Raw genomic sequence first — 57337 nt, 5'->3', positions numbered from 1 at the left:
GGCCGTGGCCTCCACCGAGGCCGGCAGGGCACCCGGCGCGCTGCTCCCGGCGTCCACCTCCAGGTGGCAGGTGACCGGGCACGCCGCGGCCAGCCCGGTGACGGCCTCGGTCAGCCCCCGGTCCACGAGCACCGGCGGCAGGATGCTGCGCACGACCGCTCTCAACTCGCCCAACGCCTGCTCCGCAGCACCCTGGGCTCGCTCGAGCAGCTCGTCCACGCTGCCCCGGTCGACGCCGGGCCGGGCCAGGGAGCGTCGAGCCGCACCGAGCAGGACGGTGACCCCCACCAGCCGGTTCTGCGCCCCGTCGTGCAGCGAACGCTCGATCCGGCGCAGCTCGGTGGCGTGCCCGTCGAGGGCGGCGGCGCGGGTCGCGCTGAGCTGGGCCACCCGCAGCGTCAGGTCCGTCCCGGGGGGCGGTGCCAGCAGTCGCTGCGCCAGCGAGCCCTGTAGCCGGGCCAGTCGAGGTGCCGCCCCCACGGTGAGGAGCGCCCAGGCCAGCCCCAGCAGTGCCACCGGCCAGGTGTCGGCCCAGGTCCGCACCGGCCACCACCACGGGGACGCGTCGACGGTGGCCGGCACCAGGGGCCACCAGAGCGGGAAGGTCAGGTCGCGGACCGCGTACACGGGCAGCAGCACCCCCACCAGCCCGAGGAGGAGCCCACCCGTGGCGTGCACCGGCAGCCACACCAGATCACGACGCACCGCCCGGTCCGCCAGGGCCGGCCGCAGCGAGGCGGGCGGGGGGCCGCCCGGGGGCGACCCGGACCCCCAGCGGACCAACCGTCCGCGCTCGCGGTCGGCCAGGGAGCGCACCGCTGCCAGGGCGGCGGGCGCCAGCAGCAGCCCGATCCCGACCACGCAGAGGAGGGCGACGAGCACGACCCACACCGACAGGAGACCCGCCAGGGCCCCGGTTCCCAGCCCCCCGGCGAGCTGGGCGACCGCGGACCGCCGCACGGCGACGGCCCGCTGCACCGGCCGCCCCTGCCGGGCCGGCCGGGTCACGCGGGCCCCCGGCGGGGCGGTGCGTGCCGCGGGGTGGCCCGTTGAGCCGGCCGGGGGGCCCGGGCGCGGGACGGGCCCGCGGCGGCGCTCATCGCATCGACGCTACGTGATCACCGGTGCCGTGCGGCCGACGCGAGCCAGAGGTGCAGCCAGCTGTACCCGGAGGGGGCAGCCAGCGGGGTGGAGCCGGCTCGCGCACCGGCGCAGGGTCACAGGGCACCCAGACCCCGTGATCGAGGAGCCCGACATGTCCGGCCCAGCTGCCCCGTCCACCCGCCACGACGTCGGTGCCCGCGGGGCCTGGCTCATCCCGTGGCAGGCCCTGCGTCGGCTCCGGAGGCCGCAGCTGTGGGCGTTGCTGAGCGTCGCCGTGGTGGTCGACCTCCTCGCCTCGGCCGGTGTGCTGCCCCTGCCGGTCGGGATCGTCTCCGGACTGGTGGGCCTCGGCTGCGCCGCCGCCCTCGTCGCGGCCGCCGTGCCACGACGCTGGACCCTCAGGTGTCACCGCTGTCGTCGATGGTGACGCTCGGGCTGCGCGGACAGGACCTCCACCACCTCGCAGTGGTGCCTCACCGTGCGCCCGCAGCGCGCTCTCGCGACGTCAACCGCTCCCGTCCACCGGTGGTCCGGTGAGCGACGTGGAACCCGACGACCCCGGCCCGTCGGCACGCTGCTGGCTCACGTGTCGCGGGACACGGCTGGTGGCCAGCAGGTCCGCCAGACGCTGGGCGTCGCTGGAGCCGATGGTCGGGTGGTACACGACGAGGCTCTGTTCGGGCAGTCCCGCGATGGTCAGGCGTTCCAGGTTGAGCTGCAGAGCCCCCGCAACAGGGTGTTGCAGCAGAGCCGACTGGGCGTCCCGCGCGACGACGTCGTGCAGCTCCCACAACCGACGGAAGCTGTCACTGCCCTCGGACAGCTCCCGCACCAGTGCCGAGAAGTCCGCGCGGGCCGCCTCGCGCCCGAGGGTGTCGCGCACGACCGCGACGAAGCGTCGCGCGGTGTCCTCCCAGTCACGGTAGAGCTCCCGTTCCGCCGCGACGAGGAAGAACGACCGGAGCCGGTTCTTGCCCGGGGTCAGCTCCGGGGAGAGGGCAGCTGCGCCGCTGTTGGCGACCAGGACGTCGAAGTTGCGACCCGTGACGAACGCCGGCCAGTCCATCAGGTGGACGAGGTTCTCCACGCTGGACGGCACGCGCTCCTCGTGGGCGGTCGACGTCGGGGCGGTGGCAGGTGTGGGCGCGGCCAGGCCGCTCAGGTAGGCGGCGGCCGTCTCGTCCAGGCGCAGCGCCCGCGCCAGGGACCGGACGACCTGGGGGGATGGCGTGCCCGCGCGGCCCTGCTCCAGGCGCAGGTAGTAGTCGACGCTGATGCCCGCCAGCAGCGCGACCTCCTCCCGCCGCAGCCCCTGGACCCGCCGTCGTGCCACGGCATCGGTTCCGCTGACGCGCGGCAGGCCGACGTCATCGGGGCGCACCTGTCCCCGCCGTGCCCGCAGGTAGTCGGCGAGCAGGTCATCGGTCACCCGACGACCGTAGTGGGCGTCTGGCCGGCAGCCAGGTCACGAGCGCCCGCACCGGTGCTGCCGGGACCGGGAGGTGGGTCCTGACCGGGCCGACCCGGTGCTCCCTGGGAGTGGCAGTACCAGGAAGGCCGACACCAGGACGGAGGCGGTACTGGCTGACCGGCCCACTGGTGGGCGAGTCTGCGTGCTGCCGGCTGGTCCGGGGGAGCTCGGGCGCGTCAGTCCGTCGGGCCGAGGGAGCAGGGACTGCCCAGGGCGCCCGCCCACCGCCGGGCGGGTGCGGACTCCCGGCGTGGGCTCGCCGCCAGCCTTGCGTCGACACCCCGGCCGTCCGACATGCCCCATGGTCACATCGACGGAAGGAAAACCACCATGAGGAAGCTGGCACTGGTCACGGGCGCCACCTCCGGCATCGGCAGGGCGTTCGCGGAACGACTGGCCGGGCAGGGCCACGACCTGATCCTGGTCGGACGGCGCGAGGAGCGTCTGCAGGAGTTCGCCGCCGCCCACCGGCAGGTCAACGTCCGGTGCATCGCCGCCGACCTGTCGACCGACGACGGCATCGACGCCGTGGCGCAGGTCGCCGCGGCCGAGGACGTCACGCTGCTGGTGAACAACGCCGGCGTCGCGCACTACATGCCGCTGGCCGACCTGCCCGCGGAGAAGGCCCGCGAACTCGTCCACGTCAAGGTCGTCGCCCCCACCATGCTGAGCCGTGCCGTCGTCGCCGGCATGCAGGCCCGCGGCGACGGCACGATCATCACCGTCGCCGGCATGATCGCCTTCAGCGGTCCCGCACCGAGCTCGGTGATGCCGCGCCGCGCCGTCTACGCCGGTGGACTGGCCTTCGCGGTCGCCATGTCGCAGACCCTCGCTGCCGAGCTGGAGGGGACGGGTGTCCGCGTGCAGGTCCTCTGCCCGGGGGTGGTGGCGACGGAGTTCCACGAGCTGCAGGGCATGGATCTCAGCGCCGTGCCACGGATGAGCGCCGAGGAGGTCGTCACCGCGAGCCTGCGCGGGCTGGAGCTCGGGGAGGTCGTCGTGGCCCCGGGCGTGGAGGACGCCGGCGTGCTCGCGGCCGTGTCCAGCGCCCAACTGGCTGCTTTCGGTGCGCAGAGCCCCGAACTGGCCTCCCGCTACCGGGCAGGTCAGTAGATGCAGCTGGCGTCCGTCGCCGTCCGCTCGACGGTGGCGTAGCTGTCGTCGCTCGGCGGGGCCGCGACGGGGGCGGTCACCGGGGTGCCGATGCCGTTGTAGTCGGTGCCGATCACCAGCTGCACGGTGCCCGCCGGCAGGGCGTCGTCGACGGCGACCGCAGCGCCGGGCACCTGCGCGGCCACCAGCGCGGCCCCGGCTTCGTCGCCGGTCGGGTGGCTGACCGTCGTCGTGGCGGTGCGCGTGGCGTTGCCGTCGCTGCTGGCCGCGAAGCCCGCGGCCGTCAGCGCGGTGGCGGCCGTCGCGGCGGCCCCGGAGACCCCCGAGCCGTTCTGCACGGCGACGGTCACGTCCTCCGGGTCCAGCCCGGGGGCCGGGGTGGTGGGTGCGGCCGGCGCCGAGGCCGCGCCGCTGCCCAGGTCACCGAAGAACGCCCGGACGACGTCGGGGGCCGGCGGCTGCAGCACGTCGGCGCCGTCGGCCTTGCGGTCGGTGAGACCCGGGATGGTCTGGAAGGTGATGTCGCCGGGCTGCACGCCCTGCATCTGCGCGGCCAGGTCGTAGACGTCCAGCCCGGCGTCCAGGGTGACGCTGCTGCCGACCTGCTCGACGAGCGCCTTCTGCTTGCCCGGGTCCAGCAGCAGGTCCGAGGAGAGGATGTTGCGCAGCATCCCGGCCAGGTACACCTGCTGCCGGACGACGCGGTCCAGGTCGGAGTCCAGGCCGTGCCGCTGCCGGACGAACTTCAGCGCGTCGCCGCCGCTGATGGTCTGCACGCCGGCCTCGAAGTCCGCACCGGAGTAGGAGTCGCGAGTCGCCTCGCAGAGGTTGACCTCGACGCCGCCGACGATCGTGCTCAGGTTGACGAAGCCGAGCAGGTCCAGCTTGGCGAAGTGGTCGATCTGCAGCCCGGTGAACTGGCTGACCGTCTTGATGAGCAGCCCGGCGCCGGCGGCGTCCTTCTGCCCCTCGGAGCCCTCGGCCTCGTTGTAGCCGCGCACGTAGGCGGAGTTGAGCTTCGCCTGGCCGTGGCCCGGGATCGGCACGTAGGTGTCGCGGGGCAGGGAGACGAAGCTCGCGCCGGACCCGTCGGCCGGCACGTGCACCAGCATCATCGAGTCGGTGTTGAGCACGTCGTCGGGGTCGCCGGTGCTGAACTCGGCCTGCTGCTCGCGGGTCAGCCCGGTGCGGGAGTCCATGCCGACCAGCAGCAGGTTCATCTCCGACCCGGCGTGGTCGCGGCCGTTCACGTCGGAGTTGCCGTCGGTCGGGATGGCGTCGGTGCGGTTCAGGCTCGCCTCGGCGATGCCGGTGAGGTACCAGCCCCAGCCGCTGCCGGCCAGCACGACCACGCTCATCAGCGCGGCCAGCGCCCGGGCGACCACGACGGCGCGGCGGGTCCCGCGTCCCCGCGGCGCCCGCTCGTCGGCCTGGGGGGCCGGGCGGCCGAGCCGGGGGTCCAGGCGCGCCGGCAGCGGGCGCGGCTCGTCCTCGATCACCGCCGGCCCCGGCCGGGCAGCGGCGCGCACGGGGCGGCACCGACCTGTCGCGCCAGGACTCCGAGGGGACACCGCACGACTGGATGGTGCGCCCGCGGCACCCCGATCCGGCCCACCGGCGGCCCGACACCACCCCGTGGTCGTCCCGTCCGTCACCCGGGGAACGCAGGTCACGCTGGTCGCAGGAGCGCGCGCCCGGCCCGACCGGCCGGCGTCGGGGCAGCAGTCCGGTGTGTCCGCCGTTACCGTGACCCCGTCGAGGGGTGGAGGTCTGCGGTGGTCGCGGTGGGCGACGGGGACGGGCCGGACGACGTGCCGCGGGGTGGCCGTCCGGTCCGGTCACAGGACGACCGGCCGCACGGGGACGGGGCCCACGGCCGGGCGCACGACGACCGCCGCCACCAGGTGCACGGTCTGCACGTGGCGCTGTCGGCCGCCGGCACCCTCGCCGAGGTCGCCGGCGTCGTGAGCTCCGGGCTGCGCACCATCCTCGGCGCCTCGGTCGTCTCGGTGTGCACCGCCGGCACCGACGGCCTGCTGCACACCGTCGACGTCGCCGGCTACCCGGTGGAGCGGTTGCGCGCCTTCGCCACCATCCCGATGTCCGCGCCGCTGCCGCTCACCGACGCCGCGCGCACCCGCACCCCGGTGTGGTGCTCCGACCGGGCCGCCGTCGTGGCCGGCTACCCGGCCATCGCGGGCAGCCTGCTCCCCGGGACCCAGGCGCTGGCGTCGCTGCCGCTGCTGGTCGCCGACCGGCTGATCGGTGCCCTCGGCGTCACCTTCCTGGAGCCGATGCCCTTCGACCCGGCCGAGCGGTCGTTCCTGGTGGCCATCGCCGGCCAGGTCGCCACGGCCGTCGAGCGGGCGGGGCTGGCCGACGCGCACCGGGAGATGGCCGAGACGCTGCAGCGCAGCCTGCTGCCCGGGGCGGTGCCCGCGCTCGACGGGGTGGCCGTCGCCGTCCGGTACCTGCCGGCGGTGGCCGGGACCCGGGCCGGTGGTGACTGGTACGACGTGCTGGACCTGGGTGGCGGAGCCGTGGCGGTGGCCGTGGGCGACGTCGTCGGGCACGGGGCGGCCGCGGCCGCGGTGATGGGGCAGCTGCGCAGCTCGCTGACCACCCTGCTGCTGGCCGGCTTCGGCCCGGCGCGCGCCCTGGAGTTGCTGGACCGCTTCGCCGACCGGGTGCCCGGCGCCGGCGTCGCCACCGCGGCCTGTGTGCTCATCGACCGGCACAGCGGCCGGCTGACCTGGGCCTCCGCCGGGCACCCACCGCCGCTGGTGGTGGGCGCCGGCGGTGGCACCTTCCTGCGGGACGGGGCGGGCCCGGCGCTCGGCGTGGCCGTCACCCGGCCCCGGCACGAGGCAGGCGCCCACCTGGAGACCGGGGCCACCCTGCTGCTGTACACCGACGGGCTGGTCGAGACGCAGGGCGAGAGCGTCGACGAGGGCCTCGTCCGGCTGGCCGACGTTGCCACAGGACGGCGGTCCGCGCCGGTGGCCGAGCTCGCCGACGGGCTGCTGGCCGCCCTGGTCGACCCGGCGGGGGCGGCGGACGACGTGGCGGTGGTCGCCCTCCGGCTGCTCCCCGCGCCGCTGCGGCTGGAGGTGCCCGCCAGCCCGGCGGTGCTGTCCCGGGTGCGGCGCGAGGCCGGGGCCTGGGCCGCGGCGGCGGGCGTGCCGCCCGAGGCCGTGGAGGACCTGCAACTGGCGCTGGGGGAGGCGGCCGGGAACGCCGCCGAGCACGCCTACCGCGACGCCGCCACCGCCGGCCCGCTGGGCGTCGCGCTCGACCTGGAGCCCGACGGCGGGGTGGGCGTCCGGGTCTCCGACGCGGGCGACTGGCGCCCGGCGCCGGACGACCCGGGGCACCGTGGGCGCGGTCTGCAGATGATCTCGGCGCTGGCCCGGGACGTCGACGTCAGCACCGGGCCCGCCGGCACCACCGTCGCGTTCCGGCTGCCGCCTCCGGTCGTGCCGCCCGCGCGGCCGGCGCGCTCCTCCGCGACGGCGGCCGAGCGCCCGGCGACCGTGGCCGTGACCCGGCAGGCGGGCGCGACGCACGTCGCCGTCGCGGGCGACCTGGACCAGGCCGGGGTCGCGGCGGTGGGGGCCACGCTGCTGGCCGAGGCCGACCGCGGGGGTCCGCTCGTCGTCGACGTCACCGGCCTGGGGTGGCTGACCAGCGTGGGCATCGGGCTGCTGCTGCAGGTCGCCCGCCGGGCCGGTGGCCGGGCCACCTTCCGGCTGCCGCCGTCCGGGCCGGCGCGGCGGGTCGTCGAGCTCACCGGTGTGGCGGCCGCGCTGTCCCGGGACGGGGACGCAGCGGGACGTGCGTCCGGAGCCGCTCCTACTCCTTGACGACCCACACCTCGGCCGGCCCGCGGTCGGACCGGACGACCTGGACCGGGTCCGTGCGCTCGTAGACGCCGAGCCAGCGCGGACCGTCGTAGACGAGCACGGCAGACGCCAGCATGTCGGCAGGCAGGTCGGCGACCTGCTGGTCGCGCGGCCCACCCCAGTGGAACACCAGCGGCATGCCCGGAGTGTACGAGATGCGGTTTACGGCGTAAATCGCTCGGGGTCACGTCGGCGGCCGCGAGCGTCCCCCGGACGGGCCGGTGGGCCCTCCCGCGCGGCCCGCGGATCGGGTAGACACCCCCTGTCGCGCCGAGGACGGCGACCTGCGACCGCCCGCCGGGCGCACGCGACGGACCCCCGACGGAGGACCACCATGACCACCGCCACGACCGGACCGCAGGCACCCGTGCCGCACGCCGCCGACAGCCACGACCTGATCCGGGTGCGCGGCGCCCGGGAGAACAACCTCAAGGACGTCAGCGTCGACATCCCCAAGCGGCGGCTGACGGTGTTCACCGGCGTCTCCGGCTCGGGCAAGAGCTCGCTGGTGTTCGGCACGATCGCCGCGGAGTCCCAGCGGATGATCAACGAGACCTACAGCGCCTTCCTGCAGGGCTTCATGCCGACCCTGGCGCGCCCCGACGTCGACCTGCTCGAGGGCCTGACCACGGCGATCATCGTCAACCAGGAGCGGATGGGCGCCAACCCGCGCTCCACCGTCGGGACGGCGACCGACGTCAACGCGATGCTGCGGATCGTGTTCAGCCGGCTCGGCCGGCCGCACATCGGCTCGCCGCAGGCGTTCTCCTTCAACGTCGCCTCGATCAGCGGCGCCGGTGCGGTGACCATGGAGCGCGGCGGGAAGACCGTCAAGGAGCGGCGCAGCTTCACCATCACCGGCGGCATGTGCCCGGACTGCGAGGGCATGGGCACCGTCTCCGACATCGACCTGACCGAGCTGTACGACGACAGCAAGTCCCTCGGCCAGGGCGCGCTCACCGTGCCCGGGTACAGCATGGACGGCTGGTTCGGCCGCATCTTCAGCGGCGCCGGCTTCGACATGGACAAGCCGATCCGCGACTACAGCGCCGAGGAGCTGCAGGACCTGCTGTACAAGGAGCCGACCAAGATCAAGGTCGAGGGCATCAACCTGACCTTCGAGGGCGTGATCCCGAAGATCAGGAAGTCGATGCTCAGCAAGGACGTCGAGGCGCTGCAGCCGCACATCCGCGCCTTCGTGGAGCGGGCGATGACCTTCACCGCGTGCCCCGCCTGCGGGGGCACCCGGCTCAGCGAGGCGGCCCGGTCCTCCACGATCGGCGGTGTCAGCATCGCCGACGCCTGCGCCATGCAGATCAGCGACCTCGCCGGCTGGGTGCGCTCGCTGCACGAGCCGACCGTGGCGCCGCTGCTGGCCGCCCTGGTCGACACGCTGGACTCCTTCGTGGAGATCGGGCTGGGCTACCTGTCCCTCGACCGGCCCGCCGGCACGCTGTCCGGCGGTGAGTCGCAGCGGGTGAAGATGATCCGGCACCTCGGCTCCTCGCTCACCGACACCACCTACGTGTTCGACGAGCCCACCATCGGCCTGCACCCGCACGACATCGCCCGGATGAACGGCCTGCTGCTGCAGCTGCGCGACAAGGGCAACACGGTGCTGGTGGTCGAGCACAAGCCGGAGGCCATCGCGATCGCCGACCACGTGGTCGACCTCGGCCCCGGCGCCGGCACCGCCGGCGGCACCGTCTGCTTCGAGGGAACCGTCGAGGGCCTGCGGGCCAGCGGCACGCTCACCGGCCGGCACCTGGACGACCGGGCCGCGCTCAAGCAGACGGTGCGCACGCCCACCGGCACTCTGCCGATCCGCGGTGCGACCCGGCACAACCTCCGCGACGTCGACGTCGACGTCCCGCTCGGGGTGCTGTGCGTGGTGACCGGCGTCGCGGGGTCGGGCAAGAGCTCGCTGGTCCACGGCTCGATCCCGCGCGGTGCGGGCGTGGTGTCGGTGGGCCAGGGGGCGATCAAGGGCTCCCGGCGCAGCAACCCGGCGACCTACACCGGGCTGCTCGACCCGATCCGCAAGGCCTTCGCCAAGGCCAACGGGGTGAAGCCGGCGCTGTTCAGCGCCAACTCCGAGGGCGCCTGCCCGACCTGCAACGGCGCGGGCGTCATCTTCACCGACCTGGCGATGATGGCCGGCGTCGCCTCCACCTGCGAGCTCTGCGGCGGCAAGCGGTTCGAGGCCTCGGTGCTCGACCACCACCTGGGCGGCCGCGACATCAGCGAGGTGCTGGCGATGTCGGTGGCCGAGGCGCGGGAGTTCTTCGGCACCGGGGAGGCCCGGACGCCCGCGGCGCGCGCCGTCCTGGACCGGCTGGACGACGTCGGTCTGGGCTACCTCAGCCTCGGGCAGCCGCTCACCACGCTGTCCGGCGGCGAGCGGCAGCGGCTCAAGCTGGCCACCCACATGGCCGAGCAGGGCGGGGTCTACGTGCTCGACGAGCCGACCACCGGTCTGCACCTGGCCGACGTCGAGCACCTGCTCGGGCTGCTGGACCGGCTCGTCGACTCCGGCAGGTCGGTGATCGTCATCGAGCACCACCAGGCGGTCATGGCGCACGCCGACTGGATCATCGACCTGGGCCCCGGTGCCGGTCAGGACGGTGGCCGGGTGGTCTTCCAGGGCACCCCGGCCGACCTGGTGGCCGCCCGCTCCACGCTCACCGGGGAGCACCTGGCGGCCTACGTGGGCGGCTGAGCAGGGCTCTCGGGGGCTCGCCACGCCGGACACCGTTGCGCAACGGCGCCGGGTGTCGTACGACGGCACGGTGACCACCCCCGAGAGCAAGCACGCCGACCACGAGCACGGCCACCCGGAGGACCCGGGCCACGCCGGCCACGACCACCCGCACAGCCACCCGCACGGCGAGGGACACCACGAGGGCGCCGGCGCCGCCGAGCACCACAGCCACGAGCACGGTCACCCGGAGGACCCCGACCACGCCGACCACCAGCACCCGCACGTGCACGAGCACGGCCCCGAGCACCACCACGGCTGACGCCGTCCTGCCCCCGCCCGGCGGCGGCCGCCGGCGGGGGCAGCGTCGTCCGGCACGGCACGGCACGGCACGGCACGGCACGGTGCGGCACGGCACGGCACGGCACGGCACGGCACGGCACGTGCCGGACGTCGACACGAGCTCTGTTCCGCCCGCCGGCTGACCTGCCCACGCTCCGCTGGGCCTCGCCTACCGCGCCGGGCCCGCACGCCTCGGCTGAGCCCCCGCCACCGCGGAGGACTCCGACCCGGGCCGGCCCAGGGGCGGCTCGGGGCGTAGGTCACCCCGCGCAGTTGTGCACTGCTCGCGCATGCCGAGCAGTGCACAACTGTCGGTTGGGGCAAGGGGGCAAGGGGGCAAGGGGGCAGGGGGCTCGGGGGCAGGGGGCTCGGGGGCCGGTCAGCCGACGGCGGCGGCGAGGTGCGATGCCCACTGCGCGTAGGCCTCGGCGTTCGGGTGGAAGCCGTCGACGGCGAACACCGCCGCGCCGGTCACCGGCGGGCCGGGCACGTGCAGCAGCCCGGGTCGGGCAGCGGCGAGCCCGTCCAGCCGGCGGTCCAGGGCACGCGCCCGCCGGCCGAGCACCGCACGCAGTGGCTGGGGCAGCAGCGGGAACGCGCCGAGGTCGGGCACCCCGGTCAGCACGACGAGCCCGCCCGGGGCCAGCCGGGGCGCCAGGCCGTCCAGCACCTGCCCGATGTGGCAGCTCCAGCGGCGGGCGCCACGCAGCCGCAGCGTGTCGTTGACGCCCAGCACCACCACCGCCAGGTCCTGGCCGGTGGCCGCGCCGGGCAGCAGTTCCCGGGCGGTGCGCTGCGCGGTGGCCCCGGTGCGGGCGCACACGGTCCAGGCCACCGCGACACCGCGGCGGAGGGCCAGCTCGCGCGCCAGCGACCCGGCCAGCCCGTCGCGCTGCTCGCTCACACCCACGCCGGCAGCGGTGGACTCGCCGAGCACGAGCAGCCGCAGCGTGCCGCCGCCGCCGTCGTCCGCGGGCGCGAGGCCGGACCGGGGGCCGGCGGCCTCGGGCAACCGTGGGGTCCGGGCGCGCACACCGCGTCCCTGCAGCACCAGCAGCGCCATCGGCGCCAGGGCGAGCAGCGGCACCACGGCCGTCGCGGGGGGCCGGACCCGGTGGGCTGCCATGCGGGCACGGTAGGCGGTGCAGATGGGGTCGGCGTGACAGGTGCTCGCCCCGAGCGGTGAACCGGACCGGTTGGGCACCACATCCCGCTCCGCGTGCCGATGAGTTCTCCTGTGACGATCGACTCGGCAGCGCACGCTGCCCCCGCGGCCGAGGCGGCTGCCACCGCCGCGTGGTGGCGCGACGCCGTCGTCTACCAGGTCTACCTCCGCTCCTTCGCCGACGGCAACGGCGACGGCATCGGGGACCTGGTGGGGCTGCGAGCCCGGCTGCCGTACCTGGCGAACCTGGGCGTGGACGCGCTCTGGCTGACCCCGCACTACCCCTCCGGTGGGGCCGACGGCGGCTACGACGTGGTCGACCACCGCGCCGTCGACCCCGAGTACGGCAGCGTCGAGGACGTCGAGGCGCTCGTCGTCGATGCGCACGCGCTGGGGCTGCGGGTGCTGCTGGACATCGTGCCGAACCACACCTCCGACCAGCACCGCTGGTTCACCGAGGCGCTGGCCGACCCAGGGAGCCCGGCGGCGCGCCGCTACTTCTTCGCCGAGGGTTCCGAGCACCCGCCCAACAACTGGCAGTCGCTGTTCGGTGGGCCGGCCTGGTCCCGGACCCCGGACGGCCGCTGGTACCTGCACATGTTCGCCCCCGAGCAGCCGGACCTGGACTGGACCGACGAGTCGGTGCGCGCGGACTTCGAGCAGACGTTGCGCTTCTGGCTGGACATCGGCATCGACGGCTTCCGCGTCGACGTCGCCTACGGCCTGGTGAAGGCGCCCGGACTGCCCGACAACCCCGGCTCGTACAGCCCGACCCTGTTCGGGCACGGCCCGGAGCAGGCCATGACCTGGAACCGCCCCGAGGTGCACGACATCTGGCGCAGCTGGCGGGCGATCGTCGACTCCTACCCCGGTGAGCGGATGCTGGTCGGCGAGGTCTGCCTGGCCGACCTGGACCAGGTCGCGCTGTACTCCCGCCCGGACGAGCTGCACCAGTCGTTCGCGTTCCGGCTGCTCAAGTCCGGCTGGGACGCGCACGCCTTCGCCGACGCCATCGACTCCGCCCTCGCCGCCTTCCGTGCCGTCGGTGCCCCGGTGTCCTGGGTGCTCAGCAACCACGACAAGGACCGCCAGGTCAGCCGCTTCGGCGGCGGGGCGGTGGGGGAGTCGCGGGCCCGGGCGGCGGCGCTGCTCATGCTGATGCTGCCGGGCTCGCCCTACCTGTATGCCGGCGAGGAGCTGGGGCTGCCCCAGGCGCACGTCCCGGACGAGGCCAAGCAGGACCCGATCTTCTTCCGCTCCGGGGGCGCCCGCCCCGGTCGCGACGGCTGCCGCGTGCCGATCCCGTGGCACGAGGGTCCGGACGTCGGGTTCTCCTCCGACCCGCAGGTGCCCGCCTGGCTGCCGGTGCCGCGCGGCTGGAGCGAGTACTCGGTGAGCCGGCAGGCCGAGGACTCCGGCAGCGTGCTGCGGCTCTACCAGCGCGCCATCTCGGTGCGCCGCGACCACCCGCTGCTCGGCAGCGGCGACGCCACGGTCACCGTGCACGGCGAGCTGCTGCGCGTGCAGGTCGAGGACGACCACGACGCGGTGACCTGCTGGGTCAACATGGGGTCCGCCCCGGCCATCGTGCCCGCCTACGGCGAGGTCATGCTCGCCTCGGACTCCCGGGTCCTGCCCACCGGCGGGTCGGTCGTCCTGGGCGCCGGGACGGCGGTCTGGATCGCCGAGTAGCCCGGCGGCGGACACCGGCCGAGCCAGGCCGTGGAAGGCGCCCGGCCGGGCTCCCGTGGGTGCCCGGCGCCGCCCGTGGTGGGACGGTGGGCAGACTGGAGGGCATGGCACAGGTCGTCAGCACCGCAGAGCGCGTCGTCCACGCACCCGCCGACCGGGTGCACGCCGCCCTCGCCGACTACGCCGGGGTCCGCCCGCGCATCCTCCCCGCCCAGTACAGCGAGTACCGCGTGGAGGCCGGCGGGCAGGGCTCGGGCACCCGGGTGCACTGGAAGCTCGCCGCCACCGAGAAGCGCGTGCGGGACCAGGTCGTCGTCGTCACCGAGCTGCCCGACGGCGGGCTCGTGGAGAGCGACGCCAACAGCAGCATGGTCACCACCTGGACGGTGCAGCCCGACGGCCCGGCCAGCACCACCGTCCGGGTGCGCACCACCTGGGACGGCGCCGGCGGCATCGGCGGGTTCTTCGAGCGCACCTTCGCGCCGAAGGGGCTGCGCCGGATCCACGACGACCTGCTCGCCCGGCTGGACCGGGAGCTCGGCGGCGCCTGAGGGAGGACCCCACCGCCCCCACGCTCGGCGCGGGCTCCCGCGGTGCCGCCGTGCCGGCACCGCCGGCGGGTGCAGGAGTGCGCCGCTCGTGCGGCGCTGCAGCACAGCACGAGCGGAGGCGACACCGCACGAGCTGGCCGCGATCGGGGACCCGGGGGGACGATGGCCGTTGTGAGTGCCCCCGTGACCACCGGACCGGACCTGGACGAGCTCGTCGAGCTGGTGGGGCGTGGCGGGGCGGTGGTGCTCTCCGGCGCGGGCCTGTCCACCGACTCCGGCATCCCGGACTACCGCGGGGTGACCGGCGCCCTGCGCACGCACTCGCCGATGACCTGGCAGACCTTCACCCGGGACCCGCAGGGCCGGCACCGGTACTGGGCGCGCAGCTACGTGGGGTGGCGGCAGATCGGCCTGGCCCGCCCGAACGCCGGGCACCACGCCGTCGCGGCGCTGCAGGGCGCTGGCCTGCTGGCCGGGGTGATCACCCAGAACGTCGACGGGCTGCACCAGGCGGCCGGTGCGCGGGACGTCGTCGAGCTGCACGGCGGGCTGGACCGCACGGTGTGCCTGGCCTGCGGCGACGTCGCCGACCGGGCCTCGCTGGACCTGCGGCTGCGGGCGGCCAACCCCGGCTTCCGTCCCGAGCACGCCGCCGACGAGGTCAACCCGGACGGCGACGTCGAGCTGCCCGAGGAGGCGCTGGACGACTTCGTGATGGTCGACTGCCTGGCCTGCGGCGGTGGCCCGCTCAAGCCCGACGTGGTGTTCTTCGGCGAGACCGTGCCCCCGGACCGGGTGCAGCACTGCTACGAGCTGGTGGTCGGCGCCCGGTCGCTGGTGGTGCTGGGCTCGTCGTTGACCGTGATGAGCGGCTACCGGTTCGTGCTGCGGGCAGCGAAGGAGGGCATCCCGGTGGCGATCGTCAACTCCGGCCCGACCCGGGGCGACGAGAAGGCCGACGTGCGGGTGGACGCCCCGCTCGGTCTGGTGCTCCCCGCGCTGGCGAGCCGGCTGGGCCGGTGACCCGCGAGGTCACCCGCACCGAGGACGGGCGGTACCTGGTCGTCGACGGGCGGCGCTGGCGCACTGCCGACCCCGACCTGCCCGACGACGTGCGCGCCCGGCTGCTGCACCACCTCGGTGTCGGGCGCAGCGGCGTCCGGTCGGCCCGCAGAGCCGGGGACGAGGCGGCCGTCGCCGCGGCCCGGGCCACGGTGCAGCTGGCCAAGACCGGGCTCGGGGAGCGGGGCACGGCCTGGTGGGAGCAGGACGCCGACGCCCGCCGGGCCCGCTGGGAGCAGGCCCTGCGCGAGCTCGACGCCGACTGACCCCCCGGGCGCGCGCTTTCTGTACAGAAAGTGCGCTCGTGGGACCGGCCGTCCGATTAGGCCCGGGCGGCTGGGTGGTTGACCGCCCGCGGGCTCGGGCAGGGACGTCGGTCGTGCAGACCTTCCTGCCCGTCCCGGGCTTCCTCGACAGCGCCCGCACGCTCGACTCCCCGCGGCTGGGCAAGCAGCGGGTCGAGACCCTGCAGGTGCTGCGGGCCCTGGAGCTGCCCGACTACGGCTGGACCTCGCACCCGGTGGTGACCATGTGGCGCGGCCGGACGGCGGCGCTGGTGGTGTACGGCCTGGCCACGGTGCGGGCCTGGACCGAACGCGGCTTCGCCGACAGCACCGCCACGCTGATCGCGGAGTTCGCGCCCGAGGTCGCCGGCGCCGACCAGGCCGACCTCGCCGCGGCCGGTCTGCTGCCCTCCTGGCTGGGCGACGAGGCCCTGCACCGGTCGCACCGGTCCAACCTGCTGGCGAAGGAGCCGGACTTCTACCGGCCGCTGTTCGGCGCCGAGCCCGACGACCTGCCCTACGTGTGGCCACCGGCCGACCCGGTGCCCCCGGCGGAGCCGCCGCAGGGCGTGCCGGTGTGGGTGGTGCGGCCGCGCGCGCACCCGGAGCTGGGGGCCGCGCTGGCCACCGGCGTCGTCGGCCTGGGCACGCAGTCCGGGGTCGACGTGGACGCCACCGGTCTGGGGCAGGCCGAGCTGCGCGCGCTGGCGCGGGAGCTGTCCGGCAAGCGCCCCGGCAAGGACCTGCGCCAGCTGTCGGTGCTGCTGGACGAGATGGCGCCCGGCGACCTGGTCGGCCTGCCCGTCGAGCGTGGTGCCGGGCTGCTGCTCGGCGAGGTCGTGGGCGACTACGCCTTCGCCGGGCGGGAACTGCTGCCGCACCGCCGACCGGCCCGGTTCACCCGGGTGGTGGCGCGCTCGGCCGCGCTGCCGCCGGCCACGCTGCAGGACCCGCGCGCGCTGTTCCGGGTGACCCTGGACCCGGCCGCGGTGCCCGACGCCCCGGCCGCCGCGCTGCCCGGCCCGGCCCTGGTGGGCTGACCCCGGCCCCGCGCCTGTCGGCTCCCGAGCCGCTCGGCTCCCGAGCCGCTCGGCTTCCGAGCCGCTCGCCCCTCGAGCCGGCGACCCAGCCGTGATGGGCCTGACGTCGGAGGGCGGGGCGCTGGTCGGGTGCCGGTGGGCGGGCTCAGTCGCCGAGGCCGGCGGTGACCTCGTCGACCGCGCGGGCCAGCAGCGCGCGCGCCTCGGGCAGCCAGCGCTGCTCCCGGGTGGCGGCCACGTGCCACCGCGCCGCCACGTGCAGGCTGCGCAGCCAGCTGAACGGCGCCAGTTCCTCGTCGTCCATGGGGAACGGCGTGGCGTCGACGGCGGCGCGGCCGTCCAGCCGCGCGGTACGGCGCAGGCAGGCCAGGTCCCAGCCGACCGGGCCACGGCAGCAGTCCTCCAGGTCGGTCGACAGCCAGCCACCCGGGGTGCCCAGCAGGTTGCCCGGGTGGGTGTCGCCGTGCAGCAGCCCGCCCGGCCGGCCGGCGAGCAGCGGGCCCAGCCGGGCCACCAGATCACCGGCGCGCCGCACGGCCCCGGGCTCGGCACCCAGCTCGGCCGCGCGCTCGCCGAAGACGGCGAGGTCGTCCAGCGGGGTGTCCAGCGGGCTGCCGTCGGCGACGAGGTCGTCGGGCAGCGTGGCCAGCACGGCGTGCAGGTCGCCCAGCGCCCGCCCGACGGTCTCGGGAGTCGGCTGTTCGGACGTCGAGATGTCGACATGTCGCCAGAACGACACGGTCAGCCCGTCCTGCACGTGCGGCCCGGGCGGGAGCTCGCCCGACGGCGGGACGACGGCCGCCCCGGCCGCGGACAGCGCGGAGGCCAGGGCGACCTCCCGGCCGAAGTGCCGCCGGGTGTCCGGGCGCAGCAGCCTGGTGCAGGTGGCCACCCGGGCGACCACCGGCGCCGGCCGCAGGTGCACCACCGCGTTCTGCCCGTCCGCCAGCACCACGGGCTCGCCGACGGTGAGGCCGTGCGCCCGGGCCACCGTCGTGGCGGCGTCGAGCGCCCGGCGGGCACGCGGGGTCACCGGGCGGGCAGCCGTACGTTCTGCAACCGGACCTGGCCGCGGGCCACCGTCTTGCCGTCCTCGGCCCGGGTGATGACCACCAGCCACAGCTGCTGCACCCGGCCCTGCTGCAGCGGCTCGGCGACGACGTCCACCCGGCCGGCGGTCATCGCGCGCAGGAAGTCGGTGCTGTTGTTGACCCCGACGGCGAACTGCCCGTTCCCGGCGACGGCGGCACTGGCCCCGATGCTGGCCGCGGACTCCACGATGGTGGCGTAGACCCCACCGTGCACCACGCCCCACGGGGTGTGCTGATCCGGGCCGAGGTCGGCGTGGCCGGCGACGCGGGTGCCGCTGGTCTCGGTCGGCCGGAACCCGCTGGCGGTCACGAACGCACCGGCGGCGGTCAGGTCGGGGGACGTGGTCGGGTCGGTGCTCATCGGGTCTCCCTGGTGGACGGGCCGGGACGGGGGGTGGCGGGGCTCACGCGTCCCACACCAGGCAGAACGGGTGGCCGGCCGGGTCGGCGTAGACCCGGAAGTCGCCCCCGCCGCCCGGCAGCCGGCGCGCGCCGAGGGCGAGCACCTGCGGCTCGGCCACCTCGACGTCGGCGACCCGCACGTCCAGGTGGAACTGCTGCGGCCGCTCCGGGTCGGGCCAGTCGGGCGCGCGCAGGTCGGGGGCCTGTTGGAACGCCAGCCGGTATCCCGCGCCGGTGACGACGACCCAGTCGTCGCCGGGCTCGCCGCGCACGTCCATGCCGAGCAGGCCGGCGTAGAAGGTCGCCAGGGCGTGCGCGTCGGGCGCGTCGATCACGACGGAGTGCAGCTGGCCGATCATGGGCCCATCCTCGCCCAGCGGGCCCGGCCCGGCAGCACCCGCCCGCCGGTGAGCGACACCCCCGGGCGGCACCGCCCACCGCTGTGCGGAGCGACCCCGGGTGCGCGGCCGCGGCCCGGTGTCGGACGATCGGTGCATGCCCCCACCCGTGGCCGCCCCGCAGCTGGGCACCCTGGACTGGCAGCCCGTCGCCACGCACCGGCACCTGCTGGCCGGGCCGGTGGCGAGCGCGGCCACCGGCCTCGGGGACGACGTCTGGGTCGCCCCGGTCGACGACGCGCTCGCCGACACGGCCGCCTTCACCGACGCCTACGGGGTGCCGCTCGCGGCGTCGGCGAACTGCGTGGTGGTGGCGGCCCGGCGGGGTGCGGACACCACGCTCGCCGCGTGCCTGGTGCTGGCCACGACCCGGGCCGACGTGAACGGGCTGGTGCGCCGGCACCTGGGCGCCCGCAAGGCCTCCTTCGCCGCGCAGGACGTCGCCGTCGCCGAGAGCGGGATGGCCTACGGCGGGATCACCCCGGTGGGGCTCCCGGTGTCCTGGCCGCTGCTGGTGGACCAGGCGGTCGCCGACGCGGACTGGCTCGTCGTGGGATCGGGCACCCGGGGCGCCAAGCTGGCCCTGCCCGGCCGGGTGCTGGCCGGCCTGCCCGGCGCCGAGGTGCTCCCCGGGCTCGGGCAGCCGGTCGGATGAGCACGCCCCACGAGGACGACGCGGCCCCCCGGCCGCCGGTCGCGCCCCGGCTCGAGCGGGCCGCCGACGACACCGACGTCGGCTGGGGCGAGCGGGTCGAGGACGCCGACGACACCGACCGCCGCTACCTGGAGGACCGCCCCCCTCACTGGGGCAGCGACTGAGCTCCCCGGCCGGCCCGCCGGTGACGCCGGGGCAGCGACCGAGCTCCCCGGCCCGCCGGTGGCACCGGGGGCGGCCGTCCTCCCGGCCCGCCGGCGGCCGCGGGCACCGCTGTGGCGTGCGTCTGGGACAGTGCGGCGATGAGCGTGCTCCAGGCGGTCGGCGGGTTCGCGGTGGTGGCCGGTCTGCTGACCCTGCTGCCGGGGCTGGACACCGCCCTGGTGCTGCGCGCGGCGATGACCCAGGGCCGCCGGGACGCGTTCCTCACCGCGCTCGGCATCGGCAGCGGCGCGCTGGTCTGGGGCGTGGCGGCGGCGGTCGGCGTCTCGGCGCTGCTGACCGCCTCGACGGTCGCGTACACCGTGCTGCGGGTGGTCGGCGCCGCGTACATGGTGTGGCTGGGTGCCCGCCTGCTGGTCGGTGCCCTGCGGCGGGCACCCGCCCCGGCCGACACCCGGGCGGCCGAGCAGGCCGCCGGGCGCAGCGGGTGGCAGGCCTGGCGCACCGGGCTGCTCACCAACCTGCTGAACCCCAAGATCGGCGCCTTCTACATCGCCGTGCTGCCGCCCTTCATCCCCGACGGTGCGTCCCCGCTGGCGATGGGACTGCTGCTCGCGCTGGTGCACGACGTGCTCGGCCTGGTGTGGTTCGCCCTGCTGATCCTGGGCGTCGGCCGGCTGCGCGTGGCGCTGCAGCGCCCGCGGGTGCAGCGGACCGTCGACGGGGTGACCGGCTCGGTGCTGGTCGGCTTCGGTCTGCGGCTGGGTCTCGCCGGCCGCTGAGGCGCCCCGGGGTGCACGGCGACCGGAGCGCGCTCAGCGGCCGGTGACACCGGGCGCCGGGGGCGGACGCTCCCCGAGGCCCTGCTGGCTGCGCAGCAGGTCGCGGATCTCGGTCAGCAGCTCGACCTCGGTGGGGGACACCGGCCCGGGCTCCTCGCCGCGCTGCCGGCGCTCCATGACCTTCTTCAGCGGCACCACGACGACGACGTAGACGACGGCCGCGGTGAGCACGAAGGTGATCACCTGGCTGATGAACGCGCCGTAGGTGAACGTCTGGCCGTCGACCTCGAACGTGCCCCCGTCGACGCCGCCACCACCGACCAGACCGATCAGCGGGGTCAGGAACGAGTCGGTGAACGCGGTGACGACCGCGGTGAACGCCGCGCCGATCACCACCGCGACGGCGAGGTCGACGACGTTGCCGCGCAGCAGGAAGTCCTTGAAGCCCTTGATCATGGCGGCAGCCTAGGCACGTCGTGTGACGGTCGGACGACGGTGACGGTGAGTGTCGCGGTCACCGCCGCGGCGGCCAGCCGGGCGGCGGTCGACGGGGGCACGGCGAGCACCAGCAGCCCGCTCGGGCCGGTGCCCGCCACGCCCACCGGGCCCTCCTCGCCCGTGGGCACGGCCAGCACCAGCGCCGCCGGGGCCACCACCTCGGACTCCACTGCCCCGGACCCACCGTCGGCCGGTGCGCTGGCCAGCACGTCGACCCGGTCGCCGGCGCGCAGCAGCCCGGCGACGGCCAGGTCGGCCAGCCGTACCGGGGCCGCCACCTCACCGGCGGGCACCTGGGACCACAGGCCCGGGCCGACCAGGCGGACCCGGGTGACCAGCTCCCCGGCCTGCACCGGCCCGGCCAGCACCTGGTCGACGAGCTCGGCCGGGTCACCGGCGGCACCGAGCGGGCGCAGCCCGACCGGCACGTCGGCGACGGTGAGGTCCGCCGCTGCCAGGACGGTGCCGGCCGGCAGGTCGCGGGCGGCCACGACCGCCGGGGTGCCCGGGGCCGGGCCCGCCGTGCCCGGCGCGGGTGGGCGGACCGCGACCACCAGGGCGGCGGCCACCAGCACCAGGGCGCCGAGCTGGCGCAGCAGGTGCAGGGGATGGCGGGGTCGACGCAGACGGGGCACGCGTCGATGCTGGTCGGGCAGCAGTCGCCCCGGTCACCGTCGCGGACGGCTGTGGACCCACCGCACCGCTGTGGACGACGACCGGCCGCCCGGCGCCGCACGTGCTAGCCGATCACCACGCCCGGGGACCAGCCGACCTGCACGAACCTCGCCACGCCGTCGATGGAGCTGACCACCTGCTCCTCCAGCCAGAACACGTACCGCCCGCCGCTGGGCAGGCCGGTGATGGTCACCGACACCGGGCCGCAGTCGTCGCGCTGGCCGACGGTCTGCGTGGGCGGCTCGGGCTGCGCGCCGCCCACCAGGTCCAGGGTCACCGCGGTGACCCGGTAGCCGATGACGGCGTCCCGGCCGTCCGCCTGCCAGCTGGCCGTCGCCTGCCCGGGGCCCACCTCGATGCCGGGCGTGATCTGCCGCGGGTTGCCGTAGCCACCGCACTCCGACGTCGGCGGGGCGAAGGTGGGCGGCACGCCGTACGGCGCGTACGGGACGAAGGCCGAGCCGGTGTCCGGCGCCGGCAGGGGCATCACCGGCTGCGCGCGGGTGGGTGCCGCAGGGACCGCGTCCTGGGACGGCACCGGCACCGTGCCGTTCGGGGCGACCGGCGCGACGCCGACCACGACGGCGGCCGGCGAGGGCACGGCCGTCGGGCCGGGCAGGTCGACGGGCGAGACCGACAGCACGAAGCCGGTGGTCAGGCACACCGCGGCCAGGCTCAGGCCGGTGCCGTACCAGCGGGCACGGCGCTCCTCGCGCCGGCGGCGCGCGGCGACCACACCCGGCCGCGGGGCCCGGCGGGGTGCCGGGCTCCGGGTGCCGCCCGGGGTCGGGTGTCCTGCGCTGCTGGTCATCTGCCGCCTCCTCCCGCTCCTGTGGAGGGTCGGCAGGCGGGCCGTCCGGATCAACCCGAACGGGGGAGGCTCTCGCCGCCGGGCCGCTGCCGCAGGCCGGGACGAGCGGGCCTCAGCCGGCGGAGCCGGCCCCCGAGGAGCTGGACGAGGAGCTGCTGGACGACGGCGTGCTGCTCGACGAGCTGCTGGCGGACCCCGAGCCGGAGGAGTCCTTGCCCGACGAGGAGGAGTCCTTGGACGACGAGGACGACTCCTTCGACGACGAGTCCTTGGACGAGGACTCCTTCGACGACGACGACGCGGACGACGAGCTCTCGGCCTTGCGGCTGTCGGTGCGGTAGAAGCCGGAGCCCTTGAACACCACGCCGACCGAGCCGTAGACCTTGCGCACCGCGGCGCCACACTCCGGGCAGACGCTCACCGGGGCGTCGGTGAAGGACTGCACGACCTCGAACTCGTGCTTGGTCTCGGGGTTGGTGCAGGCGTACTGGTACGTGGGCACAGCGGTGCTACTCCTCGTCGACAGGTCTCCGGGCTGGCACTCGCGCCCGGCGACTGCCAATGATGCGCCCTCGCCCACCAGGCGTCCACGGCCGGTTCCCGGCGCGTCGTCGTCCGGCCGGGGTGGGCGGCGTCGTGCGGGCCGTCGCGCACACGCACCGACACCGGGCGGACACGGGCCGGCAGGTACGGTCCGGGCGTGGGTGAGCAGCCGTGGTTGACCGACGAGCAGCAGCGGGTCTGGCGGTCGTGGCTGGCCGTCGCCGAGCTGCTGCCCCGGGTGCTGGACGCCCAGATGCAGCGCGACGCCGGGATCACGCACCCGGCCTACATCGTGCTGGCGATGCTGTCGGAGGCCCCGGGACGCAGCCGGCGGATGAGCGAGCTGGCCCGGGTCTCCAACCAGTCGCAGAGCCGGCTGTCGCACACGATCGCCCGGCTGGAGGAACGTGGGTGGGTGCGCCGGGAGCGCTCGGCGGAGGACGGCCGGGGGAACCTCGCGGTGCTCACCGACGCCGGGTCCGACCTGGTGCGCTCGGTCGCCCCGGGACACGTCGGCGCCGTCCGCGAGGCGCTGTTCGACGTGCTCTCCGAGCAGCAGGTCCAGGAGCTCGGTGCCACGCTCGCGGTGGTGCTGGACCGGCTGGACCCCGAGCACACGCTGCGCCTGGGCAGCAGCTGACCGCGGGGCCCGCCGGGTCGCCGTCCGGCTGCCCGGACGGCGACCCGGCCGGGCTCGGGTGGCGCGGAGGACGGCGTCGGAGGGGCGGGGCCGGTCAGCGCAGGTGGCGCAGGTAGGCCTCTGGCGCGTCGAGGAACCGGCGCCAGTCGTCGACCAGCTCCAGCCGCTCCCAGGTGGCCGGGCGCAGACCCCATGGGCCGACCTCGAGGACCTCGGCGCCGGGCAACGCGGCCACGATCGGGGAGTGGGTGGCGACCACCACCTGTGCGCCCAGGCCGACCAGGTCCAGCAGGGCGGTGACCAGCGCGAGGCTGCCGGTGAAGGAGAGGGCGGCGTCCGGCTCGTCGAGCAGGTAGAGCCCGGGCCCGGTCGCCCGGCGCAGCAACAGCTCCAGGAACGCCTGACCGTGGGACAGCTCGTGGAACAGCGGCTCGCGCCGGCCCGGGTGCTCGTCGTCGGACGAGGGACCCCGGTTGTCCTCCAGGTACGTGTAGAGGCCGTGCAGCGTCTCGTCACGGAGCAGGTAGGCCCACCGCTCACCGCCGGGGCTGCGCTCCACGATCATGTCCAGCGGCCGGGGCTCGCTGGCCCGCGTGCTGTGCCGGGTGCCCACCGAGCCGCCTTCCGGGTTCAGTCCCAGGGCGCCGGCCAGCAGCTCCACGACGGTCGACTTGCCCGACCCGTTCTCCCCGACGAGCACCAGCGCCCCGGTGGGCAGCTCGAACCCCTCCCGCAGCACCTGCCGGACGGCGGGCACGGTGAACGGCCACGTCTGCAGGGTCGCGTCGTCCGGGGGTGGTGCGCCGGGGTCGGGCTTCAGTCGGCGCACGGGGCGGCGGTCCACGCGCGGATGCTCGCGCATGCCACCGACATTCCGCCATGCCCGCCCGGACGCGTCCGCCGTCCCCGGCCGCGGGCGCAGCTCCTGCGGGGGTGCCGCCACTCCTGCGGTGCTGCACCACCGCAGATGCCGGTGCACCCCCGCAGGAGCAGCCCGCGGGCGCGCGGCGCCCTCGACGAGCCCGCCCTCCGCCCGGACGCGTCCGGCGCCCCGGCCACGCTCAGCTCTTGCGGTGGTGCCGCCACTCCTGCGGTGCTGCACCACCGCAGATGCCGGTGCACCACCGCAAGAGCCGGTGGACGCCCGCCCGCGGCTCGCGGGCACGAGCGCCCGCCCGCCCGCAGCCCGCGGGCGGCGAGCCCGCCAGCCCGCGGAGGGCACCCACCGACAGCAGGGTCAGCGGCCGAGGTGGCGGTAGCGGTGCAGCCGGCTGCGCATCCGCTCACCGTCGTCCCGGCCCAGCAGGCCGGCGAGCTCCTCGCCGAGCACCCGGCCCAGCCGCTCGCAGAACGCGGCGGGCTCGTCGGCGGCGTCGGGCCGCTCGGGCACGACCCGGTCGACGATGCCGGCCCGCCACAGGTCGGTGGCCCGGACGCCCTGCTGGGCGGCCATCTCACCGGCCCGGTCCACGGTGCGGTGCACGATCGCCGAGGCGCCCTCCGGCGGCAGCGGGCCCAGCCAGCCGTTGGCCGCGGCCAGCACCCGGTCGGCGGGCACCAGCGCCAGCGCGCCACCGCCGGTGCCCTGGCCGAGCAGCACCGCCAGCGTGGGCGCCCGCAGCATCACCATGTCGGCGAGGCAGCGGGCGATCTCACCGGCCAGCCCACCCTCCTCGGCGGCCACCGACAGCGCCGCCCCCGGGGTGTCGATCAGGGTCAGCAGCGGCAGCCGCAGCTCGGCGGCCAGTCGCATCCCTCGCCGGGCCTCGCGCAGCGCGGCCGGCCCCAGCGGGGCGGACAGCGACTGGCCGCGCCGGTCCTGGCCGAGCAGCACGCACGGCGCCCCGCCGAACCGGGCAAGCGCCAGCAGCAGGCCGGGGTCGGACTCGCCGGCGCCGGTGCCGTTCAGGGTCACCACGTCGGTCGCCGCGGTGCGCAGCAGCCGCCGCACGCCGGGCCGGTCGCTCCGGCGGGAGGCGGTGACCACGTCCCACGCGGTACGCCCGTCCTCCGGGTCGTCGGTGTCGGTGCCGTCGTCGGAGACGGGCGTCTGCGCGCCGGCGACGTCGCGGTGCCAGGTGGCCCGGGCCGCCAGCACCCGCAGCGCCCGGTCGGCGACGCCGGCCACCTCCGCGTGCGGGACGACGCCGTCGATCAGCCCGCGCTCGGCGAGGTGCTCGGCGGTCTGCACGCCGGCCGGGAACGGCTCGCCGTAGAGCGCCTCGTAGACCCGCGGGCCCAGGAAGCCGATCGCGGCGCCGGGCTCGGCGATGGTCACGTGGCCCAGTGAGCCCCAGGACGCCAGCACCCCGCCGAACGTCGGGCCGCGCAGGTAGACGAGGTAGGGCAGGCCCGCCTCCTTGTGCCGGGCGATGGCGGCGGTGATGCCGATCATCTGCAGGAAGGCGACCGTGCCCTCCTGCATGCGGGTGCCACCGGACACCGGGGACGCCAGCAGCGGCAGCCCCTCCTCGGTGGCCCGCTCGATGGCCACGACCAGCCGCTCGGCGGTGGCGGTGCCGATCGACCCGGCCAGGAAGCCGAACTCGCCGGCCAGCACCGCCACCCGCCGTCCGCGCAGCCGCCCCTCGCCGGTGACGACGGCCTCGTCCTGGCCGGTCCTCTCCCGGGCGGCGCGGAGCTCCTCGGCGTACCCGTCGTCCACGGCGCGCGGCGGCACCGGGCTGTCCCAGGACAGCCAGGAGCCCGGGTCCAGCACCAGGTCGCGCAGCGCCCGGGCGTCCAGGCGCGCGGCTCGGGTCACGTGCGGGGCCCGTCCTCGGCGTCCGGCGCGGGCTGGGCCAGCCAGGCCCGGACGGCGTCGCCGTCGGCGCCCAGGGTCGGTGGCGCCCGGTGCTCGCGCCGGGTGGTCTCCGTCTCGCCGGTGGCGCTCGGGGCGAAGAAGCGCAGCGGCGGCCCGGGCAGCGCCACCGTGCCGAGCGTGGCGTGCTCGACGTCGACGACCAGGCCCTGGGAGAGGGTCTGGTCCCAGGCGTACACCTCGTCGATGTTGCGCACCTTGCCGGCCGGCACCCCGGCCGCGGCCAGCCGGGCCAGCAGCTGCTCGGCGGGGATGTCGGCGAACGCGGTCTCCAGCAGCTCGACCACCCGCGCCCGGTTGCCCACCCGCTCGCCGTTGGTGGCCAGCCCCTCGGCCTCGGCGTCCAGGCCGAACTCGGTGCACAGCCGGCGCCACAGCCCCTCGCTGCCACAGGACAGCTGCACGCTGCCGCCCCCGCCGCAGTGGAACAGCCCGTACGGGACGATCGAGGGGTGGTGGTTGCCCTGGGCGCGGCCCACCTGACCGGCCACCGTCCACGCGGTGCCCTGGAAGGCGTGCACCCCGACGACGGCGGCCAGCAGCGAGGTGCGGACGACCTGGCCGCGGCCGGTGCGGTCCCGTTCCAGCAGCGCGGCCAGCACGCCGTAGGCGCCGTACATCCCGGCGAGCAGGTCACCGATCGGCACACCCACCCGCTGCGGGTCGTCCGGGCCAGAGCCGGTCAGCGACATCAGCCCGGCCTCGCCCTGCGCGATCTGGTCGTACCCGGCCCGGCCGCCCTCGGGACCGTCGTGGCCGAAGCCGCTGATCGCCAGCGTCACCAGCCGGGGGTTCAGCTCGGCCAGCACGTCGGTGCCGAAGCCGAGCCGGGCCAGCGTGCCGGGGCGGAAGTTCTCCAGCAGCACGTCGGCCCGGCGCAGCAGCTCGGTGAGCAGGGCCTTGTCCGCCTCGTCCTTGAGGTCGAGGGTGATCGACTGCTTGTTGCGGTTGGCCGACAGGAAGTACGTCGACTCCCGCCCGCCCTGGTCGGGCTGCACGAACGGCGGCCCCCAGCCGCGGGTGTCGTCGCCGCTGCCCGGGTTCTCCACCTTGATCACCCGCGCCCCGAGGTCGCCGAGCATCATCCCGGCGTGCGGGCCGGCCAGGGCGCGGGTCAGGTCGACGACGAGCACGCCGTCCAGCGGTCCGGTCACGTCGGTCTCCTCGGTCGTCGGGCGGAGGGTGTCGGGCGGGTGCCCAGCAGACCAGGCGGCCCGCGGTCGGGTGCGGGTGGGCCCTCAGAGCCAGCCGGGGACGACGAACACGAGCCAGGCGATGAGCGGGCCGATCACCACGACGACGACGGAGTAGCTCAGGATCTGCTTGTAGAAGCCGTCCCGGTCGACGTCCTGCGCGTTGGCCAGCACGAGAGCGCCGTTGGTGGAGAACGGGCTCACGTCGACGATCGTGGAGGCCACCGACAGCGCGACGACCACGCCGACCGCGCCGATCTCCCCGGCCAGCAGGAACGGCACCGCCAGCGAGATCGCGACGCCGATGATCGCCGTCGAGGAGGCGAACGCCGACACGACCGCGCCGATGTAGGCCAGCAGCAGGGCCACCAGCAGCGGGCTGCCCAGGCCGCTGGCGGCCTCGCCCACGTAGTCGATGGTGCCGGCCTCCTGCAGCACGAACACGAAGGTGAGCACGCCGGCGATCAGCAGCACCGTCGACCAGCTGATCTGGGCGACCGCGCCCTTGTGCCGGGCGGCGGAGAACATGGCCAGCACCACCGCGATGGTGATGGACACGAAGCCGATGTCCAGCTTGAAGGCCAGGGCGAGCACCGCCAGCGCCACCAGGCCGACCAGGGTGAGCACCTGCTCGAGTTCGATCCGCCCGCCGCCCTCGGTGCTGGCGGTGGCGGTGGCCTGCTCGGCGGTCAGCGGGCTGCCGCCCACCGCCGGGCCGGGGGCGGCGCCGTGGCCGCGCACCGCCGGTCCGCCGCCGGGAGCCGGGCTCGCCCCGCCGGCGGTGGGCTCCTCGGCCGCCCGCGCGGCGTCGACGTCGGCGGCCTTGCGGCCCAGCAGGGCGCGCCCGCCCAGCACCACGAACAGCACTGCGGCGATGGCCAGGTTGAAGAACAAGCTGGCCAGGAACACCGTCAGCGGGCTGCTGGGCAGGTCGTTCTCCTCGACGATCTCGTTGACCGTCAGCCCGTAGACGCTGATCGGGGAGAACCCGCCGCCCTGCGCGCCGTGGATGACCATCATGCCCATCAGCAGCGGGTTGATGCCGTAGCGGCGGGCGAAGCCGAGAGCGATGGGCGCCACGATGGCCACCGCGGCCGGCGACAGCGCGCCGATGCCGGTGAGCACCGCGGTCACCCCGAACATCACCCACGGGATGAGCGCGATCTGGCCGCCCACCAGGCGTACCGCGCCGCGCACCAGCAGGTCGACGGTGCCGTTGTTCTGCGCGATGGCGAACAGGTACGTGACGCCGATCAGGGTCAGCACCAGCTCGCCTGGGAACCCGGCCAGGATGTCGTCGGTGGTCATGCCCACCGCGAGGGTGCCGACCAGGAAGGCGGCCACGAACGCCAGGGCGCCCATGTTGATCGGCAGGAACGTCGCGATGGCGAAGATGGCGACGAGCGCCAGGATCGAGACGATCTCGGGTGACACGGGTGGCTCCCGCCGGTCGGAGGGCGTCGCCCGGCCGACCCGGAGCGACGCAGGTCACCCTCCCACCAGGCCGCCTGCGCCGCGAGGCGACGGCGGACCGTCAGCCGCGCAGGTCCTGCCAGCCCCCGCTCGGGGTCACCACCACGTCGACCGGCCGGTCGTGCGGCTCGGCGGGCAGCGAGGGCACCAGCTCACCGTCGAACACCAGCGCCACGAGCACCGCGTCGGCCCGGGCGTGCAGCAGCGCCCGGTCGTAGTAGCCGCCGCCCCGGCCCAACCGCGTGCCGTCCAGGGCCACCGACAGCGCGGGCACGACGACGACGTCGGCGCTGCCCACCGCGCTCGCCGGCAGCCGGGGGCCCATCGGCTCCAGGACCCCGAACCGGCCCGGCGCCAGCCGGCCGTCGCCGACCGCCCAGGCCAGTTCCCGGCCCTGGGCCGGCGTCACCGGCAGCAGCACCCGGGCGTCCAGCCGGGTGAACACCGCGGGGATCGACCCGTACCCGGGCTCCTCGGGGAACGGCACGTAGGCGGCCACCACGCGGGCCGCGCCCAGGCGGGGGAGCAGCGCGCCGGCCAGGGCGGGTGCGGCGGCGGCCCGCTCGGCCGGGGTGCGCTGCGCGCGCCGCTCCCGCACGCGGGTGCGGAGCCCGGCCTTGCCGCCGCTGTCGTCCCCCTGGTCCACCCGACCAGGCTAGATACGCTCTCCGCCATGACGAGCAGCCGTGGTGATCGCCCGTGACCTCTCCGACGACCAAGGCGGTCATCCCCGTCGCCGGGATGGGCACGCGCTTCCTCCCCGCCACGAAGGCCGTGCCGAAGGAGCTCCTGCCGGTCGTCGACCGGCCCGCTCTGCAGTACATCGTGGAGGAGGCGGCCCGCGCGGGGCTGCCCGAGGTGCTGATGGTCACCGGGCGCAACAAGGCCGCCATCGAGGACTTCTTCGACCGCACTCCCGAGCTCGAGGCGGCCCTGGAGAAGAAGGGCGACCAGAGCCGGCTGGACGCGGTGCACGAGTCGACCGACGTCGCGCAGGTGCACTTCGTCCGGCAGGGCGAGGCCAAGGGCCTGGGCCACGCGGTGCTGCAGGCGGCGGCGTTCGTCGGCGACGAGCCGTTCGCGGTGCTCCTCGGCGACGACCTCATCGACGCCCGCGACCACCTGCTCGAGCAGATGCTCGCCGTCCAGTCCGAGCACGGTGGGTGTGTCATCGCCCTGTTGGACGTCGGGCGGGAGAACATCGACAAGTACGGCGCGGTGGCGATCGAGGAGGCGGAGCACACGGCCGACGGGGACAGCTCGGGCGACACCGTCGTCCGGGTCACCGGACTGGTGGAGAAGCCACCGGTCGACGAGGCGCCGAGCAGTCTGGCGATCATCGGCCGCTACGTGCTCTCCCCGGAGGTGTTCGACGCCATCCGCGCCACGCCCCCCGGGCGGGGCGGGGAGATCCAGCTCACCGACGCACTGCTGCGGCTGGTGGAGCAGGGACACCCGGTGCACGGCGTCGTGTTCTCCGGCCGTCGGTACGACACCGGTGACAAACTCGACTACCTCAAGGCCGTGGTGCGGCTCGCCGTCGAGCGGGACGACCTCGGACCCGCCCTGCGCAGCTGGCTCGTGGAGTTCGTGGCCCAGCTGCCGGAGGGCGGGGGCACAGGGGAGACGACGCCGACGGCCTGACCCGCCGCCGGCGGTGCAGGGTCCGTCGGCGGGAGCTCCGTCGCCGGTCACGGACGTGACGCAGACGATGGACGGTGGGGGATGACCGACGACAGGGCACGCGGCTGGTTCCGCAGTGGTTCCCGGGACACGACGCAGCTGGACCTCGTCCAGGGCGCCCCGGTGGCCACTGCGGACGCCGCCGGCGCGCACGCGACCCGGCAGATCGACGGCGCACTGCCGTCGGCGCCGTCCGTGCCCACCCCCCGGGACGCCGGCCACCTCGACGGCGGCCACGCCCCGCACCCGCACCCGCACGACGACGACCACGAGACCGGTGGGCTGGACCTCAGCGCCATCCAGGTGCGCTCGGTGGAGCAGCACCTGGAGCAGGTCCTGTCCGCCGTGCCGACCCCGGACTCCATCGAGCTGGCGGTGCTGGACGCCCAGGGGCTGCTCTGCGCCGAGCAGGTGACCAGCTCCCGGGCGCTGCCGGGCTTCGACCAGGCCGCGCTGGACGGGTACGCGGTCCGCTCGGCGGACATCGCCGGCAGCAGCCCGGAGCGGCCGGTGGAGCTGTCGGTCGTGGGGGAGAGCCTGCCCGGGCCGGCGGAGCCCGCCTCGATCGGGCCCGGGCTCGCGCACCGGGTCGCCGCCGGCGCGATGCTGCCCACCGGTGCCGACGTCGTCGTCCCGGCCGTCTGGACCGACCAGGGCGCGGCCCGGGTGGGCGTGCACGCCGACCTCGCCCCGGGCAGCTACGTCCGGCGGGCCGGGGACGACCTGGCCCCCGGTGACCAGGCGGTCGGCGTCGGCACGCCGATCGGCCCGGCCCAGATCAGCCTGCTGGCCGCGATGGGCCGCGACCGGGTGCTGGTGCGCCCGAGGCCGCGGGTCGTGGTTCTGTGTGCCGGCCCGGAGCTGGTGGACGTCGGCACGGTGCCCTCCCCGGGCCAGGTCGTCGACGTCAACAGCTACGCGCTGGCCGCCGCGGCCCGGGACGCCGGTGCCGAGGCCTACCGGGCCGGCATCGTGCCCGGCGACCGGCGGCGCCTGGTCGAGCTGCTGGAGAGCCAGCTGCTGCGCAGCGACGTGCTGCTGCTCGCCGGCACGTTCGCCAGCGGCGGCTTCGACCTGGTGCAGGAGGCGCTGGCCGAGCTGGGCACGGTGCAGTTCACCCAGGTCGCGATGCACCCCGGCTCGGTGCAGGCCTTCGGCCGGCTGGGCCGCGACCAGGTGCCGATCATCTGCGTGCCCGGCGAGCCGGTGGCCGCGCTGGTGGCCTTCGAGGTCTTCGTGCGCCCGGCGATCCGGATGATGCTCGGCAAGCGCCAGCTGTTCCGGCGCACCGTGCAGGCGGTGGCCGCCGAGACGCTGCTCTCCCCGCTGGGCTACCGGCAGTACCTGCACGGCTCGGTCATGCGGCACCCGGACGGCGGCTACGTCGTCGAGCCGGTCGGGACCGAGCACGAGGCGATGCTGGCCCGCATGGCCCGGTCCAACTGCCTGATCGTGATCGACGAGGACGTCACCGAGGTGTCCGCGGGCGGGCTCGTGACGGTCGTGCCCATGCTCATCGGGAGCTGAGCTGGACAGCGTCACCCACCCGGGCTGGCCGGCCCGGCTCGGCTGGGGACCGGTCGAGCTGGTCCCGCTGGCCCGGCGCGACGCCGTCGAGTGGACGCGGGTGCGGCGGGCCAACGAGCTGTGGCTGGCCCCGTGGGAGCCGTCGGCGGCGATGAGCTGGGCGGCCCGGCACACGCCGTCGTCCTACCGGGCGATGCGGCGGGCCGCGCTCGCGCGGGCACGCCAGGGCACCTCGCTGCCGTTCGCCGTCCGGTACGAGGACCGGCTCGTCGGGCAGGTGACGCTGGACAACGTGGTGCGCGGGGCGCTGCGCTCGGGCCACCTGGGCTACTGGGTCGACCGCGCGGTGTCCGGTCGCGGGGTGGCGTCGCTGGCGGTCGCGCTGGTGTGCGACCACGCCTTCGGCGCAGTGGGCCTGCACCGGCTGCAGGCCGACATCCGCCCGGAGAACCGGCCGAGCCGGCGCCTGGTGGAGCGGCTGGGCTTCCGTCAGGAGGCGCTCTTCCGGCAGTACCTGGACATCGACGGAGCGTGGCGCGACCACCTCGGGTACGCCCTGCTGGCCGACGACGTCCCGGGGGGGCTGCTCACCCGCTGGCGGGCCCGCGCACCGCACTGACCATCGAGTGTGTACGCCCGGTAGCGGGCCGGACACGCTGAGGTCACGATGTCGACGGGACACGCCGAGACGCCGCAACACGTCGCCGACACACCGGTCCACCTCCCCTGATCTCCGCGCCGCCGTCCCTAACCTGCCTCTCGAGTGACACCTGTGACTGGTGTGACCCCAGGGACTGGGGTGTGTGTGCTCATGGACTGGATCGAGGTGGACCCGAGATATGGGATCAGGCGTTCTGCTGGCGGCGCTGGTGGTGCTGTGGTTCGTCGTGCTCGTGCCGATGGTGGTGACCCGCGGGGAACCGGGGACCCAGCCGGCCGGGACGGCGGGCGGGGTCCGGGGACAGGGCGGGGGAGCGGACTCCGGACGCACCCTGCAGCGGCGACGCACGGTCGACCCCGTGGTGCACGCGGAGACCGAGCGCGTCGCGATCGACCGGGCCGCGCTGCGCAGCTCTGGTGAGCTCCGGGTCGACGTGCACGCCGTGCGGCGGCGCACGCTCGGTGGCCTGGTGGCGCTCGCGCTGCTGACCCTCGTCGGCGCGCTGGCGTACCAGTCGTGGATGTGGGCCCCGCAGGTGCTGCTGGACGTCGCCGTCGTCGGATACCTGATGGTGCTGCGCGCGACCGTCCAGCGGGAGCGCCGGGCGGCGGCCCGCCGGGCGGCACGACGGGCGGCCCGGCCGGTCGCCCGCCAGGTCCCGGCCCGTCCCGCCCCGGCGGCGGCTCCGGCGGCCGCCGCCACCGTGTCGCCGGTGTCCGCGCCGCTGGCGTCCACCCCGTACCCGAGCCTGCCGCTGGCTCCGGTGCACCCGCTGCGCCCCGGACGGGTCGTCGCGGCCCGCACGCCCACGCCGGCCGGCTGGCAGGACAGCGCGGTCGTCGACCTGGACGACGACGACATCGGCTTCGCCGACGTCGACCTGTACGCCCCGCGGCGCGTCGCGAACGGGTAAGGACCCCCTGCCCCCCACCACGAGCAAGCTCGCGGCGGGGCCCTGCAGGGGGCCCGACCCTGCCGACGACCATGGGCGAGCTCGCGGCGGGACCCTGCAGGGGGCCTGACCCCGGTGGGGCGGGCCGCTCGACAGGCGGTAAGCTCTGCCGGGCAAGGGGCTGTGGCGCAGTCCGGTAGCGCACCTCGTTCGCATCGAGGGGGTCAGGGGTTCGACTCCCCTCAGCTCCACCCTCGTCAGGCCGGGCCCATCGGGCCCGGCCTGACGCACGTCCGGCCCCGAGCCCAGGGGCGCACCCAGGCCGCTCGGCTACCGTCCTGCGCGATGGACGACGACTCGCGACCCGGTCCCGCCGCAGCTCACGGGCGCGACACCCGGTGAGCCGGCACGGGACCGGCGCCCGCGGACGGCGTCGCTGGCTGCTGGTCGGCGCCCTGGCGCTGGCGGTGACGCTCGCGGTGACCGCCGCCGTCACCGGTCGGTGGCCCGGCACGTCGACGGACACCGCCGCGGTCGGCTCTGCGGACCCCGCGCAGCTGGCACCCGCCCCGGCCACGCCGACCGTCCCGTCGTCCGCCCCGCCGGTGCCCACCACCCCGCCGGTGCCCACCACGCCGCCCGCCTCGCCGGTGCCGCCCTTCGACGCGCAGCGCTTCTCCGTCGACGACCCGGCCAGCCCGTGGGTCGTGGTGAACAAGACTCGCCCGCTGAGCCCGCTGGACTACGCGCCGGCCGACCTGGTGCCGGTGGCCGGCGGGGTGACCCTCGCGGCGCCGGCGGCGGCCGCCATGGACCAGCTGGTCACCGCGGCCGCCGCCCAGGGGCTCACCGTGACACCGCTGAGCGGCTACCGCTCCTACGACTACCAGCAGGGCGTGCACGCGAGCGCGGTCAGCCGGCTGGGCCGGGCCGCGGCCGACGCGGCCAGCGCCCGGGCCGGCTACAGCGAGCACCAGACCGGCCTCGGCGTCGACGTGGGCGGCGGGGGCTGCGACATCGAGCAGTGCTTCGCCGGGACGGCGGAGGGCATGTGGGTGGCCGCGGAGTGCTGGCGATACGGCTGGATCGTCCGGTACACCGCCCCCGAGCAGCAGGTCACCGGCTACAAGGGCGAGCCGTGGCACCTGCGGTACGTGGGCGTGGAGCTGTCCACCGAGATGCGGGCGCGCGGCGTGGCCACCCTGGAGCAGTTCTTCGGGCTGCCCGCCGCCCCGGACTACCTGGACTAGCGGCTCCCGCCACCGGGGCGTCGGCGGTCCGCCGCGCGGTGGACCACCCGGACAGTCGGATCCTCGGCCCGGGACGTGTCAGGCATACCTGACACGTCCCGGAGCAGGTGCCCCGTCCCGGACGGGAGCTCCCAGGGCCGTCTGGACCCCGACGCGACGGGCCTGGCGGCTCAGTACCAGGAGGGGAACCACATCCGCTGCTGCCAGTCCGGGGTGGGCAGCGGGTGGCCGGTGAGCACCGGCAGGAAGAACACGAACGTCGCGGCCACGACGGTGACGTACAGGCACACCGCACCCAGCCCCAGCTGGCGGCGCAGCGGCGTGGGTCCCGTCGTCCCGGTCGGGTCGACGCGGCCGGTCGGGCCCAGCACGTCCTGCAGGGCGAGGGTCACGGCGATGACGAAGAACGGCAGCACCGGTGCCATGTAGAAGATGAACATGGTGCGGTCGAGGTTCACGAACCAGGTGAGCCAGCCGGCGGCGATGCCGACGGCCGCCACGCCCGCGGCGGCGTCGCGCCGGGCCACGATCCGCCAGAGCAGCCACAGCAGCGCCGGCACGAACGCGAACCACAGGGTCGGCGTGCCCACCATCAGGATGTAGCGCACCACCGGGTTGCCGTCGCCGTCGGTGAGGTCCTGCGGGTTCCACAGCAGGATCGGCCGGCCGTCGACCACCCACGACCACGGCCCGGACTCCCACGGGTGCGGGCTGGACAGCCCGTTGTGGAACGCCAGCCACTCGCCGTGCATGTGCCACAGCGAGCGCAGCGCACCGGGCACGAAGCCGAACGAGGTGTCCGGGTTCTGCTCGGCCCAGTGCCGGCCCTGCGACGACTCGCCCAGGAACCAGCCGGTGAAGGTGGCCAGGTAGGTGAGCACCGGCAGCACACCGAGAGCCCAGGCGGCGCCGGGCAGGCCGCGCAGCAGCGCCACCCGGCTGGGCCGGGCGACGCCGGCCGCCCTCCACGACGCGCGGTCCCAGAAGAGGCTGGCCACGGCGAAGAACGCCAGGAAGTAGACGCCGCTCCACTTGACCGCGCAGGCCGAGCCCAGCAGGAACCCGCCGGCGATCCGCCACGTGCGCGGGCCCAGGGCGAAGCCGGACGCCGTCACCCGGTCGGCGTGCTCGAGCACCCCAGCTCGGATCGTGGCACGCACCCGGTCGCGGTCGACCACCAGGCAGGCCACCCCGGAGACCACCAGGGCCTGCAGGAACACGTCGAGCAGGCCGATCCGGGACAGCGTGAAGGCGAACCCGTCCAGGGCCAGCAGCAGCCCGGCGACCACGCCCCACAGGGTCGAGCCGGTCAGCCGGCGGGCCAGCCGCACCAGCACGACGACGGCGATCGTGCCGGCCACCGCCGAGGGCACCCGCCAGCCGACCGAGTCGTACCCGAACACCTGCTCGCCCAGCGCGATGAACCACTTGCCCAGCGGTGGGTGCACGATGAACGTGTAGCCGCGGTTGAACTCGTAGCCCCACTCCAGCATCTCGTTCGCCTCGGGCGGGTAGTACGCCTCGTCGAACAGCAGGTCCGGTGGGTAGCTGATGCCCCACACCCGGCTCACCAGCGTGGCCACGCCGAGCACCGCGGTGAGCACCCAGCTCAGCAGCCGGTCGGTCGGGGCCGGCGGCGTGGGGTCCAGGCGGCGACGCGGTGCCCGCAGCGACCGGCGGGCCGGCGGTGGCGGAGGCGCGACAGACGTCCGCTCAGGTGCTGTCACCGCCATGCCGCCAGGGTATGTGGCCGACCTGGTCCCCCTGCCGTGACAGGCTCGTGGCATGGAGGAGCAACCGCCGGCCGGTCGTCTGGTGCTGGGCGGGGCCCCACTGGGGCGCCCGGACGACGTCGGGCCCCGGCTGCGGGCCGCGATCGCCGAGGCCGACGTGCTCGCCGTGGAGGACACCCGCCGCCTGCACCGGCTGGCCGGCGACCTCGGCGTCACCTTCACCGGCCGGGTGGTCACCTTCCACGACACCGTCGAGCTGTCCCGCCTCCCCGGCCTGGTCGCGGCGATGCGTGATGGCGGGACCGTCCTGCTGCTCACCGACGCCGGCATGCCCTCGGTGTCCGACCCCGGCTACAGCCTGGTGCGGGCCGCCGTCGACGCCGGGATCCTGGTCACCTCGGTGCCCGGGCCGTCGGCGGTGACCACCGCGCTCGCGGTGTCCGGCCTGCCCTGCGACCGGTTCACCTTCGAGGGCTTCCTGCCGCGCAAGGGCGGGGAGCGCCGGGCGTCGCTGGTCGCGCTGGCCGACGAGCCCCGCACGATGGTGTTCTTCGAGTCCCCGCACCGCATCGGCGACGCGCTGGCCGACGCCGCCGCCGCGTTCGGTGACGACCGGGCCGCCGCGGTGTGCCGCGAGCTGACCAAGACCCACGAGGAGGTGCGCCGCGGCCCCCTGGCCGAGCTGGCCGGCTGGGCCGCCGACGGCCTGCGCGGCGAGATCACCCTCGTTGTCGCCGGCGCCGTGCCCCGCGCCGTGCACCTCGGCCCGGCCGAGCTGGCCGCCGAGGTCGCCGCCGAGGAGGCCGCCGGTGCCGGCCGCAAGGACGCCATCCGCGCCGTCGCCGAGGCCACCGGCATGCCCCGCCGCGCCGTCTACGACGCCGTCGTCGCCGCCAAGTCCCCGTAGAGCGCGGGAAGCGCGCGGAGTGCGGGCGCGGACGGCGCGCGGGGGGCGAGCCTGCTGGGGGCTACAGCCAGCCGGAGCGCTTGAAGGCCCGGTACAGGCCCAGGCAGGCGAGCACCATCACCAGGACGACCAGCGGGTAGCCGTAGTGCCAGCGGAGCTCGGGCATGTAGTCGAAGTTCATGCCGTACACCCCGGCGATCGCCGTGGGCACGGCGATGATGCCGGCGTACGCCGAGATCTTGCGCATGTCCTCGTTGTCGGCCAGCGAGGTGCGGGCCAGTGACGCCTGCAGGATCGAGGCCAGCAGCTCGTCGTAGGCAGTGAGCTGCTCGCGCACCCGGACGGCGTGGTCCTGCACGTCGCGGAAGTAGGAGCGCATCTGCTCGGGCACCTGCTCGACCTGCCGCTCGGCCAGCGCGGTCAGCGGCCCCTCCAGCGGGTTCAGCGCCCGGCGCAGCTGCATCAGCTCCCGCTTGAGCTGGTAGATCCGGCCGATGTCGTCGGTGCGGTCCGGGCTGAAGACCGACGCCTCGAGCTCCTCGACGTCCTCCTCGACGGCGGCGACGGTCTCCACGAAGTGGTCGACGACCAGGTCGGCGACGGCGTAGAGCACCGAGGAGGGGCCCTGCCGGAGCATGTCCGGCTGCCGCTCCAGGCCGGCCCGCAGCTCCTTGAGCCCGCTGTGCTCGCCGTGCCGCACGGTGATCACGTACTCCGGCCCGACGAAGACCATCACCTCGCCGGTGTCCACCACCTCGCTGGTGGCGGTGAGCTGGTCGTGCTCGACGTAGCGCGCGGTCTTGAGCACCATGAACAGGCTGTCGTCGTAGCGCTCCAGCTTCGGCCGCTGATGGGCGTTGACGGCGTCCTCGACGGCCAGCGGGTGCAGCCCGTAGCGGCTGGCGAAGGTCTCGAACTCCGCCTGGCTGGGCTCGTGCAGCCCCAGCCAGACGAAGCCGCCGACGGCGCGGGCGCGCTCCAGGGAGGCCACCGGCTCGACCGGGGGCTGCCGCTGCCCGTCGACGTAGACCGCGCAGTCGATGACGGCGTCGGCGGTGTCGGAGCGGGTCGGGCCGACCGGGGGCTGCTCGGCCGTGTGGTGGGCGCGCGGCACGCGGATCCGGGGACCCCGCTGCCGATCGGTGCTGGTCACGACTCCACCTCCGCAGCTCGTCGGGCGACCGGCTGAGCGTAGGCGGCCCGGGCCGGCGCCGTCGTGCGCGGCGCCCGCAGCCGTGGAAGGCTGCCGCTGCGAGTGGCCGGCATCACAGTCCGGCCCGACGAAGGGGGTGCCGTGGCCACGGGCAGGAACCGACGCATCAAGGGTGTCGAGGACTCCATCCGGGACACCGAGGAGCCCGAGCACCAGCTCAAGAAGAACCTCTCCGCGCTGGACCTCACCGTGTTCGGCGTCGGCGTGATCATCGGCACCGGGATCTTCGTGCTCACCGGCGAGGTCGCCAAGACGACGGCCGGCCCGGCGGTGGCCCTCTCCTTCGTGATCGCGGGCATCGTCTGCGGCCTGGCCGCGCTCTGCTACGCCGAGTTCGCGTCCACGGTGCCGGTCGCGGGCTCCGCCTACACGTTCTCCTACGCGACGCTCGGCGAGCTCATCGCCTGGATCATCGGCTGGGACCTCGTGCTGGAACTGGCCCTGGGCGCCGCCACGGTCAGCGTGGGCTGGTCGGGCTACCTGAACCAGCTGCTCGGCGACCTCGGCATCCCGCTGCCCACCTCCATCGCGGGAGAGGACGCCACGGTCAACATCCCGGCCATCGTCATCGCCCTGCTGATGACCGCCGTGCTGGTGCTGGGCATCAAGCTGTCGTCCCGGATCACCTCGGTCATCGTCGGCATCAAGATCTTCATCGTGCTGCTGGTGATCGTGGTGGGGCTGTTCTACGTCAAGGCCGACAACTACGCCCCGTTCGTGCCGGAGGCCGCGCCCGGTGAGGACGCCAGCGGATGGACGGCACCGCTGATCCAGCTGATCGCCGGCTTCACGCCCACCACGTTCGGCGTCGGCGGCATCATCACCGGCGCCTCCATCGTGTTCTTCGCCTTCATCGGGTTCGACATCGTGGCGACGGCGGCCGAGGAGACCCGGCAGCCGGCCCGCGACCTGCCGCGCGGCATCATCGGCTCGCTGGCCATCTGCACGCTGCTCTACGTCGCGGTCTCGCTGGTCGTCGTCGGCATGCAGCCCTACGCCGAGCTGTCGGTCACCGCGCCGCTGGCCGACGCGTTCCGCAGCGTGGGCCTGTCCTTCGTCTCCAGTCTGATCTCGGTCGGGGCCCTGGCCGGACTCACGTCGGTGGTCATGATCCTGATGCTCGGGCAGTCCCGGGTGCTGTTCGCGATGAGCCGCGACCACCTGCTGCCGCCGTCGATCGGCGACGTGCACCCCCGCTACGGCACGCCCTACAAGATCACCATCGGGACGGGGATCGTGGTGGCTCTGCTGGCCGGCTTCCTGCCCATCTCGGCGCTGAGCGAGCTGGTCAACATCGGCACCCTGTTCGCCTTCATCCTGGTGTCGGTCGGCGTCGTCGTGCTGAGGCGGACACGGCCGGACCTCCCGCGGTCGTTCCGGGTCCCGCTGATGCCGGTGCTGCCGATCGTGTCGGCGCTGGCCTGCTTCTACCTGATGCTCAACCTCCCGGCCGAGACGTGGGCCCGGTTCGCCGTCTGGATGGCCCTGGGCGTCGGCGTCTACGCCGGCTACAGCCGGCGGCACAGCCGGCTGGCCGCCGGCGGGGACCACGACCCGGCCACCGCCGCCGACCGGGAGCGGGCCCGCGGGTCGCGCTGAGCGCCGGGTGCCGGTGGCCCGCCGGCACCTGACCGACCCCCCTCGATGGGGGGAGGGGTCGGCGCGCCGTGCTGCACCCGGGGCCGCGGACGGTCGACCCACCTGGGGTGACCACCGCAGCACGCACCGCACCCCCGCTGCCGGCACCGGCCGACCCGTCCCCCCCGGCGCCGCTCCGGCCGGCACCGGTCGACCGTCGCGCGCCGGCACCGGTCGTGGCCGCGGCCGGCGTCTGCTTCCTCGAGGCGCTGGTCCTGCTGACCGCGGGCCTCGCCGGCATGGGCAGCCAGCTCGCCGTGCCCGGCAGCCTGCCCGGGCTGGTGGTCGTGGTGCTGCTGCTCGCGCTGTCCGGGTGGGTCGTGCTGACCGCGCTCGGCGGCGCCACCCTGCTGGACGGCGCCGGGCGGGAACTGCTGCACGGCGTCGCGGTCGGTGAGCTGGCGCTGCTGACCGGGGTGGTCCTGCTCGGGCTGCTCGCGCCGGGCAGCGTGCCGGTCGCCGACGTCGGCGGGCTGCCGGCGCTGCCCGTGCCGCTGCTCGCCCTGCTGGCCGCCGCCGTCCCGCTGGGCAAGCTGGCACTGGCCGGTGCGCCCACCGCGGTGGCCTGGGTGGCCGCCGGCGGCTCGCCGGTGCGTCGCGCGGCCCGCCGGGTCGCGCCGCTGGACCCGCGCCAGCGCGAGGTGCGGGCGGTCACCCTCGTCGTGATCGGCTGCACGCTGACCGCCCTCGCCGTGCTCGCCCCCGCCGGGCCGGCCACCTCCACCGTCGGGACGTCGCACGGCACCTCGCCCTGAGCCGCCCGGCCCCCGGGACGCCCCGCCGCCCAGGACACCCCGCCCCCGGCCGCACGACTGCCCCGGCCCCGCACGCCGGTGACTAACCGCTCACTAGGCTGGCCGGGTGACTGACCGGCACATCCTCACCGCCGTCGCCTGGCCCTACGCCAACGGCCCGCGGCACATCGGGCACGTCTCCGGCTTCGGCGTCCCCTCCGACGTCTTCAGCCGCTACCAGCGGATGGCGGGCAACCGCGTGCTGATGGTGAGCGGCACCGACGAGCACGGCACCCCGATCACGGTCGCCGCCGACGCCGAGGGCGTGACGCCCCGCCAGATCGCCGACCGCAACAACCGGGTGATCGTCGACGACCTCGTCGGGCTGGGGATGAGCTACGACCTCTTCACCCGCACGACGACGGGCAACCACGCCGCCGTCAGCCAGGAGATCTTCCTCGGGCTGCTGAAGAACGGCTACGTCTTCCCGCAGACGACGCTGGGCGCGATCAGCCCCTCCACCGGCCGCACGCTGCCCGACCGCTACATCGAGGGCACCTGCCCGATCTGCGGCTACGACGGCGCCCGCGGCGACCAGTGCGACAACTGCGGCAACCAGCTGGACCCCACCGACCTGATCAACCCGGTCAGCCGGGTCAACGGCGAGACGCCGCTGTTCGTGGAGAGCGAGCACTACTTCCTCGACCTGCCCGCCTTCACCCGCGCCCTGGGCGACTGGCTGGCCACCCGCGGGAACTGGCGGTCCAACGTCCTCAACTTCAGCGTGAACCTGCTGGAGGACCTCAAGCCCCGCAGCTACACCCGGGACATCGACTGGGGCGTGCGGGTGCCGCTGCCGGACTGGCGCGACCGCGACGACAAGCGCATCTACGTCTGGTTCGACGCCGTCGTGGGCTACCTGTCGGCGTCCATCGAGTGGGCCCGGCGCTCGGGTGACCCGGAGGCCTGGCGGCAGTGGTGGCAGACCCCGGACGCGGGCGCCTACTACTTCATGGGCAAGGACAACATCGTCTTCCACGCCGAGATCTGGCCCGCCCAGCTGCTCGGCTACAACGGCGAGGGCGACAAGGGCGGCACCCCGGGCTCCTACGGGCGGCTGAACCTGCCCACCGAGGTCGTCTCCAGCGAGTTCCTCACCATGGAGGGCCGCAAGTTCTCCTCCTCGCGCAACGTGGTCATCTACGTCCGGGACTTCCTGGCCCGCTACGACCCCGACGCGCTGCGGTACTTCATCGCCGTCGCCGGGCCGGAGAACCAGGACACCGACTTCACCTGGGAGGAGTTCCGCCGGCGCAACAACGACGAGCTCGTGGCCGGCTGGGGCAACCTGGTGAACCGGTCGGTGTCCATGGCGGCCAAGAACGTCGGCGCCGTCCCGACGCCGGGCGAGCTGACCGACGCCGACCGGGCGCTGCTGGCGACGACGTCGGGGGCGTTCGACGTGGTGGGGGACCTGCTCGGCCGCAACCGGCAGAAGGCCGCGATCGGCGAGGCCATGCGGGTGGTGGGGGAGGCGAACAAGTACCTGTCGGACCAGGCGCCGTGGAAGCTCAAGGAGGACCCGGCGCGCCGGGACACCGTGCTGCACACCGCGCTGCAGGCGATCAGCGACTGCAACACGCTGCTCTCCCCGTTCCTGCCGCACTCGGCGCAGAAGGTGCACGAGCTGCTCGGCGGCACCGGCACCTGGTCGGTGCTGCCGGAGGTGCAGGAGGTCACCGACCTGGACGACGGCTCGCCGTACCCGGTGATCACCGGTGACTACGGCCGCGGTGCGGCGGTGTGGCGCTCCACGCCGCTGGCCGAGCCGGGCACACCGCTGGCCGCCCCGACGCCGGTGTTCAGCAAGCTCGACGAGTCGATCGTGGAGGACGAGCTGCGCCGGCTGCGCGGGGACGACCCCGCGTGAGCCGGTCGGCGTCCTCCCGCGCCGGCCGGCGGGGCGAGCTGCCGCCCTCGCCGGAGCCGCTGCCCGCCCCGGCGCTGGACAGCCACACGCACCTGGACATCGCCGTGGGCGGGGAGGACCGGCTGCCCGACGACGCCCAGGTGGACGCCGAGATCGCCGCGGCCGCCGCGGTGGGCGTCACCCGGCTCGTGCAGGTCGGCGTCGACGTCGCCTCCTCGCGCTGGTCGGCGGCGCTGGCCGCCCGGCACCCCTCGGTGCTGGCCGCGGTGGCCCTGCACCCCAACGAGGCCGGTGCCGGGGCCGCCACCGCCGACGCCCTGGCCGAGGTCGACCGGCTGGCCGCGCTGCCGCGGGTGCGCGCCGTGGGGGAGACCGGCCTGGACCGCTACCGCACGGGCCCTGCCGGCTGGGAGGCCCAGGAGGCGTCGTTCCGGGCGCACATCGCCATCGCCAAGCGGCACGACGTCGCCCTGGTCATCCACGACCGCGACGCCCACGAGGAGATCCTGCGGGTGCTGGAGGACGAGGGCGCCCCGGCGCACACGGTCTTCCACTGCTTCTCCGGCGACGCCGCGTTCGCCCGCCGCTGCGTCGAGGCCGGGTACGTGCTGTCCTTCGCCGGGACGCTCACCTTCGGCAACGCCGGCTACCTGCGGGAGGCCGCCGCGCTGACCCCGGTGGACCAGCTGCTGGTCGAGACCGACTCCCCGTTCCTCACGCCGGTGCCCTTCCGGGGCCGGCCGAACTCCTCCCGGCTCGTGCCGCACACCGTGCGCGCGCTGGCGGAGGTGACCGGGGTGGGCCTGCCCGAGCTCTGCGACACGCTCACCCGGACGGCGGAACGGGTCTTCGGGCCCTGGTGAGGGCCCCCTCCATGGGGCAGTTCCGGCGGGTGGCGCGCTGCCTGCACAGCTCGCACCCAGGGGCGTTCCTCGACCGGCTCGTGGGAATGGGGGGACACTGCACACGTGGGTCGCCTCATCGCTGTCGTCCTCTTCATCGCCGTGATGGTCCCGGCCGGTCTGCTCGCGCGGGCCTGGGGCCTCGCCTCCGGACGCCGGGCCGTGGCCCGTGCCGGGGTGCAGTGGGCCACCAGCACCGAGGCCGGCACCCGGGTGCTCGCCCGGCAGGCCCGGCACGGTCGCCTGGTGCGCCGGCTCGGCTTCGGTCTCGGGCTGGTGGCGATCGTGGGCAGCGTCGTGCTGTACGCCGAGGGGTCGGTCTTCCTCTGGGTGCCGCTGCTCGTCGGTGGACTGCTCGTCGGCGTCCTGCTGGGTGAGGCGACCCGGCCGCGACCGGCGTGGGAGTTCGGCCGGCCGCTGCGCCGTCCCCGCCGCTCGGACCAGATCTCCCTCTGGCTGCTGTTCACGATGCGCGCGGTGGTGCTCGGCGCGCTGGTGGCCGCGGGTCTGCAGTGGGGCTCCGGTGAGCTGGACGGCGCCGTCGCGCCGGCCGTCCTGGCCGTCCCCGCCGTCTGCTGGCTGCTGGCCGAGGTGGCGCTGGTGCGGGTGCTGCTGCGCCCGCTGCCGGCCGAGGGGGCCGACGTACCGGTCGACGAGGCACTGCGCACCGCCACCGCGCACGTTGCCGTGGCCGCGGCCAGCGTCGTGGGGCTGCTGACCCTGGGCGGTCTGCTGCTGGTCGCCGGCCTCGGGCTCGGCGACCGGGCCGGCAGCGGGGTCGACCTGCTGCCGGTGGCCCTGGTGGCCGGTGGCTTCTCCGCCCTCACCGCCAGCGTCGCCGTCGCCGCCTTCCTGGTGCCGTGGCTCCGGCCGGTGCAGCGCACCGAACCGGCGCTCGCCGGCTGAGCACGACTGGGTCCCCCCGGGTCGACTCGTCGACACGGGCCATGGCCTTTCTCACGGCTCGGTGTGTGCTCGCTGTGTGCGGCCACGGCCTGGCGATCACTGGCTGTTCCGGCGCGCCTGCGCTGCGCTGAGGAACTTGTCTGTTTGTCTCTCTGTGCACCGTTGCCAGCAGTGGCATGTTCGTTATCGTGTCGTGACCGACTGCCGGGGTGGGGAGCGAGACCCCTGCGGCGCCTGTGGACCTCCGGGTCCGGCGCTGTCGGGTGGCATGGCTGGGATCCGCCTCCGGGCGGGGACCTCGCCTGCCGCCGTTCCCCCCGCCCGGTTCCAGTGACCCGTGGATGTGTTGTGCGCCGATCGTTCAAGCTCTGTCTGTTCGCCCTCGTGCTCGTGGGCCTGGTGGGCGGCTCCTTCGCCTACGTCATCGCCGAGAAGACCCTCACGGTGACCGTCGACGGTGAGTCCCGCACCGTCGACACGTACGCCGACACCGTGGGCGACGTCCTGGACGACGTGGGTCTGACCCTCGCGTCGCACGACGTCGTCCTGCCGGCTGCCGACGCCGCCGTCGAGGACGGGGACGCCATCGTGCTGAACCGCGCCCGGCCCCTGACGCTGACCGTCGACGGCGTGGACGTGCAGGCCTACACGACCGCCACCTCCGTGGACGAGGCGCTCGAGCAGCTCGGCTACCGCACCGACGACCTGGTGCTCTCCGCCAGCCGCAGCGACCGCGTCCCGCTGGACGGCATGCAGCTGGCGATCACCACCCCGCGCGAGGTGACGATCGTCGTCGACGGTGCCGCCCGCGTGGTCACCACCACCGCCACCGACCCCGCGACCCTGCTGGCCGAGCAGGGCATCGCCCTCGGCCCGCAGGACCGGATGAGCCTGCCGGCCGACCTGCCGTTGCTGGACCAGATGACGCTGCAGGTCGCGCGGGTCGCGGTCACCCAGGTCACCGAGACCCGGCCGATCGACTACGAGACCGTCGAGGTCGACGACCCGGCCCTGCTGGTCGGCACGGAGAAGGTCACCCAGGAGGGCGTCGAGGGCGTCGAGTCGGTCGTCGTCACGGTCACCACCACCGACGGCGTCGAGACCTCCCGCGTCGCCGGTGCCCCCACCGTCACCACCCCGCCGGTGACCGAGCAGGTCAGCGTGGGCACCAAGCCCAAGCCGGTCGCGCCCGCCCCGGCCCCGGCGGCCGCCGATGCCCCCGCCACCGGCAACTCCGGTGCGGCCGCCCCGGCGCCCAGCAGCGGCCTGGACTGGGACGCGCTCGCCCAGTGCGAGGCCGGCGGCAACTGGTCGATCAACACCGGCAACGGTTACTACGGCGGCCTGCAGTACAACATCAGCACGTGGAATGCCTACGGCGGCGCGAAGTACGCCTCTCGCCCGGACCTCGCCACCCGCGAACAGCAGATCGCGGTGGGCGAGGCGACCTACGCGGCCCGCGGGGCGTCCCCGTGGCCGTCCTGCGGCAAGCGGCTCTGACCGGGTCCACCGCCGAGCCGGACCCCCGCACGGCCGGGGGCCCCACCCCGGGTGACCCGCCGCCGAGCAGGGCAGCCGAGCAGAGCGAGGGGCTGCTGGGCCCGACCGCCATCCGCGGTCTGGCCCAGCAGCTCGACCTGCGCCCGACCAAGTCGCTCGGCCAGAACTTCCTGCACGACGCGAACACCATCAGGCGCATCGTCCGCACCGCGGACCTGCTCGCCGACGACGTGGTCTGCGAGGTGGGCCCGGGCCTCGGTTCGCTGACCCTGGGGCTGCTGCCCGCCTGCGCCGCGGTGGTGGCGGTGGAGATCGACCCGCGGCTGGCCGACCAGCTGCCGCGGACCGTCGCCGAGCGGGCCCCCGCGCTGGCCGACCGGCTCACCGTGGTCACCGCCGACGCGCTGCGGGTGACCGAGCTGCCCGGGCCCCCGCCCACCGCCCTGGTGGCCAACCTGCCCTACAACGTCGCCGTGCCGGTGCTGCTGCACCTGCTCGAGCTGCTGCCCAGCATCCGCACCGCGCTGGTGCTGGTGCAGGCCGAGGTCGCCGAGCGGCTGGCTGCCGCCCCGGGCAGCCCGGCCTACGGCATCCCGTCGGTCAAGGCCGCCTGGTACGCCGACGTCCGGCGGGCCGGCGCAGTGGGTCGGCCGGTGTTCTGGCCGGCGCCCAACGTCGACTCCGGGCTGGTGTCCCTGCGGCGCCGGCCGGCGCCGCCGGGGGACCGCGCGGCCACCTTCGCCGTCGTGGACGCCGCCTTCGCCACCCGGCGCAAGGGGCTGCGGGCCGCGCTCGCCCGCTGGGCGGGCAGCCCGGCCGCCGCCGATCAGCGCCTGCGGGCGGCCGGCATCGACCCCACGACCCGCGGCGAGCAGCTGTCGGTCACCGACTTCGCCCGGCTGGCCGCCACGCCCGCGGTGCTCCCGGACGGGGACGGGGCATGAGCGCCGGAGCGGGCCGCGGCGCCGGTCACGGCACCGTGGTGGCCCGGGCACCTGCCAAGGTCAACGCCCAGCTGCAGGTGGGGCCGCTGCGCGAGGACGGCTTCCACGACCTGCGCACCGTCTACCTGGCCGTCTCGCTCTTCGACACGGTCACCGTCCGCCCGGACGACCGGCTGTCGCTGACCGTGAGCGGTGAGGGCAGCGGTGCCGACGGCGGCCCGGCGACGGTGCCCACCGACAGCGGCAACCTGGCCTGGCGGGCGGCGGAGCTGCTTGCGCAGCACGCCGGTGTCGCCGCGCACGCGGCCATCGACATCGCCAAGTCGATCCCGGCTGCCGCCGGCCTCGCCGGGGGCAGCGCGGACGCCGCCGCGGCCCTGGTGGCGCTGGACAGCCTGTGGGGCACCCGGGCCACCCGCGCGGACCTCGCCGGGCTGGCCGCCGAGCTGGGCAGCGACGTGCCGTTCAGCCTGGTGGGGGGCGTGGCGCTGGGCACCGGCCGGGGCGAGCAGCTGTCGCCGGTGCTCGCCCGGCGCCGCAGCGACTGGGTGCTCGGCATCGCCGGCGAGGGGCTGTCCACGCCGCGGGTCTACGCCGAGCTGGACCGGCTGCGGGCTGCGGGCCACGCCCGGGTCCACGACGCCGCGGGCCGCTGCGACGCGGTGATCACCGCGCTGCACGGCGGACCGACCGAGGCGCTGGCGGCGGCGCTGGGCAACGACCTGCAGGCCCCGGCACTCAGCCTGCGCCCGGACCTGCAGCGGGCGCTGCGGGCGGCGGAGGAGGCCGGGGCGCGCCGGGCCCTGGTCAGCGGCTCCGGCCCCACCGTCGCGGCGCTGGTCGACGACGAGGACGCCGCGGTGCGGGTGGCCGCCGAGCTGGCCGGCGCCGGGGTCTTCCGCACCGTCCGCGCGGTGCACGGCCCGGTCCCCGGCGCCCGCCTCGTCGGCTGACCGAACCGCCACCCCCACCCCCGCCCCGCCCCGCCCCCTGCCGGCAGTGATCATGGAGCTGCGTGAGCGACACGTCGGCGCGCCGCTCACGCAGGCCCGTGGTCGTCAGGGGCTGTGCGGGGACAGCCGCGGGGCGGCGTCCAGGTGGGACAGGCCGTTGTAGGCCAGGTTGACCAGGTGGGCGGCCACCTCGTGCCGGTCCGGTGTGCGGGTCTCCAGCCACCACTGGCCCACCAGCGCCACCATCCCGACCAGGGCCTGGCTGTAGAGCTGGGCCGGCCGCGGGTCGTAGCCGCGGCGGGAGAACTGCTGGGCGAGGATGTGCTCGACCCGGCTGGCCACCTCGCCGATCAGCGAGGAGTACGTGCTGCTGCCGCCGACCACGGGTGCGTCCCGGGTCAGCACCCGCCAGCCGTCGGTCTCCTCCTCGATGTACCCGAGCAGGACGAGGGCCGCGCGCTCCAGCAGCACCCGCGGGTGCCCGTCCACGGTCAGCGTGGAGGTGAACCGCTCCAGCAGCCGGTGCATCTCCCGCTCGACGACCAGGCCGTAGAGGCCCTCCTTGCCACCGAAGTGCTCGTAGACGACGGGCTTGCTCACCGCCGCGCGTGCCGCGATCTCCTCGATCGAGGTCGCTGCGTACCCGCGGCGGCCGAACACCTCGCGGCCGATGTCCAGCAGCTGCTCGCGACGCTGCGGGCCGGTCATCCGCACCCGCGCCCGGCCCGGTGCCCGGGGGCCGGGCGGGCCCGGCTCGGCGGGCCGCCGGGCGGGCCGGGCCGGCGCCGTGCGGGGTGCTGCGGGGGAGCCGACCGTCGCGGGCGCCGTGCCACCGGCACCCGTCCCGCCGGGGGACGGGCCGGCGGTGCCGCCCGGCGGCGGGGCCTGGCTCAGGACGCGGCGCCCGCGGTCGCCTCGACGCGACGCTTGGCGGCGAGCCGCACCGGGTCGGGCCACTTGACGTCCCGGGCCCAGCCGAGCTTCTCGAACACCCAGATCACCCGGGCGCTGATGTCGACCTGGCCGCGCAGCACGCCGTGCCGGGCGCACGTCGGGTCGGCGTGGTGCAGGTTGTGCCAGGACTCGCCCATGCTCAGCACGGCCAGCGGCCAGAAGTTGGTCGACCGGTCCCGGGCGGCGAAGGGCCGGCTGCCGACGGTGTGGCAGATGGAGTTGATCGACCAGGTGACGTGGTGCGCCAGCGCGACCCGCACCAGGCCGGCCCAGAAGAACGCCGTCGCCGCACCGGCCCAGCTGGAGGTGACCAGGCCACCGATCAGCGCGGGCAGGAACATGCCCAGGCCGGCCCACACGATGAACAGCCGGCTGGTGCGTCGCAGCACGGTGTCCTTGAGCAGGTCCGGGGCGTAGCGCGCGGCGTTGGTCTGGCGGCGGTCGAACAGCCAGCCCAGGTGCGCGTGGAACATGCCCTTGGCCAGCGAGCGCGCGTCGGTGCCGTAGCGCCACGGGGAGTGCGGGTCACCGGCCCGGTCGGAGAACGCGTGGTGCCGGCGGTGGTCGGCCACCCACTGCACGACCGGGCCCTGCACGGCCATGCAGCCGGCGACCGCGAGGCCGATCCGCAGCGCGCGGGAGGCCTTGAACGAGCCGTGCGTGAAGTAGCGGTGGTAGCCCACGGTGATGCCCAGCACGGTGAACACGTAGAACCCGACGAACAGCCCCACGTCCAGCCACGACAGCCCCCAGCCCCACACCACCGGGACGACGGCGGCGAGGGCCAGGAACGGCACCACGACGAACACGTACAGCACGATCTGCTCCAGCACCCCCTTCTCCTTGCCCAGGGCGTTGGCCGGCAGCCCCACGTCAGGGTCGGCCGGCCGCGGCGCTGCGGTCGGTCGGGTGCGGGCGGGAGCGGACAAGGGGCCTCCAGGGCTCTGTTCCGGGGGTGCCGGGTTCCGGGGGTGCCGGTGCGCACGACGGCGCTCGGGGCACGGTTGGTGCACAGGAACCTACGGGAGCGTAGGGAGGCCCGCGCGCCCGGCAGCGGCGGGCCGGGAGGGCTGCGGGGAACTGCCCAGCTCAGGCCGGTGGCGCCGCTCGGATGCGGGACCCGGCGGGGCAGCTACCGGTCCGCGGTGCCCCACGGCAGGGGCTCCGACGACGGCGCGGCACGGCTCCGGCGACGACGCGGCGCCGGGGTGCCGGCCCGGCCGGCCGCCTCCCGGTGGCCGCCCGACGGCGTGCACCCGGCGTCGGAGGCCCTAGGCTCGGGAGGCGGGGAGCGGCTCGTCCGGCGTCCTCGTGGCGTCGTCCCCCGGTCGGCGTCGATGGGGGATGGGGTAATCGGCAGCCCGCCGGCCTTTGGTGCCGTGCAGTCTCGGTTCGAGTCCGAGTCCCCCAGCCAGTCGCCCGCCGTCCCGAGGAGAACCGTGACCGTGCCCCCGCCCCCCGCCCAGCCCGCAGCCGGGGCCACGGTGGCCGAGCCGGCCGTCCAGGCGGTCGTCGTCCTGGCGGCCGGGCAGGGCACCCGCATGCGGTCCGGCACGCCCAAGGTGCTGCACACGCTGGGCGGGCGCAGCATGCTCGGCCACGTGCTGGCCGCGGTGGCCCCGCTCGGGGCGCCCCGGGTCGTGGTCGTCGTCGGGGCCGGCCGGGAGGCCGTGCAGCAGCACCTCGCCGAGGTCGCACCCGACGCACTGACCGCGGTGCAGGAGGAGCAGAACGGCTCCGGTCACGCCGCGGCCGTGGCCCTGGACGCCGTCGGTGACCTGACCGGCCCGGTGCTGATCGTCAACGGGGACGCGCCGCTGCTGCGCCCGGAGACCGTCGCCGGCCTGGTCGCGCAGCACCGGGCCGAGGGCGCCGCACTCACCGTGCTCACCGCCGAGGTGCAGGACCCCACGGGCCTCGGCCGGATCGTCCGGGACGGCGCCGGCGCCGTGCGGGCGATCGTGGAGGAGCGCGACGCCGACGCCGCCCAGCGGGCGCTGCGCGAGGTGAACGCCGGGGTCTACCTGGGCGACGCCGACGCCGTGCGCGAGGCGCTCGGCCGGGTGGGCGCGGCCAACGACCAGGGCGAGCAGTACCTCACCGACGTGCTGGGCCTGCTGGTCGCCGACGGCCGGCCGGTGGGCGGACACCGCGCGGAGGACCCCGCCGACACCCTCGGCTGCAACGACCAGCGCGAGCTCGCCGAGCGCCGGCGCACCCTCAACGACCGGGTGCTGGACCGGCTCATGCGCGACGGCGTCACCGTCGTCGACCCGCAGACCACCTGGGTCGACGTCACCGTCCGGGTGGCGGCCGGTGCCACGCTGCACCCCGGCGTGCAGCTGCACGGCAGCACCACCGTGGCCGGCGGGGCGGTGGTCGGCCCGGACAGCACGCTCACCGACACCGTGGTGGGGGAGCGGGCCCGGGTCGTGCGGGCGCACTGCGAGCGCGCGGTGGTCGGCGCCGACGTCTCCGTGGGCCCGTTCGCCTACCTGCGCCCGGGCACCGACCTGGGCGCCGGGGCGAAGGTCGGCACCTTCGTGGAGACCAAGAACGCCGAGGTCGGAGCCGGGGCCAAGGTCCCGCACCTGACCTACGTCGGGGACGCGACGATCGGCGAGGGCACCAACATCGGGGCCGCCTCGGTGTTCGTCAACTACGACGGCGTGGCCAAGCACCGCACCTCGATCGGCAGCCACGCCCGCACCGGGGCGGACAACATGTTCGTGGCGCCGGTCACCGTCGGGGACGGCGCGTACACCGCGGCGGGCTCGGTGATCACCCACGACGTCCCCCCGGGGGCCATGGCCGTCGGTCGGGCGCGGCAGCGGAATGTGGCAGGCTGGGTGGGACGACGACGTCCGGGCACCCCGGCTGCACACGCGGCCGAGGCGGCCGAGAGCAGGTCGGCGACGCCGGCCGCGGCAGCGCCCGGGAACGCCACCACCCCCGCCGAGCGGGACGACGACGAGCAGGGGACGACCACCCGATGAGCGCGATCCGGCAGACGCCCAGCAAGAGCCTGATGCTCTTCTCCGGCCGGGCCTACCCCGAACTGGCCAGCGAGATCGGCGGCCACCTCGGCGTCGAGCCGGTGCCCACCTCGAGCTACGAGTTCGCCAACGGCGAGCTCTTCGTCCGGTTCGAGGAGTCGGTGCGCGGCTGCGACGCCTTCGTGGTGCAGAGCCACACCGCGCCGATCAACACCTGGCTCATGGAGCAGCTGATCATGGTCGACGCGCTCAAGCGCGCCTCGGCCAAGCGGATCACCGTCGTGGCCCCGTTCTTCCCCTACGCCCGGCAGGACAAGAAGCACCGCGGCCGCGAGCCCATCTCCGCCCGCCTGGTCGCCGACATGTTCAAGACCGCCGGCGCCGACCGGCTGATGACCGTCGACCTGCACACCGCGCAGATCCAGGGCTTCTTCGACGGCCCCGTCGACCACCTCTTCGCCCTGGACCTCCTCGTCGAGCAGGTGAAGGCCAAGTGGGGCGACCGGGACATCACCGTCGTCTCTCCCGACTCCGGCCGGGTGCGCGTGGCCGAGCGGTGGACCGACAAGCTGGGCGGGGTGCCGCTGGCGTTCATCCACAAGACCCGCGACCCGTCCAAGCCCAACGAGGTCAAGGCCAACCGCGTCGTCGGCGAGGTGTCCGGCCGGGTCTGCATCCTGGTCGACGACATGATCGACACCGGCGGCACCATCGCCAAGGCCGCCGAGACGCTGTTCGCCTCCGGTGCGGCCGAGGTCATCGTCACCGCCACCCACGGCGTGCTCTCCGGCCCGGCCACCGACCGGCTGAAGAACAGCCAGGTCAGCGAGGTCATCGTGACCAACACGCTGCCGATCACCCCCGAGCAGGACTTCGACAAGCTGACGGTGCTCTCCATCGCCCCGCTGCTGGCCCGCGCCATCCGCGAGGTCTTCGAGGACGGGTCGGTCACCAGCCTGTTCGACGGCAACGGCTGAGCCTGCAGGTCCCGCACCCCCAGCTGTACCCGCCGGCCGGGAGCCCCGTCACCCGGGAGCCCCGTCACCCGGGAGCCCCGTCACCCGGGAGCCCCGTCACCTGGGAGCCCCGTCACCTGGGAGCCCCGTCACCGGGAGCCCCGTCACCGGGAGCCCCGTCACCGGGAGCCCCGTCACCTGGGAGCCCCGTCACCGGGGCTCCGCCGTCGACCCCACGGCCATGACGTCGTCCTGGCGGTCGGCGGCTCGCCTGCCCGAGCTGGGTCTGGATCGAGCACGACCACGACCCGGTGTCTGGCGCCGCAGGCGCTCGCGGCCGGTCGATGCGCCGAACCGTTGACCAGAAGTGATGACACACAGTAACCGTCACTCGGTGCAGTCGACGGGTCACGGTGCATTCGCCCAGGTGGCGCGTGCACATCTTCACCGAGTGTCATCGCCACGCCAGTGATGATCGCGTGGGCAGGGCTCGGCGCGATGTTCCGCCGTGGTCGTCACCCGATGGGTTGACGCCCGATCGGTTGATCGTGAAACTCCCTGCGCGGCTGACCGGGAGCCCTCGGTCCGCGACCAGGGTCGGGCCGGCCGCAACGGTGCAGGGTCGACGGGGGGAACGGTCTGTGAGCGGCACGTCAGCATGGTGGGCGTCCGGACGGGAGCGCCGGTCCGCCGGGCACCACGAGGCGGCGAGGTCGTCCACGTCGACGGAGGTGTCCCGACCAGCGTCGGCGCGAGGAGCCGTCCGCTCGCCCGACGTCCCCACGCAGGGACGCCTCCGGCGGTCCCGTCGCCTGGTCGCCGGCCTCGGGACGGCGGCCGTGACCCTCGTCGTCGGGCTGGTCGGACCGGCCGCGGCCGCCCCGTGCGCGACGACCTCGGTGAACGTCGTCGCGCACCCCGACGACGATCTCTTCTTCATCAACCCGGCCGTCCTCCGTGACATCGCGGCCGGGGGGTGCGTGACCTCGGTGTTCGCGACCTCGGGGGACGCCGGCCGGGACGACAGCTACCCCCTCGGGCGCGAGTCCGGGGTCAGGGCCGCGTACGCGCGGATGGCGGGCGTGGCCGACCAGTGGACGACGAGCCGGGTGTCGGTCGCCGGCAAGTCCGTGGCACGGGCCTCCCTGACCGCACGGCCCGGCGTCCAGCTGTACTTCCTGCGTCTGCCGGACGGGTTCCAGGACGGCTCCGGCAGCCCGCGGTCGGACTACCGGAGCCTGGAGCAGCTGGAGGCCGGTCGGACGGCGTCGCTGTCGACCCTGGAGACCCCGGCGCAGAGCTACACCCGCCCGGACGTGGTCGCCGTGCTCGGCGGCATCATGTCGGCGGCGGCGCCGACCGTGGTCCGGACCCTGGACGACAAGGGCGCCTACGGGGACGGCGACCACAGCGACCACCACGCGATCGGCCGGCTGGCCGCCGACGCGCGGGCCGCGGCGGCGCCGTCGGTGCCCTTCTCGGGGTACCTCGGCTACCTGTCGACCACCCGTCCGCCGAACGTCTCCGGACCGGACCTCGACGCCAAGTACGCCGCCTTCTTCGCCTACGCGCCGTACGACCCGGGTTCCTGCCTGAGCCGCGAGGAGTGCGCCTACGGCAGCTCCGGCGACTGGCTCGTCCGCAGTCACACCAACGCCGCGGTCGTCCCGCCGCCCACCCCCACCGGCTCCGACCTGACGTCGTCGGCGACCGTGTCGGCGTCGTCGGACAACCCCGCGGACGGCCAGACGGCGGCGAAGGCGGTCGACGGGCGGGTCGACGGGTTCCCCGGGGACGTCACGGCGGAGTGGGCGAGCGCAGGCGAGCGTGCGGGCGCCTGGTTGCAGCTGACCTGGGCCGCCCCCGTCCAGCTGAACGGGGTGGTCCTGTACGACCGCCCCAACCAGTACGACCAGGTCACCGGTGCGACCCTGAGCTTCTCGGACGGGTCGACCGTCCCGGTGCCCGCGCTGGACGACGCCGGGGCTGCCGTGCCGGTCACCTTCCCGGTGCGCACCACGACGTCCCTGCGGATCACGGTCGCGTCGGTCAGCGCCACCACGGCCAACACCGGTCTGGCGGAGCTGCGGGCCTTCGGTGTGTCGGCAGCCCCGACGCCGACCCCGACCCCTACGCCGACTCCCACCCCGACTCCCACTCCGACCCCGGCCCCGCCGGTCAACCTGGCCGGTTCGGCGACCGTGACCGCCTCCTCGCAGAACACCCGGACCGGCCAGACGGCGGTGAGGGCGGTCGACGGGGTCATCGCCGGTGCACCCGGCACGCCGACCGCGGAGTGGGCGACCGCCGGCCAACGCACCGGGGCGTGGCTGCAGCTGTCCTGGCCGGCGCCGGTCCGCACCGACCGGATCGTCCTGTACGACCGCCCGAACCCGTTCGACCGGATCACGGGTGCGCGGTTGACCTTCTCCGACGGGTCGAGTGTGACGGTGCCCGCGCTGGACAACGGGGGGAAGGCCACCACGGTGACCTTCCCGGCCCGCACGACGTCCTCTGTCCGGGTCACCGTGACCTCGGTCGGGTTGGCGACGACCAACGTGGGTCTGTCGGAACTGCAGACGTTCTCCGCCTCCTCCCCACGTGGCTGAGGGTCGGGTCCGCTGGACCCGGGGGGAACCGTCGCTGTACCGCGAGAGGACCGCCGACCTGACCGGCACGCGCCGCGTGGGACAGCGTCCTCCCACGGCAGGCGGTGCACATCCTGTCCAGGGCCCGCCACGTCGGGGCGCGGCCGAACGACCGACCGGCCGGCCGAGTCACCGGGCAGCTCCGTCCCTGCGCGTGCCGGACCACGTGTCGCCGACCGGCTCCCCGGGCGCCGGGGGGCTCGCGGAGGTGCTGACCTCCGTCCTGCTGCGCCGCGGTGGGGCGGTCGTGACGTGGTTGAACCACCACAGCGCACTGGAGAGCATGCGCGCCGGCGTGCCCCTGGCCCAGTTCGACCACGTGGGGATCGACGGCACCCTGCTGTCGCGCCTCGTGCGGGCCGGCCGGCCGCGCACGACTGCTGACCTCGTCCTGCCGGTGCTCCTGGGGGACCTCCGGGACCTCCGGGTGGCACTGGTCGGGTCGTCGGCTGCCGCGCTCGCCGCGACCAGCTCCCGGATCCGGGAGGACTTCGGTCACGACGTCGTCCTGGCCGTCGACGGCTACGACGGTCTGCCGGCGCCGGGGGACCTGCGCCGACGTCTCGGCGAGCTCGAGGCCCACCTGGTGATCGTCGGTCTGGGCGCGCCGCGCCAGGACGCCTACGCACTCGCCCTGCGAGCACCCGGTTGCCTGGTCGTGACGTGCGGTGGGTGGATCGACCAGTTCTCGCAGGACCACTACTACCCGCCGTGGGCCTACCCGCTCAGGCTCAACTGGCTGGTGCGGCTGTACCGGGAGCCCCGGCGGCTGTGGCGCCGGTACTCCACGGAGGCCTGGCGAGCCGTGCTGCTCCGTCGCCAGCTGACCGCGTACGTCGTCGGACCGGGCCAGGCGCCGGCCGCCGGCCAGGGTCGGGGCGGACCACGGCCCGGAGCCGGGGACGGCGCACCGGGCACCCGGGGGACGCCGTGCTGATCAGCGTGCAGCCGCACCTCCGCTACGGCGGGGCGGAGCGGCAGACGGTGCTGCTGTCCAACGCGGTGCACCGCCGGTACGGCCGGGCAGCCGTCGTGCTGCACGAGCGGGTCGGTGGCCTGCTCGACGGTCTCGACCCGGGCGTCGCCGTCGAGAGCCTGGGCCTGGACGACCACCTGCGCACCCCGCTGGTGGCCCGCAGGCTCCGCCGGCTGCTGGACGAGCGGTTCCGGGACGGGGAGAGGTCGCTGGTCGGGCTGCACCTGTGGGCCAGCATCCTGGCCGGGGCGCTGGCCGACCGCCCTCGTGACGACGGCTTCACGTTCGTCTACTACGAGGACCTGGACCCTCGTGAGCACGCCCGGTTCATCCGCCTGGGACGGGCCAAGCAGGCCCTGGTGCGTCAGGTCTTCCGACGTCGGGACGTCGTGGTGGCCAACACCGAGGGCGTCGCCGACGCCATGGTCCAGGTGTACGGGCTGGAGCGGCGACCCCGCGTGATCAGCCCCGCCGTCGACCTGCCGGCGCTCCGGGCCGCAGTGGAGTCCCCGGCCACCCCGGTCGCCCGGCAGCGACCGCTGTCGGTGGTCTCGGTGGGTGCGCTGGTGCCGCTCAAGGGGCTGGACGTGGTCTACCAGGGGCTGCTCTCCTCCGGCCTGGAGGTCGAGTGGCACGTCGTGGGCGAGGGGCCGTTGCGCGGCTGGCTGGAGGCCCTGCCGTCGGACGGCCCGGTCCTCGTGCGCGTGCACGGGGGGCACCCGCGCCCGTACGAGCTGGTGAAGGACGCCGACCTGCTGGTGCACGGCTCGCACTCCGAGGCGCTCGGGCTGGTGGTCCTCGAAGCGATCGGGTGCGGCGTGCCGGTCGTCGCCTCGGCGACATCGGGTCCCACGGAGATGGTGCGG

The 57337-nt window shown here is 75.4% G+C and carries 53 protein-coding genes and 2 tRNA genes (2 of these 55 running past the window's edge); 34 read left to right on the top strand and 21 right to left on the bottom strand.

Annotation, left to right across the window (positions count from 1 at the left end):
- On the bottom strand, positions 1 to 1008 hold the 5' portion of the coding sequence (locus tag G1H19_RS16980; protein WP_162393588.1) for a sensor histidine kinase. 258 nt of this gene lie to the left of the window's left edge; only the first 1008 of its 1266 coding nucleotides appear in the window; its start codon is at positions 1006 to 1008; its stop codon lies off the left edge, out of view.
- Between the two features lie 601 nt (positions 1009 to 1609).
- Positions 1610 to 2533 carry a helix-turn-helix transcriptional regulator gene (locus G1H19_RS16975; protein ID WP_162393589.1) on the bottom strand — a complete coding sequence of 308 codons (924 nt, stop codon included), beginning with the start codon at positions 2531 to 2533 and terminating at the stop codon, positions 1610 to 1612.
- A gap of 372 nt (positions 2534 to 2905) precedes the next feature.
- Here G1H19_RS16975 and G1H19_RS16970 point away from each other — a divergent pair, with 372 nt between their 5' ends.
- The gene (locus tag G1H19_RS16970) at positions 2906 to 3688 is read left to right on the top strand and encodes an SDR family NAD(P)-dependent oxidoreductase (protein WP_152730844.1); all 783 of its coding nucleotides are present in this window, start codon (positions 2906 to 2908) and stop codon (positions 3686 to 3688) included.
- Here G1H19_RS16970 and G1H19_RS16965 read toward each other — a convergent pair.
- Positions 3682 to 5217 carry an LCP family protein gene (locus G1H19_RS16965; protein ID WP_235928419.1) on the bottom strand — a complete coding sequence of 512 codons (1536 nt, stop codon included), beginning with the start codon at positions 5215 to 5217 and terminating at the stop codon, positions 3682 to 3684. The two genes, G1H19_RS16970 and G1H19_RS16965, sit on opposite strands and share 7 nt — an antisense overlap.
- A 390-nt stretch (positions 5218 to 5607) precedes the next feature.
- Between G1H19_RS16965 and G1H19_RS16960 the strand changes: the two genes are divergently transcribed.
- Positions 5608 to 7551 (top strand): SpoIIE family protein phosphatase, encoded by a 1944-nt coding sequence (locus G1H19_RS16960; RefSeq protein ID WP_163638842.1) that lies wholly within the window; start codon positions 5608 to 5610, stop codon positions 7549 to 7551.
- On the opposite strand, the gene G1H19_RS16955 is transcribed toward G1H19_RS16960, so the two are convergent.
- Complete coding sequence (locus G1H19_RS16955; RefSeq protein WP_152730846.1) at positions 7541 to 7729, bottom strand: hypothetical protein; 189 nt, start codon at positions 7727 to 7729, stop codon at positions 7541 to 7543. The two genes, G1H19_RS16960 and G1H19_RS16955, sit on opposite strands and share 11 nt — an antisense overlap.
- 195 nt (positions 7730 to 7924) lie before the next feature.
- On the opposite strand from G1H19_RS16955, the gene G1H19_RS16950 reads away from it, so the two are divergent.
- Positions 7925 to 10309, top strand: coding sequence for an ATP-binding cassette domain-containing protein (locus G1H19_RS16950; protein WP_152730847.1), 2385 nt, complete (start codon positions 7925 to 7927; stop codon positions 10307 to 10309).
- Between the two features lie 70 nt (positions 10310 to 10379).
- The gene (locus tag G1H19_RS16945) at positions 10380 to 10610 is read left to right on the top strand and encodes a hypothetical protein (RefSeq protein ID WP_152730848.1); all 231 of its coding nucleotides are present in this window, start codon (positions 10380 to 10382) and stop codon (positions 10608 to 10610) included.
- A gap of 399 nt (positions 10611 to 11009) precedes the next feature.
- Here the strand turns inward: G1H19_RS16945 and G1H19_RS16940 are convergent, their stop codons facing one another.
- Positions 11010 to 11756 (bottom strand): SGNH/GDSL hydrolase family protein, encoded by a 747-nt coding sequence (locus G1H19_RS16940; protein WP_152730849.1) that lies wholly within the window; start codon positions 11754 to 11756, stop codon positions 11010 to 11012.
- A gap of 111 nt (positions 11757 to 11867) precedes the next feature.
- Here G1H19_RS16940 and G1H19_RS16935 point away from each other — a divergent pair, with 111 nt between their 5' ends.
- The 5 genes from G1H19_RS16935 to G1H19_RS16915 all read left to right on the top strand — a co-directional run bounded on the left by G1H19_RS16935 (position 11868) and on the right by G1H19_RS16915 (position 16424).
- Positions 11868 to 13487, top strand: coding sequence for a glycoside hydrolase family 13 protein (locus G1H19_RS16935; RefSeq protein WP_235928138.1), 1620 nt, complete (start codon positions 11868 to 11870; stop codon positions 13485 to 13487).
- 104 nt (positions 13488 to 13591) lie between these two features.
- Positions 13592 to 14038 carry an SRPBCC family protein gene (locus G1H19_RS16930; RefSeq protein WP_152730851.1) on the top strand — a complete coding sequence of 149 codons (447 nt, stop codon included), beginning with the start codon at positions 13592 to 13594 and terminating at the stop codon, positions 14036 to 14038.
- A 162-nt stretch (positions 14039 to 14200) separates the two neighbouring features.
- Complete coding sequence (locus G1H19_RS16925) at positions 14201 to 15061, top strand: NAD-dependent protein deacetylase (protein WP_152730852.1); 861 nt, start codon at positions 14201 to 14203, stop codon at positions 15059 to 15061.
- Positions 15058 to 15366, top strand: a complete 309-nt coding sequence (locus tag G1H19_RS16920; protein ID WP_162393034.1) for a biopolymer transporter Tol — start codon at positions 15058 to 15060, stop codon at positions 15364 to 15366. Before G1H19_RS16925 ends, G1H19_RS16920 begins: the two co-directional genes overlap by 4 nt.
- A 113-nt stretch (positions 15367 to 15479) precedes the next feature.
- Positions 15480 to 16424, top strand: a complete 945-nt coding sequence (locus G1H19_RS16915) for an MSMEG_6728 family protein (RefSeq protein ID WP_162393035.1) — start codon at positions 15480 to 15482, stop codon at positions 16422 to 16424.
- 145 nt (positions 16425 to 16569) lie between these two features.
- On the opposite strand, the gene G1H19_RS16910 is transcribed toward G1H19_RS16915, so the two are convergent.
- The 3 genes from G1H19_RS16910 to G1H19_RS16900 are packed head-to-tail and all read right to left on the bottom strand — an operon-like array spanning position 16570 to position 18276.
- A complete protein-coding gene (locus tag G1H19_RS16910) occupies positions 16570 to 17457 on the bottom strand; it encodes a phosphotransferase (protein ID WP_162393036.1) in 888 nt (295 codons plus the stop codon).
- A complete protein-coding gene (locus G1H19_RS16905) occupies positions 17454 to 17876 on the bottom strand; it encodes a PaaI family thioesterase (RefSeq protein WP_152730853.1) in 423 nt (140 codons plus the stop codon). Before G1H19_RS16905 ends, G1H19_RS16910 begins: the two co-directional genes overlap by 4 nt.
- 43 nt (positions 17877 to 17919) lie before the next feature.
- A complete protein-coding gene (locus tag G1H19_RS16900; protein ID WP_152730854.1) occupies positions 17920 to 18276 on the bottom strand; it encodes a VOC family protein in 357 nt (118 codons plus the stop codon).
- 136 nt (positions 18277 to 18412) lie between these two features.
- On the opposite strand from G1H19_RS16900, the gene G1H19_RS16895 reads away from it, so the two are divergent.
- From G1H19_RS16895 to G1H19_RS16885, 3 genes are all read left to right on the top strand, one after another.
- A complete protein-coding gene (locus G1H19_RS16895) occupies positions 18413 to 18970 on the top strand; it encodes a YbaK/EbsC family protein (protein WP_152730855.1) in 558 nt (185 codons plus the stop codon).
- Positions 18967 to 19134, top strand: a complete 168-nt coding sequence (locus G1H19_RS16890; RefSeq protein WP_162393037.1) for a hypothetical protein — start codon at positions 18967 to 18969, stop codon at positions 19132 to 19134. The genes G1H19_RS16895 and G1H19_RS16890 overlap by 4 nt, the downstream gene beginning before the upstream one ends.
- Before the next feature lie 138 nt (positions 19135 to 19272).
- Positions 19273 to 19914 carry a LysE family translocator gene (locus tag G1H19_RS16885; RefSeq protein ID WP_152730856.1) on the top strand — a complete coding sequence of 214 codons (642 nt, stop codon included), beginning with the start codon at positions 19273 to 19275 and terminating at the stop codon, positions 19912 to 19914.
- Between the two features lie 33 nt (positions 19915 to 19947).
- On the opposite strand, the gene mscL is transcribed toward G1H19_RS16885, so the two are convergent.
- The 4 genes from mscL to G1H19_RS16865 form a co-directional block, all read right to left on the bottom strand.
- Positions 19948 to 20370 carry a large conductance mechanosensitive channel protein MscL gene (mscL, locus tag G1H19_RS16880; protein WP_152730857.1) on the bottom strand — a complete coding sequence of 141 codons (423 nt, stop codon included), beginning with the start codon at positions 20368 to 20370 and terminating at the stop codon, positions 19948 to 19950.
- Entirely contained in the window at positions 20367 to 21047 is a 681-nt protein-coding gene (cpaB, locus tag G1H19_RS16875) for a Flp pilus assembly protein CpaB (RefSeq protein WP_162393038.1), read from the bottom strand. Before cpaB ends, mscL begins: the two co-directional genes overlap by 4 nt.
- A gap of 104 nt (positions 21048 to 21151) precedes the next feature.
- Complete coding sequence (locus tag G1H19_RS16870; protein WP_152730859.1) at positions 21152 to 21898, bottom strand: hypothetical protein; 747 nt, start codon at positions 21896 to 21898, stop codon at positions 21152 to 21154.
- Between the two features lie 112 nt (positions 21899 to 22010).
- Complete coding sequence (locus G1H19_RS16865; RefSeq protein ID WP_162393039.1) at positions 22011 to 22400, bottom strand: FmdB family zinc ribbon protein; 390 nt, start codon at positions 22398 to 22400, stop codon at positions 22011 to 22013.
- 198 nt (positions 22401 to 22598) lie between these two features.
- On the opposite strand from G1H19_RS16865, the gene G1H19_RS16860 reads away from it, so the two are divergent.
- Positions 22599 to 23081, top strand: coding sequence for a MarR family winged helix-turn-helix transcriptional regulator (locus G1H19_RS16860; protein WP_235928140.1), 483 nt, complete (start codon positions 22599 to 22601; stop codon positions 23079 to 23081).
- A gap of 94 nt (positions 23082 to 23175) precedes the next feature.
- Here G1H19_RS16860 and G1H19_RS16855 read toward each other — a convergent pair whose 3' ends face one another.
- From G1H19_RS16855 to G1H19_RS16835, 5 genes are all read right to left on the bottom strand, one after another.
- A complete protein-coding gene (locus G1H19_RS16855; RefSeq protein WP_202925918.1) occupies positions 23176 to 23925 on the bottom strand; it encodes an AAA family ATPase in 750 nt (249 codons plus the stop codon).
- Positions 23926 to 24318: 393 nt separating this feature from the next.
- Positions 24319 to 25845 (bottom strand): carboxyl transferase domain-containing protein, encoded by a 1527-nt coding sequence (locus G1H19_RS16850; protein WP_162393040.1) that lies wholly within the window; start codon positions 25843 to 25845, stop codon positions 24319 to 24321.
- Complete coding sequence (locus tag G1H19_RS16845) at positions 25842 to 27056, bottom strand: CaiB/BaiF CoA transferase family protein (RefSeq protein WP_162393041.1); 1215 nt, start codon at positions 27054 to 27056, stop codon at positions 25842 to 25844. Before G1H19_RS16845 ends, G1H19_RS16850 begins: the two co-directional genes overlap by 4 nt.
- An 84-nt stretch (positions 27057 to 27140) precedes the next feature.
- Positions 27141 to 28529, bottom strand: a complete 1389-nt coding sequence (locus G1H19_RS16840) for an SLC13 family permease (RefSeq protein ID WP_162393042.1) — start codon at positions 28527 to 28529, stop codon at positions 27141 to 27143.
- A 100-nt stretch (positions 28530 to 28629) separates the two neighbouring features.
- Positions 28630 to 29214, bottom strand: a complete 585-nt coding sequence (locus tag G1H19_RS16835) for a 5-formyltetrahydrofolate cyclo-ligase (RefSeq protein WP_162393043.1) — start codon at positions 29212 to 29214, stop codon at positions 28630 to 28632.
- A 53-nt stretch (positions 29215 to 29267) separates the two neighbouring features.
- Here G1H19_RS16835 and G1H19_RS16830 point away from each other — a divergent pair, with 53 nt between their 5' ends.
- From G1H19_RS16830 to G1H19_RS24675, 6 genes are all read left to right on the top strand, one after another.
- Complete coding sequence (locus G1H19_RS16830) at positions 29268 to 30212, top strand: UTP--glucose-1-phosphate uridylyltransferase (protein ID WP_235928141.1); 945 nt, start codon at positions 29268 to 29270, stop codon at positions 30210 to 30212.
- 81 nt (positions 30213 to 30293) lie between these two features.
- Positions 30294 to 31778 carry a molybdotransferase-like divisome protein Glp gene (gene glp / locus G1H19_RS16825; protein ID WP_152730861.1) on the top strand — a complete coding sequence of 495 codons (1485 nt, stop codon included), beginning with the start codon at positions 30294 to 30296 and terminating at the stop codon, positions 31776 to 31778.
- Between the two features lies 1 nt (position 31779).
- A complete protein-coding gene (locus G1H19_RS16820; protein WP_152730862.1) occupies positions 31780 to 32397 on the top strand; it encodes a GNAT family N-acetyltransferase in 618 nt (205 codons plus the stop codon).
- A 220-nt stretch (positions 32398 to 32617) separates the two neighbouring features.
- Positions 32618 to 33352, top strand: coding sequence for a hypothetical protein (locus tag G1H19_RS16815; RefSeq protein WP_152730863.1), 735 nt, complete (start codon positions 32618 to 32620; stop codon positions 33350 to 33352).
- Between the two features lie 156 nt (positions 33353 to 33508).
- Positions 33509 to 33582 (top strand) — tRNA-Ala (locus tag G1H19_RS16810).
- Between the two features lie 147 nt (positions 33583 to 33729).
- On the top strand, positions 33730 to 34581 hold the full coding sequence (locus G1H19_RS24675; RefSeq protein WP_152730864.1) for a M15 family metallopeptidase: 852 nt from the start codon (positions 33730 to 33732) through the stop codon (positions 34579 to 34581).
- 170 nt (positions 34582 to 34751) lie between these two features.
- Here G1H19_RS24675 and G1H19_RS16800 read toward each other — a convergent pair whose 3' ends face one another.
- Positions 34752 to 36314: a dolichyl-phosphate-mannose--protein mannosyltransferase gene (locus G1H19_RS16800; RefSeq protein ID WP_152730865.1), complete on the bottom strand. Its 1563-nt coding sequence runs from the start codon at positions 36312 to 36314 to the stop codon at positions 34752 to 34754.
- Between the two features lie 52 nt (positions 36315 to 36366).
- On the opposite strand from G1H19_RS16800, the gene rsmI reads away from it, so the two are divergent.
- Entirely contained in the window at positions 36367 to 37221 is an 855-nt protein-coding gene (gene rsmI, locus G1H19_RS16795) for a 16S rRNA (cytidine(1402)-2'-O)-methyltransferase (RefSeq protein ID WP_152730866.1), read from the top strand.
- A 61-nt stretch (positions 37222 to 37282) separates the two neighbouring features.
- Here rsmI and corA read toward each other — a convergent pair whose 3' ends face one another.
- Positions 37283 to 38374, bottom strand: a complete 1092-nt coding sequence (corA, locus tag G1H19_RS16790) for a magnesium/cobalt transporter CorA (RefSeq protein ID WP_162393044.1) — start codon at positions 38372 to 38374, stop codon at positions 37283 to 37285.
- 141 nt (positions 38375 to 38515) lie between these two features.
- Between corA and G1H19_RS16785 the strand changes: the two genes are divergently transcribed.
- The 8 genes from G1H19_RS16785 (at position 38516) to G1H19_RS16750 (ending at position 47941) form a co-directional block, all read left to right on the top strand.
- Complete coding sequence (locus G1H19_RS16785) at positions 38516 to 40033, top strand: amino acid permease (protein ID WP_162393045.1); 1518 nt, start codon at positions 38516 to 38518, stop codon at positions 40031 to 40033.
- Between the two features lie 107 nt (positions 40034 to 40140).
- Complete coding sequence (locus tag G1H19_RS16780; protein WP_152730867.1) at positions 40141 to 40827, top strand: hypothetical protein; 687 nt, start codon at positions 40141 to 40143, stop codon at positions 40825 to 40827.
- A 106-nt stretch (positions 40828 to 40933) separates the two neighbouring features.
- Entirely contained in the window at positions 40934 to 42736 is a 1803-nt protein-coding gene (gene metG / locus G1H19_RS16775) for a methionine--tRNA ligase (RefSeq protein WP_162393046.1), read from the top strand.
- Positions 42733 to 43599, top strand: a complete 867-nt coding sequence (locus G1H19_RS16770) for a TatD family hydrolase (protein WP_162393047.1) — start codon at positions 42733 to 42735, stop codon at positions 43597 to 43599. Before metG ends, G1H19_RS16770 begins: the two co-directional genes overlap by 4 nt.
- A 105-nt stretch (positions 43600 to 43704) precedes the next feature.
- On the top strand, positions 43705 to 44544 hold the full coding sequence (locus G1H19_RS16765) for a hypothetical protein (protein ID WP_162393048.1): 840 nt from the start codon (positions 43705 to 43707) through the stop codon (positions 44542 to 44544).
- Positions 44545 to 44892: 348 nt separating this feature from the next.
- A complete protein-coding gene (locus tag G1H19_RS16760) occupies positions 44893 to 46044 on the top strand; it encodes a transglycosylase family protein (protein WP_162393049.1) in 1152 nt (383 codons plus the stop codon).
- Positions 46017 to 46988, top strand: coding sequence for a 16S rRNA (adenine(1518)-N(6)/adenine(1519)-N(6))-dimethyltransferase RsmA (rsmA, locus tag G1H19_RS16755; RefSeq protein WP_235928143.1), 972 nt, complete (start codon positions 46017 to 46019; stop codon positions 46986 to 46988). The genes G1H19_RS16760 and rsmA overlap by 28 nt, the downstream gene beginning before the upstream one ends.
- Entirely contained in the window at positions 46985 to 47941 is a 957-nt protein-coding gene (locus G1H19_RS16750; protein WP_152730868.1) for a 4-(cytidine 5'-diphospho)-2-C-methyl-D-erythritol kinase, read from the top strand. The genes rsmA and G1H19_RS16750 overlap by 4 nt, the downstream gene beginning before the upstream one ends.
- A gap of 105 nt (positions 47942 to 48046) precedes the next feature.
- Here the strand turns inward: G1H19_RS16750 and G1H19_RS16745 are convergent, their stop codons facing one another.
- The gene (locus G1H19_RS16745) at positions 48047 to 48649 is read right to left on the bottom strand and encodes a TetR/AcrR family transcriptional regulator (RefSeq protein WP_174278108.1); all 603 of its coding nucleotides are present in this window, start codon (positions 48647 to 48649) and stop codon (positions 48047 to 48049) included.
- A gap of 182 nt (positions 48650 to 48831) precedes the next feature.
- On the bottom strand, positions 48832 to 49824 hold the full coding sequence (locus G1H19_RS16740; protein ID WP_152730869.1) for an acyl-CoA desaturase: 993 nt from the start codon (positions 49822 to 49824) through the stop codon (positions 48832 to 48834).
- Positions 49825 to 50233: 409 nt separating this feature from the next.
- Here G1H19_RS16740 and G1H19_RS16735 point away from each other — a divergent pair.
- From G1H19_RS16735 to G1H19_RS16710, 6 genes are all read left to right on the top strand, one after another.
- Positions 50234 to 50309: transfer RNA gene (locus G1H19_RS16735), tRNA-Gln, on the top strand.
- Positions 50310 to 50334: 25 nt separating this feature from the next.
- Positions 50335 to 51891 carry a bifunctional UDP-N-acetylglucosamine diphosphorylase/glucosamine-1-phosphate N-acetyltransferase GlmU gene (glmU, locus tag G1H19_RS16730; protein WP_322099365.1) on the top strand — a complete coding sequence of 519 codons (1557 nt, stop codon included), beginning with the start codon at positions 50335 to 50337 and terminating at the stop codon, positions 51889 to 51891.
- On the top strand, positions 51888 to 52868 hold the full coding sequence (locus tag G1H19_RS16725) for a ribose-phosphate diphosphokinase (RefSeq protein WP_152730870.1): 981 nt from the start codon (positions 51888 to 51890) through the stop codon (positions 52866 to 52868). The genes glmU and G1H19_RS16725 overlap by 4 nt, the downstream gene beginning before the upstream one ends.
- Before the next feature lie 818 nt (positions 52869 to 53686).
- On the top strand, positions 53687 to 55456 hold the full coding sequence (locus G1H19_RS16720) for a DUF7402 domain-containing protein (protein ID WP_162393050.1): 1770 nt from the start codon (positions 53687 to 53689) through the stop codon (positions 55454 to 55456).
- A 247-nt stretch (positions 55457 to 55703) separates the two neighbouring features.
- Complete coding sequence (locus G1H19_RS16715; protein ID WP_152730872.1) at positions 55704 to 56432, top strand: WecB/TagA/CpsF family glycosyltransferase; 729 nt, start codon at positions 55704 to 55706, stop codon at positions 56430 to 56432.
- A 5-nt stretch (positions 56433 to 56437) separates the two neighbouring features.
- Positions 56438 to 57337: the 5' portion of a glycosyltransferase gene (locus G1H19_RS16710; RefSeq protein WP_162393051.1), read on the top strand. The gene runs 204 nt beyond the window's last position; 900 of the gene's 1104 nt are visible here — the first part of the coding sequence; its start codon is at positions 56438 to 56440; its stop codon lies beyond the right edge, outside the window.

The sequence above is a fragment of the Goekera deserti genome (genome assembly GCF_010685995.1).
In the GTDB taxonomy this organism is placed as follows: domain Bacteria; phylum Actinomycetota; class Actinomycetes; order Mycobacteriales; family Geodermatophilaceae; genus Goekera; species Goekera deserti.
The sequence above is the reverse complement of the archived record's forward strand: the minus strand, read 5'-3'. Positions and strand labels throughout refer to the sequence as shown.

Excerpts from the sequence above, each read along its gene's own strand:
- G1H19_RS16970 (WP_152730844.1), top strand. The coding sequence starts at position 2,906 with ATGAGGAAGCTGGCACTGGTCACGGGCGCCACCTCCGGCATCGGCAGG.
- G1H19_RS16955 (WP_152730846.1), bottom strand. The coding sequence starts at position 7,729 with ATGCCGCTGGTGTTCCACTGGGGTGGGCCGCGCGACCAGCAGGTCGCC.
- G1H19_RS16950 (WP_152730847.1), top strand. The coding sequence starts at position 7,925 with ATGACCACCGCCACGACCGGACCGCAGGCACCCGTGCCGCACGCCGCC.
- G1H19_RS16940 (WP_152730849.1), bottom strand. The coding sequence starts at position 11,756 with ATGGCAGCCCACCGGGTCCGGCCCCCCGCGACGGCCGTGGTGCCGCTG.
- G1H19_RS16930 (WP_152730851.1), top strand. The coding sequence starts at position 13,592 with ATGGCACAGGTCGTCAGCACCGCAGAGCGCGTCGTCCACGCACCCGCC.
- G1H19_RS16925 (WP_152730852.1), top strand. The coding sequence starts at position 14,201 with ATGGCCGTTGTGAGTGCCCCCGTGACCACCGGACCGGACCTGGACGAG.
- G1H19_RS16905 (WP_152730853.1), bottom strand. The coding sequence starts at position 17,876 with ATGAGCACCGACCCGACCACGTCCCCCGACCTGACCGCCGCCGGTGCG.
- G1H19_RS16900 (WP_152730854.1), bottom strand. The coding sequence starts at position 18,276 with ATGATCGGCCAGCTGCACTCCGTCGTGATCGACGCGCCCGACGCGCAC.
- G1H19_RS16895 (WP_152730855.1), top strand. The coding sequence starts at position 18,413 with ATGCCCCCACCCGTGGCCGCCCCGCAGCTGGGCACCCTGGACTGGCAG.
- G1H19_RS16890 (WP_162393037.1), top strand. The coding sequence starts at position 18,967 with ATGAGCACGCCCCACGAGGACGACGCGGCCCCCCGGCCGCCGGTCGCG.
- G1H19_RS16885 (WP_152730856.1), top strand. The coding sequence starts at position 19,273 with ATGAGCGTGCTCCAGGCGGTCGGCGGGTTCGCGGTGGTGGCCGGTCTG.
- mscL (WP_152730857.1), bottom strand. The coding sequence starts at position 20,370 with ATGATCAAGGGCTTCAAGGACTTCCTGCTGCGCGGCAACGTCGTCGAC.
- G1H19_RS16870 (WP_152730859.1), bottom strand. The coding sequence starts at position 21,898 with ATGACCAGCAGCGCAGGACACCCGACCCCGGGCGGCACCCGGAGCCCG.
- glp (WP_152730861.1), top strand. The coding sequence starts at position 30,294 with ATGACCGACGACAGGGCACGCGGCTGGTTCCGCAGTGGTTCCCGGGAC.
- G1H19_RS16815 (WP_152730863.1), top strand. The coding sequence starts at position 32,618 with ATGGGATCAGGCGTTCTGCTGGCGGCGCTGGTGGTGCTGTGGTTCGTC.
- G1H19_RS16800 (WP_152730865.1), bottom strand. The coding sequence starts at position 36,314 with ATGGCGGTGACAGCACCTGAGCGGACGTCTGTCGCGCCTCCGCCACCG.
- rsmI (WP_152730866.1), top strand. The coding sequence starts at position 36,367 with ATGGAGGAGCAACCGCCGGCCGGTCGTCTGGTGCTGGGCGGGGCCCCA.
- G1H19_RS16750 (WP_152730868.1), top strand. The coding sequence starts at position 46,985 with ATGAGCGCCGGAGCGGGCCGCGGCGCCGGTCACGGCACCGTGGTGGCC.
- G1H19_RS16745 (WP_174278108.1), bottom strand. The coding sequence starts at position 48,649 with ATGACCGGCCCGCAGCGTCGCGAGCAGCTGCTGGACATCGGCCGCGAG.
- G1H19_RS16725 (WP_152730870.1), top strand. The coding sequence starts at position 51,888 with ATGAGCGCGATCCGGCAGACGCCCAGCAAGAGCCTGATGCTCTTCTCC.